We start from the raw sequence: 57,671 nt of genomic DNA, 5'->3' as shown, positions 1-57,671 counted from the left end.
CGGACATTCGAGCGGATCACCGAAGCGACGGTCGCCAGGATCTTGTCACCGACCGGGTGGCCGTAATTGTCGTTGATCTTCTTGAAATTGTCGACGTCGGCAAGCACCAGCGCCGTCAGTTCCGGCGCGGCCGGATCGTCGTAGATCGCAGCCAGGCGTTCGTCGAAGGCGCGGCGGTTGGCAAGTCGCGTCAGCGAATCCGTATTGGCGATCCGCTTGTATTCGTCGAGTTCGCGGCGGACCTGGTCCATTTCCTGCGAGCGCTCGGCCATCGTGCCAACGGTCTTTTCGCCATGCGAAATCGTATCGCCCGTCGCCTCGCTGAGCAGGCTGATCGCGTTGCGGATCAGGTCGGACGAGAAGTTGCTCTTGGAGTTGATGCGCACCGCCGTCTCGCCGAGCAGGCGGCTATAGCTTTCGAGCGATGCCTGTTCCTGCTTCAAAAGCTTCAGGACGGTGTCCAGCTCGGTCAGAAGCTTGTCATGCGCCTTCTCGATCACGTTCACCTGGTCGCTGCCGAGATGGCGCGAGGCAAGCTCGTCGAGCTGTTCTTGCGAAGGACGGTTTCCAAGAGCGGCGAGTTCGCGCGACAATTCGGGATTGGACCCGACATAGGCTTCATAAAAGAGCTGATAGTTGCGCGGAATTGGCGCCGCTCCCATGGAGCGGACCGCATAGAGGATCTGAGCCATCAGATCACCTGATTGCGCCCTCGGCGCGGCTACCATCGTCATCGACGACCCCCACTAGTCCCCTTGCAACGTGTTGACTGGTTTATATGTGAGAAATATTGGAAAAGAATTAAGGCAGGTTGTATTTTGCAAAGTTCAGACGATTGTCATTCAATCTTTGCCTGAATAGTTCGCAATAAAATCCAACGGCTTGAAAGTTGGTTTTGTTGCGCGGTCATGAACCTGCAGTGGTAATAGTGAGTCGCGCAACAATTAATTCGCATATTCTAGCAAAGCGGGATGCGACCGGCAAACTGTGCTGGCCGCATCCGGCTTGATCGGTCACTTCGGGCCGATCATGTTCTCCGGCCGAACGTACTGATCGAATTCTTCATTCGTCAGATAACCGCCGCCGACGGCTTCTTCGCGCAGGGTCGTGCCGTTCTTGTGTGCCGTCTTGGCGATCTTGGCGCAGATGTCGTAGCCGAGCTTGCCGTTGAGTGCCGTCACCAGCATCAGCGAGTTCTCGACGCCCTTCTTGATATTGTCTTCGCGGGCTTCGATGCCGACGACACAATTGTCGGTGAAGGAGACGGCGGCATCACCGAGCAGCTGTACCGACTGCAGGAAGTTATAGGCCATCATCGGATTGTAGACATTGAGCTCGAAATGGCCCTGGCTGCCGGCAAAGGTCAGCGCTGCGTGGTTGCCGAAGATGTGCGCGCAGACTTGGGTCAGGGCTTCCGACTGGGTCGGGTTGACCTTGCCCGGCATGATCGACGAACCCGGCTCGTTTTCCGGCAGCGACAGTTCGCCGAGGCCGGCGCGCGGGCCGGAGCCGAGGAAGCGGATGTCGTTGGCGATCTTGAAGAGGGCTGCTGCTGCTGCGTTGATCGCGCCGTGTGCGAAGACCATCGAGTCATGCGAGGCAAGCGCCTCGAACTTGTTCGGTGCGGTGACGAAGGGCAGGCCGGTGATCTTGGAAATCTCTTCGGCAACCTTTTCGGCAAAACCGATCGGTGCGTTGAGGCCGGTACCGACGGCGGTGCCGCCCTGGGCGAGCTTCGAAAGCGCCGGCAGCGTCAGTTCGATATTGGCGATCGCCGAGGCGACCTGCGCTGCATAGCCGGAAAATTCCTGGCCGAGCGTCAGCGGCGTTGCATCCTGCGTATGGGTGCGGCCGATCTTGATGATATGCGCAAAAGCCTTGACCTTTGCTTCCAGCGCTGCGTGCAGATGCTTCAGCGAGGGCAGGAGGTGGCGAACGATCGTCTCGACGCAGGCAATGTGCATGGCCGTCGGATAAGTGTCGTTCGACGACTGGCTCATGTTGACGTGGTCGTTCGGATGAACCGGCTTCTTCGAGCCCATCACGCCGCCGAGCATTTCGATCGCGCGGTTGGAGATGACTTCATTGGCGTTCATGTTCGACTGGGTGCCGGAACCGGTCTGCCAGACGACGAGCGGAAAATGATCGTTGAGCTTGCCGTCGATGACTTCCTGCGCCGCATCGATGATCGCTTTACCGGTCGTCTTGTCGAGGCCTGCGAGATCCATGTTGGCGATCGCCGCCGCCTGCTTGACGATGCCGAGCGCGCGAACGACGGCGAGCGGCTGCTTTTCCCAGCCAATCTTGAAGTTGCCGAGCGAGCGCTGCGCCTGGGCGCCCCAATAACGGTCGGCTGCCACTTCGATCGGGCCAAACGTATCGGTTTCGGTGCGGGTCGATGCCATATCCTGCCTCTAGGTATCTGATGATCGCTGTCGGGCTGCGGATCGTCTTCAATTGGCGACGTGAGCCACGATGCGGCGCATTACTATACGATTGCTTGTCGTCTGCAAGGCGCAAAGGCCGGTTTTTCGGCACTGCAGCACGTGCCTTTTATGACACGTATCACGGAATTGTGCGGCTTTCGGTAAAGCCTTCGTTTGCTGATCTGGTTACCCGTCAGTAAAAATTTAACGAATATTTTCTTAATGTTCGCAATGCGTCCGGCGCCTTTCGAGGCTTGTGACGGACCGCTCGCCCGCTTCGGGCGTTTCTTTTCATATCGCGCGCAATCGGATAGATGGCGTGTGAATTGCTGATCCCGCTGATTTGGACGCGGATGTAATGACGGGGAAGACCTTGCCGCAGAATTACAAGACAACTTCGATTGCACTCGCCCTTGTTTCCGGGATTTCTGCATTCACGTCGATGACGGCACCTGCCAACGCACTGACCTTGATGGATATTCTGCGTGGCGGACCGGGCAACCGAGACCGCGCGTCAAATACCAGTGTGCCGGGCGTGGTCACCACGATGCCGTCGGAAAAGCAGCTGGCCGATCCCGAGCCGCTGCCGAAAGTCTCTGCGCCGAAATACTTCACCTACAAGGCCGACGACATGCGCACGGTGCGGACCGCAGGCTTTGCCGCGGCTTCCGCGACCGACGCGACGCGGCTGATCGCCGAGGCCAAGGTTGTGGCGCCGAGTGATATCGCAGCCGCGCTCGAAGCCTATTACGCAAAGAATGCCGCGCCGCTTTGGGTCGCCAATGGGGATGTCAGCGAAAAGGGCCGGGCGGTTATCGACATGCTGGCCAAGGCCGGCGATTATGGCCTCGATCCGGCCGATTACGCCGTAACGGTTCCGAGCCTGACCACCGCAAGCGTCGCCCAGCCGGCTGATGCTTCCCCGGCACCGGCCGCCGATCCGTCGGTTGCGCCGACTGCTGTCTCCGCCGACGCCACGACGCCGGCCGCCCAGCCGGCCGCAGCCGATCCGGTTGCCGCCCAGCCTGTTGCAACCGACCATGACAAGGCGCTGATGCGCTTCGAACTGGCTCTTTCGGCCAAGACGCTGATGTTCGCTCAGGATATGGTGCGCGGTCGCCTCGATCCGAACCGGATTTCCGAATATCACGACTTCAAGCGCAAGGACGCCAATCTCGCTTCCATGCTGCCGGCCTTGGCTGCCGCTCCGGATGTTGCCGCCTATTTCGCCGGCATCGAGCCGAAGGGTGTCGAATTCCAGTCGCTCAAGGCCGAACTTGCCAAGCTGCGCGCCGAAGCCACCACCGAGATTGCCGCGGTTTCGCTGCCGGACAATCTTCTCCTGAAGCCAGGCGCAAGCAGCCCGGACATGGCAAGCATCGTTGCTGCCATCCAGCAGTCCGGCTCTGAAGCCCTGAAGACCAAGCATGCCGCAACGCTTGCCGCTTATCAGCAGACGCCGGAATATTCGCCGGAACTCGTTGATCTGGTCAAATCGTTCCAGGGCGAATCCGGCCTCAAGGCTGATGGCGTCATCGGTGCTGCAACCGTCCGCAAGATGATCGGCGACCGTTCCGAGGACAAGATCCAGAAGGTCATCGTTGCCATGGAACAGGCGCGCTGGCTGCCGGGTGATCTCGGCCAGCGTTACGTCTTCATCAACCAGCCGGCCTTCCGCGTCTATTATCACGAGCATGGCGCCGAGCAGTTCTCGATGCGTGTCGTGGTCGGCGCCAAGGCGCACCAGACCTTCTTCTTCCAGGATGAGATCGAAACCGTCGAGTTCAATCCTTACTGGGGTGTTCCGCAGTCGATCATCGTCAACGAAATGCTGCCGCACCTGCGTCAGGACCCGTCCTATCTCGACCGCATGGGCTACGAAGTTGCCGTCAACGGCAAGGCCGTACCGTCCTCCAGCGTCAACTGGTACGGTTCGACCCAGAACGTTTCGGTCCGTCAGCCGCCGTCGAGCGACAATGCGCTCGGTGACCTGAAGATCCTGTTCCCGAACGCGCATGCCATCTACATGCATGACACGCCATCCAAGAGCTTCTTCCAGCGTGACATGCGTGCGCTCAGCCATGGCTGCGTGCGCCTGCAGGAGCCACGCAAGATGGCGGCCGCCGTGCTTGGCACGACCCAGCAGGATGTTGACGGCCGTATCGCCGCCGGCAAGAACGAGGCCGTCAAGGTTCCGGTGAAATTCCCGGTCTACGTCGCCTATTTTACCGCCTGGCCGAACAAGGACGGCGCGGTCGAATATTTCGACGACGTTTATGGCCGCGATGCCGCCACCTGGAAGGCTTTTCAGGCCACGACCAAGAGCCGCAGCGCCCAGATCTGAGGCGGATGAACTCCTCTGATACGAAAACGGCGGCCACTGGCCGCCGTTTTCTGTTTTGGGGAAATGTTTTGAATGTCAGCTTTGCGCGAAAAGCTTTTCGACGAGCGCCGGCGTCAATTCGTCAAAACTATCGATCACCAGCGTCGGCTCAAGCTCGGCTGCCGGAACATGCGAATAACCGAAGCTGACGGCAATCGACGGAATGCCGGCATTCTTTGCGGCAAGAATGTCGTTGATGCTGTCGCCGATCATCAAGGCCTTCGAGGCTTCGCCGCCCGCGCGTTCGATCGTACCAAGGATATGGCCGGCATCGGGTTTCCTGACGGCAAAGCTGTCGCCACCGGTAATCACCTGGAAATGCGACGTCAGTCCGAGCTGATCCATCAGCGGAAAGGCGAGCTCCTCGAGCTTGTTGGTGCAGACCGCAAGCTGGATGCCGGCGCCGGCAAGCCGTTCCAGGCAGGCGATCGTGCCGGGATAGACGGTGCTCTTGCCCGGCATATGCGCCCGGTAATGCTCCATGAAGCGATCGAACAGTTTTGCCGCTGTCTCGTCGTCGAGATGCGTCTTTCTCAGTTCGAAGGCGCGGCTGATCATCACCTTGACGCCTTGCCCGACGAGATAGGTGACGTCGTCGAACGTCACGGGCTCGAGGCCAACGGCTGAAATCGTGTGGTTCAGGCTGTCCATCAGGTCGGGCGCCGTATCGACGAGCGTGCCGTCGAGATCGAAGATTACGAGAGGGTTGGTCAAAAAGGCCTCGGTCATGTGCAGCTTCAAGATGATCCGCAATACGCAAAGCGGAGCGGAAATGCAAAGGCCGGTCGTGAAGAGCAAAACCGGGATGAGGGACTTTCGTTTGCCGGGCGAGCCGTGTAAACAGCTGACGACTTAACAGCGGGGAGCGTGTGGCGCATGGACGCCCGGGAAATGAAGGTCAAGGCGGCAGAGGCTGCACTGGCACATGTCGAAGACGGTATGCGGCTCGGTATCGGTACCGGATCGACGGCCGAGGAATTCGTTCGTCTTCTGGCCGAAAAGGTGCATGGCGGGCTTCGTATCCAGGGCGTGCCGACCTCGGAGCGCACCGCGCGGCTTTGCCTCGAACTCGGCGTTCCGCTGAAATCACTCGATGAACTGCCGGAACTCGACCTGACGATCGACGGTGCCGACGAACTGGATGCCGATCTGACCCTGGTCAAGGGCGGCGGCGGCGCACTGCTGCGCGAAAAGATCGTCGCTGCGGCATCGAGCCGGATGATCGTGATTGCGGATGCGACCAAGCTGGTCGAAACGCTCGGCGCCTTTCCGCTGCCGATCGAGATCAATCCTTTCGGTCAGACATCGACAAGGATCGCCGTCGAAAAAGCAGCATCGCGCCTTGGCCTGAGCGGCGAGATGAAGCTGCGCCGCGCCGGTGACGAACTGTTCATGACGGATGGCGGGCATTATATTCTCGACGCATCTTTTGGCCGTATTCCTGATGCAGAGGCACTGTCGGGCGAACTCAATTTTATTCCCGGCGTCGTCGAGCACGGGCTATTCATTCATATGGCGTCTTTTGCGATCATCGCCGGCGAGGCGGGTGCGCGGACGTTGAAGGCGAAATAAAACCAGGAGCAATCAACCCATGATCAAATACGCGGTTCTCGGCCGTGCTGCCATTTTCGCGAGCCTTCTGTCGGGCGTCATGACGGTTTCCATGACCGTTGCTACGCAGGCCCAGGAGATCCCCGAAGCGCATCTGACGGCAGCCCGCCAGGCGATTGCCTCCCTGAACGTCACCGATCGTTTCGACAACATTCTGCCCAACCTGGCCGAAGGCCTGAAGGGTCAGTTCATCCAGTCGTCGCCGAATTTCCAGAACCAGATTTCTGCGATCGTCGACGAGCAGGCCCTGGCGCTTGCACCGCGTCGTGCCGATCTCGAAAAGGAAGCGGCAACGATTTACGCCAAGAGCTTCTCGGCCGACGAGCTGAAGTCGATCTCGACCTTCTTCAATTCCGAAGCCGGCAAGAAGCTTCTGACCAACCAGCCGCTCGTCAATCGCGAGCTCGCCAAGGCTGCGGAAATCTGGGCAAACGGCATCCAGCGTGACCTGAGTGCCCAGAGCACGGCCAAGCTGCGCGCCGTCATCGATGCCAACCCGATCAAGGCTCCGGTCGTCGATGCTGCTCCGGCACCGGCTCCCGCGACGGCTGCAAAGCCTGCTCCGGCCAAGCCTGCACCGGCTCCGGCACCGAAGCCGTAATTTTAAAATAGCATTGTCAAAATTGGTGAAGCCCGGAGCGATCCGGGCTTTTGCTTTTTGCGGGGCGCAATCCTATATGGTGTGCGTCTCACCCCCGTCTTTCGAGATTGTCCTCCCAGACATTGTCCGATCATTTCCAGGAGCTTGCCATGACCGCTTACGACTACGACCTCTTTGTGATCGGTGGCGGTTCCGGTGGTGTCAGGGCAGGGCGCGTTGCAGCCTCGCTCGGCAAGCGCGTGGCAATTGCCGAAGAATTCCGATTCGGCGGCACCTGCGTCATCCGCGGATGCGTGCCGAAAAAGCTCTATGTCTATGCCTCGCAATTTTCCGAGCATTTCGAGGATGCCGCCGGTTTCGGCTGGACGGTCGGTGAAAGCAAGTTCGACTGGAAGGCGCTGGTCGCCGCCAAGGAGCGGGAAGTCACCCGTCTCGAAGGTCTTTATCGCCGCGGCCTTGAAAACAACGGCGCCGAGATGATCGACAGCCGTGCCGAACTCGTCGATACCCACACGATCCGCATCGTCAAGACGGGCAAGACGGTCACCGCCGACAAGATCGTGATTGCCACCGGCGGCACGCCCAATCCGCATGCGGCCCTGCCGGGCCACGAGCTTTGCATCTCCTCCAACGAGGCCTTCGATCTGCCGGAACTGCCGCGCTCGATCCTGATCGCCGGCGGCGGTTATATCGCGGTTGAATTCGCCAATATCTTCCATGGCCTCGGTGTCGAGGTGACGCTGATCTATCGCGGCAAGGAAATCCTCTCGCGCTTCGACCACGACATGCGCCAGGGCCTGCACAAGGCAATGACCGAGAAGGGCATCCGCATCCTCCTCACCGATGTCATCGAGGAAGTGACGAAGACGCCGGCCGGCGGGCTGCAGGCGCGCACCATGTGCGGCGAGACCCTGAATGTCGACACCGTCATGCTGGCGCTCGGCCGCGATCCGAACACCAAGGGTCTTGGTCTGGAGGCAGCCGGTATCGGCATGGACGAACGCGGCGCGATCCTGGTCGATGCCTATTCGCGCACCAATATCGAAAACATCTACGCGCTTGGTGATGTCACCGATCGGGTACAATTGACGCCGGTCGCGATCCATGAGGCGATGTGCTTCATCGAGACCGCCTTCAAGGGCAAGCCGACTTCGCCGGATCACGACCTGATCGCAACGGCCGTCTTCTCGCAACCCGAGATCGGTACTGTGGGGCTTAGCGAGGAAGAGGCTGCCCGGAAATACGCGGAGCTGGAAGTCTATCGCGCCGAATTCCGGCCGATGAAGGCGACCCTGTCTGGCCGTACCGAGCGGATGATCATGAAGCTCGTCGTCGATGCGGAAAGCCGCAAGGTCGTTGGCGCTCATATTCTCGGTCACGATGCGGGCGAGATGGCGCAGCTTCTCGGCATCTCGCTGAAGGCCGGTGTCACCAAGGACGATTTCGACCGCACCATGGCCGTGCATCCGACGGCAGCCGAAGAACTGGTGACGATGTACAATCCGACCTACCGGATCAGGAACGGCGAGCGGGTCTGACCCGCTCATCCGTCGCTTGGGCGTGAACGCGGATCAGCTGGTGATCCGCGGCATGCTGACGATTTTCAGGAACAGCGTCTTCATCGCATCATCGATGCCTTCCGTCGGGCTGACCTCGAAATAGAGCCCGTCCGTGGCGCATTCCTTCATTTTGCTGGCGATCGTCGGCTGGAACGGCGCGACCCAGGACTTGTAGAAATTATTGTCCAGCAGCGGCAGATAGGTCGTGTAGAGGACCGCGATCTTGATGCCGCGGTTTTTCAGGGTCGTGCAGGTCGTGGTGTCGACCGGCTCGATGCAGCGTCCATTATTTGCGCCCTTGGGGCTGGTGCAGCCGACGGGCTTATAGGCGTCGGCCACGCCATCCGCCACGAAGAAGACGATCTTCGCACGGTCGGCATTGCTAGTGCCCTTGCCCGGCGTGCCGGCGATTTCGGTATTGATGCCCTTCAGCGCGTCATCGAAACTGGTCTGCTGGTCGTTATTGTAGTTCTGGTAGGGGATGCTCATCAGCGTGATCTTGTCGGTCGCCTTGGCGACATCGCTGAGGCTGTAGCTGAGTGCCGCGACCTTGTAGAGCTTCGCATCCATGGCCGTCTGGCCGAATGTATAGGCGGCAACACGGAACTGATCCGCGGTCGTCTGGGTCGATGTCGCTGTCGCCATCAGCGCCTTGGTGGCGCTGGCGACCACGTCGATGCGCGTGGTGATGCCTTTTGCCTTGGCGACGTTGTAATAGCTGTAGGGATCGTCGACGCCGTCTGTCGAGACGATATGACAGGCAAAGGCACAATCGGCGTCGCCGCCTTTATTTGGGCCTGGACCCTGGTAGCCGTTGGCCGTCGCCTTTTTCATGTTGGCGACATCGGTCGGTGTGGCGCCGACGCCCATCGAAGGCGTGTTGTCGAGCAGCATGAAGAAGTCCTGGAAGGACGGTGTCTGGTATTGCGCGGTTGCGGTATCGGAGAGCGCGATCTGCGTCTGCCCGAGAACCTGCATGAAGGTGGTCGGCATTGCTGCATCGAAGGTGACGTGCGAGGTGATCACGCCGTTGACCTTGGCGACGGTGATATCGACATTCACCGTGACGTCGGAAAGATCGTTCGACATCTGCCCGAAGAAGATGTTGCGCGCCTCGGTCGGGTCGAGCGACACATTGCCATTGCCGCTCATGGCCATGGCCTGAGCGACGGCCTTCGATTTTTCCGAGATTGCACCGACCGCAGCCGCATCGGCCGCTGCAAAGAGCTGCGATTTGACGGTCATCGCGCGTGAAAAATCGAGCGCCATGCCGGCCGCGCCCGCAAGCGGAACCAGCAAAAGCGCTGTCATGATGCCAAAATTGCCCCTGCGATCGCCGGTAAGCCGCCGCATAATGCCCCACTCCGATAGGTATCCCCGCCGAGAACCTGTCACAGAGTCATGAAACGCGAATTAACGGGCCCGCGTAAATGCGATCGGACACCTTGCCTATACTTCCAGCGTTCTGGTGTTACTGGGCAGAATTCGATCTCTGCCATGCCTCATCCTGACGTGCCGCCACATCGGTGTATTCGACGGCATTGCAAGGCATGATTCCGTGCGATCGTCACGTCACCGAATTGACGACACTGCGTCCGGATGGGGTGAACTTGCATTTGCCGCCAAGGATCACGATTTTCGGCTCAGGTCGAATTCGACACGGATCGAAGACGGCCTGCGATCGGTGCATCTAAGCAGCTATGCAAGGACGGCCGTTCGGTCTATAAGCCCCGAAATTCTTTAAAAGTCAGGCCCGGCAGGAGATCCGAGGCAGAAACAGGTGAGCGACATGGCGCAGAATTGGACCCCTAGTAGTTGGCGGAATAAACCGATCCAGCAGGTTCCGGAATATCCGGATCAGGCTGCATTGGCAGCAACCGAAGCCCAGCTCGCTACGTTTCCGCCCCTCGTCTTCGCCGGAGAGGCCCGCAGGCTGAAGAGCCAGCTCGCGAAGGTCGCCAACGGCGATGCATTCCTTCTTCAGGGTGGCGATTGTGCCGAGAGTTTTCTCGAGCACGGCGCCGACAATATCCGCGACTTCTTCCGCGCTTTCCTGCAGATGGCCGTCGTCCTGACCTATGGCGCCCAGCTGCCGGTGGTAAAGGTCGGCCGCATTGCCGGTCAGTTCGCAAAGCCCCGTTCCTCGAATTTCGAGACGCAGGGCGATGTGACGCTGCCGTCCTACCGCGGTGACATCATCAACGGCATCGACTTCACGCCGGAATCGCGCATTCCGGCGCCGGAGCGCCAGCTTGACGCCTACCGTCAGTCGGCGGCGACGCTGAACCTTCTGCGCGCCTTCGCGATGGGCGGTTACGCCAATCTGGAAAACGTCCAGAAGTGGATGCTCGGCTTCGTCAAGGATAGCCCGCAGGGCGAGCGTTACCGCAAGCTGGCCGACCGTATCGGCGAGACGATGGATTTCATGCGGGCGATCGGCATCACTGCCGAGAACCAGCCGAGCCTGCGCGAGACGGATTTCTTCACCAGCCATGAAGCGCTGCTTCTCGGCTACGAAGAAGCGCTGACCCGCGTCGATTCGACCTCGGGCGACTGGTACGCGACGTCGGGCCACATGATCTGGATCGGCGACCGTACCCGTCAGCTCGACCATGCGCATGTGGAATATTTCCGCGGCATCAAAAACCCGATCGGTCTGAAATGCGGCCCCTCGCTGCAGCCGGACAACCTGATCGAGCTCATCGATGCGCTGAACCCGGCCAACGAGGCCGGCCGCCTGACGCTGATCTGCCGTTTCGGCTACGACAAGGTCGCAGACAGCCTGCCAAAACTCATTCGCGCCGTCGAGCGCGAGGGCAAGAAGGTTGTCTGGTCCTGTGATCCGATGCACGGCAACACGATCACGCTCAACAACTACAAGACCCGGCCGTTCGACCGGATCCTGTCGGAAGTCGAAAGCTTCTTCCAGATCCACCGTGCGGAAGGTTCTCATCCGGGCGGCATCCATATCGAGATGACCGGCAAGGACGTGACCGAATGCACCGGCGGCGCGCGCGCAGTGACGGCTGGCGATCTTCAGGATCGTTACCACACCCATTGCGACCCGCGCCTCAACGCCGACCAGGCGTTGGAACTGGCCTTCCTGCTCGCAGAGCGGATGAAGAGCGGTCGCGACGAAAAGCGGATGGTCGTCAACGGCTGATCGCCGTCGATCATTGCTGATGACAAACGAAAAGGCCGGCGGGGGGATCGCCGGCCTTTTGCGTGTTCCCGTCCAAGCTGAACCTATTGGACGAGAACCGGATTGCGGCACACTGTTCCGCCGAGCCTGACATCGGCTTCGCCGATGCGGATGCCAAGCGCCAGCAGCGTGTTGGTGAGAAGCGTATCGAGCGGTGCAGTGACCAGCGGCAGTGTCGCCTGCAGGGCGGCGGTGATCAGCTTCGGAACGCCGAGCGGGATGTTCAGGAGCTCGACCTGAAGCTCGAGATTGCCGAGCAGCGAATTGAACAGCGTCGTGATCGTGTCCTGCGTCGAGACGGAACGGACCTTGCCGCTGGTGATGTCGGATGGCGTGAAGGTCAGCCTCGACGGCTTGCTGTTCGTAGCATTGCCATAGACCAGTGCCGTGACGTCCAGGAGAGGCGAGGTCACGAGGTCCGCCTTTGTTGCCCGCGGCTTGGTGCCGAAATTTGCAAAGGCAGAGGTGTCGACATCGCCGAGCGTCAGTTCCGCGACGCCCGGTACTGCATCGATATCGACGGTCGCCGTGTTCTTGCCGGCCGAGGGGCATGTGATCGACACGAGTTTCGCCTCGGCATTGGCAATTTCCAGATAGACCGGAACGCGGACCTTGAAGCCGAGCAGGCTCAAAACACCGTCGAGCGTCACTTCCGCGGCAATGCGGGTCTGGGCGGTGCGCACGATCGTACCCGGAGCGCCGGCGGCGAGATAAGGCGTGCCGGCCGGCGGTTCGCCGATTGCGATCGTCAGCTTGGCCGAGCCGAGGCCCGGGATCGCGGTCCCGACATCGACGGCGAGCTGCTTGCCATCCTGGTTGGCGGTCGCGGCCGCCGAGACGAGGTCCATCAGATTGGTATTGATGGTCAGTCCGTCGCTTTGGCCGATCAGCTTCTTCGACAAGGGGCCTGGCGAAAGAATGTCCTGCAGTTTCAGGGTCACTTTGGTCTTGTCGACGGCCTTGCCGAGCGTGTTCAGCACGGTGGCGACCGACGGGCTGAGGCCCGTCGTCTTGGCCAATGTCGTGAACAGCTTGCCATAGGTGATGTCGGTCTTCAGCAGGTCCTCATAGGTGCCGGCCTGCAGGTTGAGATCGATCGCCAGCGCGTCGAGCGTCTTGAGGAGATCGACCTGTGTGTCGACAAGCCCCTGATAATCCATGACCTTCAGCGAGATCGTCGTGCCGAGCAGCTGGCCGAGCAGCGCGTTCAGCACGCCTTCGTTGAGGCTGGCGAGGCGCGAGCCGATCGAGAAGGAGGCGGACTTGTCGATCGACGCCGTGCCGCTGGCGGCAAGCTGCGGCGGCGCCATCATCGAACCGGAAAAATAGAGCGCACCTTTGGTATAGAGGGTGAGCCGCATCGAGTCGGAGGGCGTTGCACCCGCCACGAACCGGTTGGCCGCCGCAAGTGACGGATCGGGCGTGTAACGCCCCTTGGTCACCTCGGCATAGGTACCGTAGTTCATGAGAACGGTGTCGGGATCAAACGGCACTAGCCCCTTGGACGTCAGCAGGCCGTTTGTCGTGCGCACCGGTATGTCGCGATTGTTGAGGGTGAAGAAGTCCAGAGCGCCTTTTTCCGGATTGGAGAGATTTCCGGCGGCGGCGATGGCGGCGAGGTCGGCGGTGCTCTGCAGATCGCGCTGCTGCAGCGTCAGGCTGCCATAGTCGATGCCGAGCGCAAGCGCGCCGATCAGAAGCGGCATGCTGAGGGCGGCCGAAATGGCGATGTTCCCGGAACGGTCACGGGCAAGAAAGGGCAGGCGGCGCATGGTCAGATGCCTCCGATCCGCATCGTGGAATAACGACGGATATGGGTGTCGGGCATGGCGTAGCTGTAGAGGCTGAAGATCGGCAGGTTGCTGGCATCGTAATCGACCGAGACCGTGAACTGGTTCGGATTGGCCGGATCTGCAGCCACCTGCATGCTGAGCTTGGTCTTGTCGATCAGGACTGTGTCCATGGTCGATTTGGTGACATAGTCCTGCACGAGCTTCTTGCGCTCGGTATCGTCCAGACCTGCAACGGCCGTGCGAGCAGCATCGGCAGCAAGTTGCTGCACGGCATGTGCCGCACCGAGATAGATGCCGTAGCCGATCAGGCTGAACAGGACGAGAAACAGCAGAGGGGCGATGATCGCAAATTCCACCGCCGACCCTCCGGAGCGGCATGTGGCAACGGATGGCATCCTCATGATTTCCTCCCTCTAAATTAGTATTTACGAATATGATTGCGCGAGGGAGCTAAAAATCCTTTAAAATCGGGCTAGAGATTTTAGCGTTGTATAATATTCGTATTCCGAGCACGTCATTCGCGGCGAAGCGCTTGCGAAAAAGCCGGTGCAACCGTTGCGGTCCTGCCTGACGGAGATTAGATCTGCCCTATGGACAAGGACAGGTTTGACACGTTTCGGATCGCAGTCGCCCAGCTCAACCCCGTCATGGGGGATATTGCCGGCAATCTTCTCCTTGCGCGGCAGGCACGCCGTGAGGCAGCCGAGATGGGCGCGCATATCGTCCTTTTCACCGAACTCTTCATTTCCGGTTATCCGCCGGAAGATCTCGTGATGAAACCCGCCTTCCTGGAAGCCTGTCAGCAGGCGATCGACAGTCTTGTGGCAGAGACCGTGGATGGCGGCCCCGGCATGATCGTCGGTTTTCCCAGGCAGGACGGCGAGGGGCGTTACAATTCTATAGCCGTGCTTGATGGGGGCCGGGTCATCGCCATCAGGGACAAGGTCGATCTGCCCAATTACGGCGAGTTCGACGAGAAGCGTGTCTTCGATGCTGGTCCCATGCCCGGACCCGTCAATTTCAGGGGGGTAAGGATCGGTGTTCCGATCTGCGAGGATATCTGGGGCGATGCCGGAGTCTGCGAGACCCTAGCCGAAAGCGGCGCCGAAATTCTGCTCGTGCCGAACGGTTCGCCCTATTATCGCGGCAAGATCGATATCCGCCATCAGGTCGTGCTGCGTCAGGTGATCGAAAGTGGCCTGCCGCTTGTCTATGGCGCGCAGGTCGGCGGTCAGGACGAACTCGTCTTCGACGGTGCCAGCTTCGCATTCAATGCCGACCACAGGCTCGCCTTCCAGATGTCGGAATTCGAGCAAAGCATCCATCTCAGCGAATGGCGCAGGCAGGGTGAGACCTGGATCTGCGACACCGGCAAGGTCGATCCCGTTCCTGAAGGCGAGGAGGCGGATTATCGCGCCTGTGTGCTCGGCCTGCGCGACTATGTGGCGAAGAACGGTTTCAAGTCGGTCGTGCTCGGCCTGTCCGGTGGCATCGATTCGGCGCTCTGTGCGGCTATGGCTGTCGATGCGCTCGGGGCCGAGCGCGTGCATGCCGTGATGATGCCCTATCGATATACGTCGGACGCCTCGCTGAAGGATGCCGAAGCCTGTGCCGCGGCTCTCCATATTCGTTATGACACGGTGCCGATCGAGGCGGCCGTCGACGGCTTTCTGTCCGGCCTTTCGGGTCTGTTCGACGGCGCCGAAGAGGATGTGACCGAGGAAAACCTGCAGAGCCGCGCGCGGGGGACCATCCTAATGGCAATCTCCAACAAGTTCGGCGCCATGGTCGTGACGACCGGCAACAAGTCGGAAATGTCGGTCGGTTACGCGACGCTTTACGGCGACATGAATGGCGGCTTCAATCCGATCAAGGATCTCTACAAGGGGCAGGTCTACGCGCTGGCGCGTTGGCGCAATGCCCATCGGCCGCCAGATGTGCGTGGGCCCGCAGGCGAGGTGATTCCGGCCTCGATCATCGACAAGCCCCCCTCTGCCGAGCTGCGGCCCGGCCAGACCGACCAGCAATCTCTGCCGCCCTATGACGTCCTCGACGATATTCTCGAATGTCTCGTCGAGCGCGAGATGGGGGCTGCCGATGTCATAGCGCGCGGCCATGACGAGACGGTCGTGCACCGGATCGAGCATCTGCTCTACCTTGCCGAATACAAGCGCCGGCAATCGGCTCCCGGCGTGAAGATCACCCGCCGCAATTTCGGCCGTGATCGCCGTTACCCCATCACCAACCGGTTTCGGGACCGCTGAAGGGATTTATTGAGAGGATTTCATGGCATTGCGCAGTTCGGTCGAAATTTTCGACATCGAGACACGGACGAGCCGTGTTGTCTGGCAGACGGAAAAACTGTTTGAGGCGCCCAACTGGTCGCCCGACGGCTCCTATCTGATGCTCAACTGCGACGGGCTGATGTACCGCTTGTCACCGGCTGGTGATGCGGATCCGCATCTGGTCGATACGGGCTTTGCCAATCTCTGCAACAACGATCACGGCATCGCGCCGGATGGATCAGCGATCGCCATTTCCGACAAGGTCGAGTTCGGAAAGTCGGCAATCTACATTCTTTCGGCAAAGGGTGGGGCGCCAAAATTGGTGACGGAAAACCTGCCGTCCTACTGGCATGGCTGGTCGCCGGATGGAAAACGCTTCACCTATTGCGGCATCCGCAACGATGTCTTCGACATCTACACGATCGCCACCGATGGCAGTGACGAGACGCGTCTGACATTTGGCGAGGGCCGCAATGATGGACCCGATTATTCGCCGGATGGAAAGTGGATCTATTTCAATTCCAGCCGCAGCGGCCGCATGCAGATCTGGCGGGTTCCGGCGGGTGGCGGCACGGCCGAGCGCATCACCAATAGCCCTTACGGCGACTGGTTCCCGCATCCGTCGCCGCTCGGTGACAAGATCGTCTTCGTCTCCTACGACGGCGATGTTTTTGACCATCCGCGCGATCTGAACGTGCGGGTGCGGCTGATGGATATGGACGGCGGCAATGTCGAGACGCTGTTCGACCTGTTCGGCGGGCAGGGCACGATGAATTCGCCCAACTGGGCACCGGACGGCAAACAATTCGCCTTTGTCCGCTATTTCCCGGGTGCTTGAAGCTGTATGAAACTTGTATCCGCGAAAGCGCGGGCGCATAAGAAAATCGTCAGGTGCCCGCTCGTTGCGGGAGAATCGGGAATCCGGTGAAAACCCGGAACGTGCCCAACGCTGTAAGGCTGATGTCTGCCGCATCAAATGGCCACTGGAGCAATCCGGGAAGGTCGCGGCAGGCAGGTGAAGCCGAAGTCAGAAGACCGGCCTGGCGAGGTGGATCGATCGGCGCGGACGGCCGCTCGATGTTTGGAAGGATTTGCCGGCCAATGCCGATGGCCTTCTGCATTGTTGGGGATAGACGATGCGACCAGACATGACTGCGGTGCCGGATGTTGTGACGGACACCGCTTCGCAAGCCCTCGTTTCGGCCTGCGCCTTTTCCAAGGAAGAGCGGGACGCGGTCTACAGGGCGATCGGCACGCGGCGCGATGTGCGCGACCAGTTTCTGTCCGATCCTCTGCCGGACGATCTTGTCCAGCGGCTTCTGGGGGCCGCCCATGCCGCCCCTTCGGTCGGCTTCATGCAGCCCTGGAATTTCATTCTCGTGCGCAGCGAAGAGATGCGGCAGGCCGCCTGGCAGGCCTTTTCCCGCGCCAACGAGGAGGCCGCCAACCTGTTCGACGGAGAAAAGCGCGATCTCTACAAAAGCCTGAAGCTCGAAGGCATCCGCAAGGCGCCATTGTCGATCTGTGTCACCTGCGATCCCGACAAGGCCGGCCCCGTCGTGCTCGGCCGTACCCATAATCCGAAAATGGATTCCTTCTCGACCGTCTGCGCCATTCAAAACCTCTGGCTTGCGGCGCGTGCCGAAGGTGTCGGTGTCGGCTGGGTCAGCATTTTTCGCGACGAGGATGTTCGCGCGCTGCTTGGCATACCGGAGCGGATCGAGATCGTTGCCTGGCTCTGCCTCGGTTATGTCGACCAGCTGTACGGTGAGCCGGAACTGGCCGTCAAAGGCTGGCGGCAGCGGCTGCCGCTGGAGGATCTGGTGTTTTCGGAGCGCTGGCAGGAGCGCTGAAAGCAGTTACTGCTGCGGTTGTGCGCCCGGCGCTTTCGGATGGGCGAGATCGATGCTCTCGTCCGGCAGGAAGACCGGGCCGACGGTCCGAACCTTCTGGCCCGGATCATAGGGCCGCTCACGCGGATCGAGCGGCGGGTTGGCCGCCGTCTCCTGCGAAGGGCCGGCTGGCAGCGTCCGCAGATGGATGACACCCGATTGCGGATCGTCCTGGGTTGTTATGCCGGATTTCTGGCGGTTCGACGGTGACACGGGTTGCTGCTCATCCTCCTTGGGCAAAGCAAGCCCGCGGATCCGCAGCCGCTCCATCTCGTCGGCTTTCTTCTGCTCCTGGTAATCCGAGGGCAGACAGGCATTGGCGCGGATGGCGGCAAGGATGGCTGTCCGCTCTTCCGACGAATAGGTGAGCTGGCGGGCATTGTTGCGCTCGGCGGCGATCGATTCACGCGCGCTTTCCAGCGATTGCAGCTCCTGCCGCATGCCTTCGCACTGGCTGTTGTTTGCCGAGCCGAGCACGACGATGCTGCCGCCACCGCAGCCGGCATTGCGCATGTCGACACGCATCTTGCGAATTTCGATATTCTTCTGCGCCAGCGCCTGCACATATTCGCGCATCTGGCCGCGATTGCCGATGATGATTGGCGCGTTGTTGAGCTTGCCGAAAAGGTCGGCGCAGAGTTCCACGTCGCCGGCCGAGGCCATCGCGGGAAGAAGAGTAAGGCCGATGATCAGCAGGCCGCGATATCGCATGGCGGTTTCCGATACCGTTTGAAGGATAGCCTTAACGATAGGTCCGGCACGTTTACATCTTATGAACCGGCCCCGGTGGGGCCGGCTCGAATTCTGGTCTCGGTGTATCTCAGCCGAGCAGCGGTTCTGCCTCGGATGCTTCCACGACCGCAAGCGCTGCCATGTTGACCACGCCGCGCGAGGTGACCGACTGGCCGAGAATATGGGCTGGCAGGGCCGCACCGATCAGGATCGGGCCGACATGCAGGGCATCCATCATCGTCCGCACGAGGCCAAGCGAAATGCTGGCCGCATCGAGATTCGGGAAGACCAGCAGATTGGCTTCGCCGGACAGCGACGTGTTCGGCATGGCGCGCTTGCGCAGCTCTTCCGACAGCGCCGAACCGCCCTGCATTTCGCCATCGACTTCCAGATCCGGCGCGCGTTCGCGGATGATGCCGAGCGCTTCGCGCATCTTGGCGGCACTCTCCGAATTGCGCGAGCCGAAATTCGAGTGGCAGATCAGGGCAGCCTTCGGCGTGATGCCGAAGCGGCGAACTTCCTCTGCGGCGAGAATGGTGATCTCGGCGATCTCGGCGGCGGTCGGGTTGTAGTTGACGAACGTGTCGGCAAAGAAGATCGCACCGCGCTGCGAGATCAAGAGGCTGAGGCCGGCCAGCGTGCGGGCGCCCGGACGCAGGCCGATGATCTGGCGAACGTCGCGCAGGTGCCGGTCGTAGCGGCCTTCGACGCCGCAGATCAGCGCATCGGCTTCGCCGCGCTTGACCGACAGGGCACCAATGACGGTGTTGTTGGTACGCACGATGGTGCGCGCCGTTTCCGGGTTGACGCCCTGGCGACCGACAAGCGCGAGATAGTCATCGACATACTGGCGATAACGCGGATCGTCTTCCGGGTTGACCACTTCGAAATCGACATTCGGACGGATGCGGATGCCAAAACGCTTCAGGCGTGCCTCGATGACCGAAGGACGACCGATCAGGATCGGCCGTGCCGTCTTTTCCTCGAGCAGGATCTGGGCGGCGCGCAGCACGCGCTCGTCTTCACCTTCGGCAAAGATCACGCGGTTCTTTTCAGCATCCTTCGCCGCGGTAAAGATCGGCTTCATGACGAAGCCCGAACGCCAGACGAAACGGTTCAGCTGGTCGAGATAGGCTTCGACATCATGGATCGGGCGGGTCGCGACGCCGGTTTCCTCGGCAGCCTTGGCGACGGCCGGCGCAATGCGCAGGATCAGGCGCGGGTCGAACGGCGAGGGGATGAGATAGTTCGGTCCGAAGATCGGCGTTTCGCCGGAATAGGCGCGGGCGGCAACGTCCGACACTTCTTCGCGGGCAAGCGCTGCGATCGCATTGACCGCCGCCATCTTCATCTCTTCGTTGATCGTCGTCGCACCGCAATCGAGCGCGCCGCGGAAGATGTAGGGGAAGCAGAGGACGTTGTTGACCTGGTTCGGGAAGTCCGAACGGCCGGTGCAGATCATCGCGTCGGGACGGGCGGCGCGCGCCAGTTCCGGCATGATTTCCGGCGTTGGGTTGGCCAGCGCCATGATCAGCGGCTTTTCGGCCATGCGGACCAGAAGTTCAGGCTTCAGCACGCCCGGAGCCGAAAGGCCGAGAAACACATCGGCGTTGTCGATACTGTCAGCGAGAACCCGCTTGTCGCTCTTCTGGACATAGACGGACTTCCACTGGTCCATCAGTTCGACACGGCCTTCATAGACGAGGCCTTCGATGTCGTGGACCCAGATATTCTCCTTCTTCGCACCAAGCGAGACGAGGAGGTTGAGACAGGCAAGCGCTGCAGCACCGGCACCGGAGGTGACGATCTTGACATTCTCAATCTTTTTGCCGGCCAGTTCCAGGCCGTTCATGATCGCGGCGGCGACGATGATCGCGGTGCCGTGCTGGTCGTCATGGAAGACCGGGATGTTCATCTTTTCGCGCAGACGGCGCTCGACCTCAAAGCATTCCGGCGCCTTGATGTCTTCAAGGTTGATGCCGCCGAAGGTCGGCTCCAGCGCTGCAACGGTCGAAACCATCGCGTCGATTTCCGGCGCATCGATCTCGATGTCGAAGACGTCGATGCCGGCGAATTTCTTGAAGAGGACGGCCTTGCCTTCCATCACCGGCTTGGAGGCGAGCGGGCCGATATTGCCGAGGCCCAGCACGGCCGAACCGTTGGAGATCACGGCCACCAGATTGGCACGCGCCGTATAATCGGCGGCCATGTCCGGATTGTCACGGATCGCGAGACAGGGAGCAGCAACACCCGGCGAATAGGCAAGTGCGAGATCGCGCTGGTTGCCGAGCGGCTTCGTCGCCTGGATCTCCAGCTTGCCGGGGCGGGGATATCGGTGGAAGAACAGGGCCTGTTCGTCCAGATCGCCGGAAGTGGTATTGCTGGAGGACGGTTGCGACGGATGAGAAGTCATTTCAAACTCGGCTTGCTTGTTCCAGATGTCGTTTCTCAATACAGCAAATGACACGACGGTCCAGCCCGATATTCGCCTTCGCGGTCTTCGTTTTTGCTGCGGCCTGCGCATCTGCAACATGCGCGGGCAAGGCGCCCGCATGCGCTGCCGATCACGCGCTTGTCATCATCCTGCAACACGAGTCTGGTTTTGGAGAGGCAATTTCAAGCGGCAGCGAAAGGAAAACTTCCGTGACCGATGCAGTTGAGACGAAGCATTTCAGAACCCTGTTCATCTCGGATGTGCATCTGGGCTCCAAGGCGGCCCGGACTGATTTCCTGCTCGATTTCCTGCGCTATCACGAGGCCGACACGATGTTCCTGGTCGGTGACATCGTCGATGGCTGGCGGCTGAAGCGCAGCTGGTACTGGCCGCAGGGCTGCAACGACGTTGTCCAGAAACTTCTGCGCAAGGCGCGCAAGGGCACACGCATCGTCTATATCCCCGGCAATCACGACGAATTCCTGCGTTCATTCCCGGGCACCCATTTCGGCGGCATCGAAGTGGCCGACCGGATGATCCATGAAATGGCCGACGGCAAGAAATACCTCGTCCTGCATGGCGACGAATTCGACGTCGTGGTCCGCAATGCGCGCCTGCTCGCCTATCTCGGCGACTGGGCCTATGATGCGGCGATCGTCATCAATATCGGCCTTGCCGCGATCCGTCGCAAACTCGGCATGCCTTACTGGTCGTTTTCGGCCTGGGCAAAGCTGCAGGTCAAACACGCCGTCAACTTCATCGGCGAGTTCCAGCGCGTCGTTGCCGACGAAGCCCGCCGCAACGAAGTCGATGGCGTCATCTGCGGCCATATCCACCATGCGGTGATGGAAGACATCGAAGGCATCCATTACGTCAATACCGGCGACTGGGTCGAAAGCTGCACGGCGATCGCCGAGCATTTCGATGGCACGTTGGAGCTGATCACCTGGGGCCATGTTGCCGCGACCGCCGAAATCAAGGCGCTGCCCGCGCCGGACCGCACGATCGGCGGCATGAAGGCTGCCTGATCGTCTTCATCTCTTTTAAATTGCATCTGAGCCCGGCCTGAGTGCCGGGCTTTTTGTTTGGTTTTGCCGATTGCATTGCGCGACCCTGCAACCGCATAGGCAGACTCACATGGACGTGTTACGACCACGTCAGTTCATGCAATCTGCCGTGCTGTCGTGACCCCTGCCGCTCAGGCGCTCGCCGCCATGCCCCGCCAATTCCAGTCTCGCTGCGCGCTTGCTTATGGCGCGGCCGTCGGCGTCAACGGCATCGTTCTTCCCTATTTTCCTGTGTGGCTGAACAGCCTGTCCTTCTCGCCCTTCGAGATCGGCATCGTGCTTGCCGCCCAGATGATCCTGAGGGTGATCGCCGCTCCGCTGGCGGGCCTTCTGGCGGACCATATGCCGGAGCGAAGTTTTATTCTGATCTGGTCGGGCGGCCTGTCTCTCGCAACGGCCGTGGCTTTGTTCTGGACCAGCGGTTTCTGGGCGGTGCTGATCGTTTTTGCGCTGCAATCGGCGGCCTTTGCGCCCTATACGCCGATCGTCGAGGCGATCACGGTCACCGGTGTGCGGCGCTGGGGGCTGCAATACGGGCGAATGCGGGTCTGGGGTTCGGTCGGTTTCGTCGCCGCGACGCTCACCGTCGGCGCTCTGGTCACCGACCATGGCTCGATCGTCGTGCCGGGTGCGATATCGCTCGCCTTTGTGCTCGCCGTCATCGCCGGAGTGCTCGCGCCGAGGCTCGGCCGGATGCGGATCACTTCCGCCATCAGGCCGGTCTCGCCAAGCGCGTTGCGCCGGGTCGATCTTCATCTTCTCATGCTGGGCGCCTCTCTCGTGCAGGCGAGCCACGGCATGTATTACGCCTTCAGCACCTTGCACTGGCGGGAGGCTGGTTTTTTGGCACAATCCATCGGCTTTCTCTGGGCAGCCGGCGTGGTCGGTGAAATCACCGTCTTCTTCATGGCAGGCTGGATCTTACGGCGCATCGGCCCGTCGGCCATGATCCGGTTCGGCTGCACCGTCGCGATTGCCCGCTGGGCGCTCTTTCCGCTGGATCTGAGTTTTGCGACCTACCTTGTCCTGCAGCTCACCCACGCCTTCACCTTTGCCTTTGTGCATGTCGGTCTGCAAAGCAAGATGGTCGAGCTGGTGCGCGAGGATCAGGAAACGGCAGCCCAGGGCGCCTATGTCTTTTACAACGGCGTGCTTCTGGGGGCGGCGACTATCCTTGCCGGCGTCGTCTATCGCCATTACGGCGGCGTCGGTTTCCTGATCATGTCGCTGATCGCAGCCATCGGCCTTGCCATCATCATTCTCGCCGGCCGGTTTCAGCCCCAGAGATCAGCTTCCGGCGGATAAACCAGCGAACCTTCATATCTGAGCCCGTTTTCCCGTTCGCGCGCCAGAAGCAGCGGCCCGTCGAGATCGGCATAAGCCGCGTCTTCCGCCAGAAGCACGGCCGGTGCCATGGCAAGCGAGGTGCCGACCATACAGCCGACCATGATCGAAAAGCCGAGGCGCTGCGCTTCCTTTTTCATCGCCAGCGCTCCGGTAAGCCCGCCCGTCTTGTCGAGCTTGATGTTGACGGCGTCATAGCGGTCGGCGAGGGCAGCCAGATCACCGGTCGCATGCACGCTTTCATCGGCGCAGACGGGCACGAGCCGGCGGATTTTGGCGAGCTCGGCATCCTTGCCGGCGGGCAGCGGCTGCTCGATCAGCGCAACGCCGACCTCGGCTGCAATCTCCATGTGGCGGAGAAGATTACCCGGCGTCCATCCCTCGTTGGCATCGACGATGATTCGGGCATTCGGCGCGCCTTCTGCAACCGCGCGCATGCGGCTCTCGTCATCCTCGGTGCCGAGCTTGATCTTCAGAAGCGGCCTTGCCGCATTCTTTCTGGCTTCCTCTGCCATCGCTTCCGGCGTGCCGAGCGACAGGGTGAAGGCCGTGACAAGAGGCTTTGTGGAGGTCGCGCCGATCATCTCCGCAACGCGCTGACCGGACCGTTTCGCTTCGAGATCCCAGAGCGCGCAGTCGATCGCGTTGCGGGCCGCACCCGGCTTCATGTTCGCCTGCAGATCAAGGCGTGTGAGCCCGTTTTCGATCGCGCCGGCCATCGCCGTGATATTCGCCAGCACGCCTTCGACCGTCTCTCCATAGCGCCGATAGGGCACACATTCGCCACGCCCGGAAAACCCGTTTTCGGTCATCGTGCAGGTGATCACCTCGGCCTCAGACTTCGATCCGCGGGAGATCGTGAACAGACCGACGATCGGGAAGATTTCGATTGTTGCTTCGAGGTGACGGCTCATCGTTTTTCAGCGCTGCGTTGTGGCAAATCTGGTCGAGCTGACTATATTGCGGCTTCCCGACCTGCGATCAATCGGATCGTAATCAGAAACGACCAAGAAACTCCTGTCCCGCGGACGAAAGAATTCTGTGACGCCGAAGCCAGCCGAGATCAAAGCCGAACATGCGCCTGAAGGCGGCGGCGAGCGTTACGCCCTGTCCGGCGAATGGCGGAACCATTCGATCGGCGCGGTGCTGAAGGAATTCGAAAAGGTCGAAAAGGCCGCCAGCCACGGCAAGGTCGAAATCGATCTCTCAGGGATCGACGGCATCGACACGGCCGGCGCCTGGTTGATTCGCCGGCTCATGACCGCCAAGGGCGGGCAGGGCGGTGAAGCGACCCTGACCGGCGCTTCGCCGGCCATCCAGGAACTGATCGGCGTTCTGCCCGAGACCGCACCCGCGCCGCCGTCTCCCGGGCCGGACAACCGGCCGCTGTTCGAAAAGGTCTTCACCCCGGTCGGCAAAATCACTGTCAGCATCGGCAGCGATTTTTACGCGGCCATGCATATTCTCGGTTCGGCAGTGCGCGGCGCCCAGCTGAAGCTCGGCCACGGATCCGGTGTTTCGCCGGCTTCGGTCGTCACCCATATCGACCGCATGGGCGTGCGTGCGGTGCCGATCATCGTTCTCATGTCCTTCCTGATCGGCGCGATCATCGCCCAGCAGGGCGCTTTCCAGCTGCGGTATTTCGGCGCCGAGATCTTTGTCGTCGACCTGGTCGGCATTCTGCAATTGCGCGAGATCGGCGTGCTCCTGACGGCCATCATGATCGCCGGCCGTTCCGGCAGCGCTATCACCGCCGAAATCGGCTCAATGAAGATGCGCGAGGAGATCGACGCGCTCACCGTCATCGGCCTCAATCCGGTCGGTGTCCTGATCTTTCCGCGGCTCGTGGCGCTCACCGTGGCGCTGCCGCTTCTGACCATCCTTGCCAATTTCTCGGCGCTTTACGGCGCATCCATCGTGACCTGGACCTATTCGGGCATTACCTTCGACACCTTCCTGTCGCGCCTGCACGAAGCGATCGACCATACCTCGGTCGCGGCCGGCATGATCAAGGCACCGTTCATGGCGCTGATCATCGGCATCGTTGCGGCGGTTGAAGGCATGAAAGTCGGCGGCAGCGCGGAATCGCTCGGCCAGCACGTCACGAGCTCCGTGGTCAAATCCATCTTCGCGGTGATTGCCCTCGACGCCTTTTTCGCCGTCTTCTATTCGGCTATCGATTTCTGAGGATGGGCGATTTGGAAGAAACACAGAACACCGTATCGGAAAAGAGCCAGCCGAAGTCCCAGAAGGACCGGCAGGTGGTTCTGTCCGTGCGCGATCTGACGGTCGGTTTCGGCAACAACCTCGTTCTCGATAACCTCAATCTCGACATTTATCGCGGTGAAATCCTCGGTTTCGTCGGCGCTTCGGGCACCGGCAAGTCGGTGCTGATGCGCACGGTACTGCGGCTTCTGCCGCAGCGTTCCGGCACGATCGAAATTCTGGGCGTCGACTATGACAAAGCCGACGAGGACCAGCGCATCGCGCTCGACCAGCGACTCGGCGTTCTTTTTCAGCACGGCGCGCTGTTTTCGGCGCTGACGGTCAAGGAGAACATCCAGCTGCCGATGCGCGAATATCTCCATCTGCCGCAGTCGCTGATGGACGAGATTGCTTATGTGAAGCTTGAAATGGTCGGCCTGCCGGCGGATGCTGCGGACAAATATCCGTCCGAACTTTCGGGCGGCATGATCAAGCGCGCAGCACTCGCACGTGCGCTCGCACTCGACCCGGATCTCGTTTTTCTCGACGAGCCGACATCCGGCCTCGATCCGATCGGGGCCGCCGATTTCGACGCCCTGATCGCCAAGCTGCGCGATACGCTCGGATTGACCGTCTACATGGTCACCCACGACCTCGACAGCCTGTTTTCGGTCTGTGATCGTATTGCTGTGCTTGGGCAGAAACGGGTATTGGTGGAAGGGACTCTTGAGGATATGTTCGCCTTTGACGATCCGTGGGTTCAATCCTATTTCCGGGGCAAGCGAGCGCGTTCGGTCGTACGACATGACGACGTGCACGACAAAGACCAGCCGGCAGTGAGTAAGGACTGACGAATCTCATGGAAACAAAAGCAAATTACGCTCTCGTCGGCTTCTTCACGCTGCTTGTCATGGCTGCCGCATTCGGCTTCGTCTACTGGATGGCGGCCTCCGGCCGCGGCGGCCCGACGGCAGAGCTTGCGATTCGCATTCCCGGTTCCGCCAACGGCCTTTCGGTCGGCTCGCCGGTGCGCTTCAACGGCATCCCGGTCGGCTCCGTGCGGGGCCTCAGCATCGACCCGGATGATCCGCGTTATTCGATCGCCTTCACCGAAGTGCGCGCCGATGCGCCGGTCTATCAGTCGACCAAGTCGGTTCTCGAAGTCCAGGGCCTGACGGGCGCTGCCTATATCGAGCTTTCCGGCGGCGCCAAGGGCGAGGAAAACATCCTGAAAAAGGCGATGGAGGCGGGCAAGCCGGCCGTCCTGATCGCCGACCAGTCGAGTGTCACCAACCTGCTTGCGACCGCCGACAAGATCCTCGACAAGGCCGACAAGGCGATCGGCGACATCCAGGGATTTGTCTCCGATGCGCGTGATCCGCTGACCCAGACGATCCGCAATGTCGAGACTTTTACGGCAGCACTCAGCGCCAATTCCGGCAATATCGACCAGTTCCTCAACAGCCTCTCGACCTTGTCGAGCGCCGTCGACCGTGTCTCCGGCACGCTCAATTCGACGCTGCAGGCGGCAGAGCAGCTGGTGCGCGCCATCGACGCCGAAAAGGTCAATGCCGTCGTCTCGAATGCCGAGCGCTTGACCCGCAATGCCGCGACGGCCTCCGACAATTTCGGTCCGATCATGGACAATGTGAAGAATGCCGCGACCAATTTCCAGCAAGCGAGCGCCGAGGCGCAAGGCGTGCTGAGCCGCGCCAATACCCTGCTTTCCTCGGTTCCTCCGGACCAGATCGCCACGACGATCCGCAATATCAGCTCGGCCTCCGAAGACGCCCGCCAGACGCTCAGCTCGGCGCGTACCGTCGTCGACGATGTCGCGCACCGCACGGACGATATCAACAAGGCGATCACCGATTTCACCCAGCTGGCCGGCAAGCTCAACAACGCTTCCAGCCGCGTTGATGGCATCTTGGCCAAGGTCGACGGCTTGCTCTCGAGCGACGATTCGCAAGGCCTGTTCGTGCAGGCACGCCAGACGCTCGAATCCTTCAAGGCGGTGGCCGACAACATCAACCAGCGGATCGGACCGATCGCCGACAATCTGCAGCGTTTCTCCGCAAGCGGCCTCGGCGATATCCGTGCGCTGGTCGGCGATACACGCCAGACGGTGGAATCGCTCAACAATGCGATCAACAATTTCGACCAGAACCCGCAGCGGCTGATCTTTGGCGGCGACACGGTGAAGGAATATAACGGCAGGACGCGGCGCTAAGCGTGCAGGGAGTTCACAGGTTCATGACGGGTTCTTATCTGCGGCGCATGGCGCGCCATCCGCTGCTGCTCGCGACGCCTCTGATCGCGGCCCTGCTGACCGGCTGCGGCAGTTCGGCAAACAATGACACGTTCGACCTGTCGATGACGCCGAGCGCGACCGGCCCGGTCATGAAGAACCGCCAGATCCTCGTGCCCGTGCCGACGGCGGTCAAAATGCTCGACAGCGACCAGGTCGTGGTCCGCGTCTCGCCATCCGAGGTCCAGTATCTGGCCGATAGCCGCTGGGGTGATACGCTGCCGAAACTCGTGCAGTCCAAGCTCGTCGAGGCCTTCGAAAACACCGGCCGTCTGGGCGGCGTCGGCAAGCCGGGGCAGGGCCTTGCGATCGACTACCAGATCGTCACCGATATCCGCAGTTTCGAAGTCAGCACCGTTGGTGCACGCGTCGCAACCGTTGAGATCTCGGCAAAGCTCCTGAACGACCGCAATGGCAGCGTCCGCGCCCAGAACGTCTTCAAGGCAAGCGTGCCCGTCTCCGGCACAGAAAACCGCCGATTCATCGAAGCGCTCGACCGTGCGTTTTCGAAGGTTGGCGCCGAGATTGTCGACTGGTCGCTGAAGGCGATGTGATTTTAAGGCATGGCGGCTGGGCGCGATTGCCCTCCGCTCCTCCGGGGCACGGCCGCCGCAGAGATATGCGCCGCAAGCTCCATCGGGCCGATCTATACGCGATCGCTCTTGCGTCTCACGCCATCAAAATCAGCCAGAGAAACGCGATCAGTGCGACAAGCGCGATGAGCAGGAGCAAAACGCGCAGCTCCATCCAGAACGCAGCCTTGCGCGTGATCGGCTTGAGGCGTTTGTCATAGACCTGCCCGTAATCCAGATTGGTATATCTCGAGCCGAGTCGCCGATCAGGCATCGTTGCGCCGACCACGGCGCAAGCTCCAACAAGAATGATGACGATCAGAAGATCCATATCAGCCACCGCACCCGCGAACAGGGGCACATATCCATCAGGGACGCTGTGAACCCCTCTAAGGCCAAATCATTTGCCTTTTGACGCTATTCGTCAAGCATATGGATATCGGATCGGCCAGCTTGGGCGATAAAATGGCTAGTTCAATCTGATCGCGCGTATGTTGCGGGCAATTTCGTTCAGATGCTTGTCCCACGTGCCGCAGCAGCCGCCGAATATGTCCATATGCGGATAGCGCCGGGCCAGTTCGCCGATCTGCTGTCCAAGCTCGACCGGATTGCCGTCTTCGAGATGGCCGATTTCACACAGGTGGATCTTGTCCTGGGAACTGGCATTCGGGCGCAGGCAGCGCAGGCGCAGGATCCAGTCTCCGTCTTCGAGCGCGGGCCCGAATTCGAGCGGATGCGAACAGTTCAATCCATAGAAATCCGGCCTCGCATCGCCCGTTTCTCTATCGACGGTTTCGATTGCCTCTTTCAGGCTGGGCCCGGATTTCAGATGGTGATCGCTGTCGAGGGTAAAGGAAATATAGAGCGGCACGCCCAGTTTCGCCGCCGCTCTCGCCACGCCGATTGCTTCGGGTACGTTGTTGAAGGTCACCGCGCTCATGAAATCGACGCCGATACCCCTGAGCGTCTCGATCTGAAAAGCGTGATAGTCTTCCGCCTCGTCGGCGGTGATCGTGCGGTTGAGCGAATAGGCATCGCCGCGCGGCCCCGCCATGCCGCCGATCAGGATTTTTGAGATCTGCGTCTGATAAGGCTTGGCGACGTCACGCAGAAAATCGATCGATTGCGCCAGCGCATCCGCCAGTCCCTGCCGGGAATATCCGAGTTTTTCGCCCCAATCCGGGCTCGCGCGGTAATCAAACCCCGTCAGCATGGCCGCAAAGCCATGTTCGGCAGCGGCATCGAGTACCCGCTCGTACATCGCGCGAAGGTCCGCCATGGCGGCCGGGTTGCCGAGCAGGGGGTACATGGCAAATTCCGGCAGCTCGTGCCCGAACTTGTACATGATCTCCGTCTCCTGCCCGCCTTCGGTCAGGTAGACGACGCCATCATGCTGCTGAGGAAACGTCTGGCCCATCGTTTTCTGGCCTCCCGCTTGCCGTGAGAATAGCAGGTTTCCTCGAGCAGGAGTAGTGGGTCGAATTGCCGACCCAAGCGACTGGAGAAGCGATCTCGAAACACCTCAAAACAGAAAAGGCCGCCCTTGTGAGGCGGCCTTTGAATTTCATCCCGGTCTATCGGAACCGGCTCAGTTGAACCGGCCCGCGGCATGGGCAAGCATCGTATAAACCTTGCCGGTATCCGAAGTGAGGTAGCTCTGAGTTACCGTCTTGTCGCGGTCGGTGCGGGCGACGTCGGAGAGCAGCTTTTCGAAATCGGCGATGTAGCGGTCGACAGCGGTGCGGAATTCCGGCTCGCGGTCGTACTTGCGCTTGATCTCGTCAAAGGTCTGCTGGCCCTTCAGCGTGTAGAGGCGGCGGGTGAAGACGTCCCGCTCGCCGCGCTGATACCGGCGCCACAGATCGACCGAGGCGTCATGATCGATTGCACGGGCGATATCGACCGACAGCGAGTTCAGCGATTCGACCATATGGCGCGGGTTGCGGTTGTCGCCATTGGCGCTGCGGGCAACGGGGGCCGGTTCCGGCTGGCGTGCGGCCTGCGGCTGGCGCGGAGCAGCTGCCGTGCCTTCGTCGCGCGAGGCGCCACGCAGGAGGTCGCTGATCCAGCCGCCTTCGCCGGCGCGCTGCTGCACGTCCTGCTGGCGGGTCGGTGCATAGGTCGGAGCCTGGGCCGGCACCTGTTGAACCGGACGGTCGAGCGGCAGGCTGCCGCGCAGGGCGCTGGCACCGTAAGGATCGGGGCGCTGGGCTGCCGGGGCCTGAACCGGAGCGGGCGCCGGCTGCTGGCGAACGGGCGCCGGGGCAGGCTGCGGCTGCGGGGCCGGACGGGCAGCGACCGGTTCGGACACTTCGAGGCTTTGGGCCGAACGGCCGACGAGCTGCGAAATGTCCTGCAGGGCCTTGATCTGCTCGGAGACGGCGCGGCGCATGGCGGCCGCACTTTCCTTGGCTTCTTCCGGCAGGTCGAAGGCGCCGCGCTTCAGTTCCGAACGGGTCGCGTCCAGTTCCTGGCGGATGTCCTGTGCCGAGCGGCGGATTTCGTCCGTCGCGCCGTTGAAGCGGCCGACGGCCTCCTCGACGGAAACCTTGAGCGTGTCACGGAGCTGTTGGGCTGCACCGTTGGAACGGTTGGCGGCGTCGGAAAGCAGACGGTCGACATCGGCAAGCGAGCCGCTGATCGAGCCACGCAGGCGTTCGGAGAGATCGCGGCCGCGCTGTTCGGCATCGGTCAGCGTCGCTTCGATCGTGCGGGTTGCTTCAGCACCGGCATGACCCAGCGCTTCGCGCATCGCATGTGCCGTCAGTTCGGCGCGCTGCTGCGTCTCGCCGAGACGACGGCCGATATCGGCAAAGGATGCCTGCAGGCTTTCGCGCAGCGACGTGCCGATCTGCGACGAACGTTCTTCGGCGCGGGTAAAGGCGCCATCGACGAGATCCGTCAGGCCATTCAGCGTGGTGGCGATTTCGTCGGAACGCTTGACGAGGCCGGCAGACAGGCTGCGCAGCGCGTTCTGGCGTTCGTCCAGCGTGCTGGCGAGGTTCGACTGGGCGGCACCGAGAAGTTCGGACGCCTGGGCGAGAACCTTCGAATGCTCGTCGAAGCGGCCGACGATGGAGCCAACCTGGCTGAGCGTCTGGCCGGATACGTTGACCAGGCGATCGATATTGTTTTCGAGCAGGCGGCTGGAACCGGAGACGAGGTCTGCGGCGCTGGAAGCGGACTGTTCGAAGCGGTTTGCCGTGGCGTCCAGACGCTGATCGGCTTCGGCCAGCTGCACGGCGGCACGCTCGGCGGCGACCGTCATGTTCTGGGCTGCCTGCTGGACCAGCGATGCGATCGACGAATTGCTTTCGGCAAGGCGGTCGATCAGGCTGCCGACATTTGCCGACAGGCCCTGCTCGACGGAGCGCATCGTGCCGGCTGCATGCTCGGTCCGCTGGCTGAGTGCTGCAAGCGCGTCATTGGTGCGGGCGGAAATGGCATCGACCAGCGCGGCATTTTCGTTGCGGATGCGATCGGTCGTGTCACGGGTGGCAGCCGCGAGGCGATCGGCGCTTTCCTGTGCAGCGGCACCGATGCGCTCGGCAGCGACACGGCCGGTCTGCGCATATTCCTCGACCAGCGGGCGGGCCTTCTCGTCGATCAGCTTTGCCAGTTCGGCGGAGCGGCCGGCCAGCATCGAGTTGAGGTCACGGGCGCGGGTGTCGAGCGCGGTGCGAATTGCCTCGCCACGGGCGGCAAGCGCACGGTCGACGGCGTCGAGCGCGACATCGAGGCCGCTTGCGGTTTCAGACAGCGTGGTCTGGATCGAGGTGCCGCGCGCGTCGAGGGTCTTCTCAGCTTCGCCGAGCGCATCGGAAATCGCGCTGACCTGCTTCTTCACCAGGCTGTCGGCTTCGGCAACCTTGTTGACGATGGCGCTGCCGGCCTCGGAGAAGGCCTGTGCAACGGTTGCCGCCTGGCCGGCAAGCCGGCTCTGGGTTTCGGAAATGCGGCTGACGATGTCGTTCGAGCGCTCTTCGACCGAACGGGTGAACTCGCTGTTGCGGGTCGTCAGTTCCTGGGTGAAGTCGGCGCCGGCCTTGGCGAGGAAGGCGGCCGAACGGGTCGCTTCGCTGTCCATGCCCTGGGCTGCGGTGGAAACCGCGTCACGCAGCGAGGTGGCAAGACCGACGGCCTGGCCTTCGATCGTGCGGGTGACGTTTTCGAGACCGATATTGAGCGCGCGGTCCATCGTGCCGAGGCGCTCTTCGATCCGCGCTGTGCGGCTGTCGAGCGTTTCGGCGATCCGGTCGCTGGCATCGGCGCCGATGCGCTGCAGCTCGGCGCTGCGTTTGCTGAGCGTCTGGTTGATGCGGTCGGCTGTTTCGCCGGAGAGGCGCTCCAGTTCCGAGGTGCGTTCGCGCATCACGCCGGCAACGCGGTCGGTGGCTTCGCCGGTCACACGTTCCAGTTCGGTCGTGCGGGCGGCAAGCGCATCGGTAATGCTCTGGCCGGCGGTGTCGACCAGCTGGGTCGCCGTGCCGACTTCGTTGCGGATACGGTCCTGCAGGCCGCCGAACGTGGTTTCGATGCGGCTGCCGGCATCGTCGAGCGCTGTCGACACGCCGCCAACCGTCAGTTCGACGCGGCCGGAGAAGCTGTCTGCCGCCGTGCTGATGCTGCGGGCGGCGTCATGCAGCTGGCCGGCAATCGTGCCGACATTGTTGCGCAAGCGGGTTTCGAGGTTCTCGCCGACGCTGTCGATGACGGTGCGCAGCGAGTCCTGCTGGGTTTCGAGCGACATTTCCAGCATGCCTGCGCTGGTGGCGATCGTCGTGCCGATCGTCGTCGCCTGGTCGGAGAGCAGCGTGTTGAGTTCTTCGTTGCCGGCAGCAATCGCGCTGGAAATCAGGCCCGCACGGTCATCGAGCGTGGCGCGCATCTGCTTGTGACCGTCGTCCATCGTCTGACGGATCTGCTCATGGCCACCCTCGATCGCTTCCGACAGGTTGCGGTTGGCGGTGTAGAGCGTTTCCGCGAACTGGCCATGAGCGCCGCCGACCTTGTCGGTAATGTCGCGGCTTGCGGCATCGACGACGGTGGTGATCTGCTCGCCGGCGCTGCCAACGACGGCCGAGATCTGGCCGCTGGCATTGCCGATGACCGTTGCGATCTGTTCGCCCGCAGTGCCGAGCGTATCGGCAAGCTGCTGGTGTCCGAGGCCGATCGTTGCGGCGATGCGCTCCTGCGTCGACGAGAAGGTCTCGTCCATACGCTGCAGGCCATCGGCCATGCCGGTCTCGAAACGGCTGGTGCCGTCGCCGATCGCAGATTCGATCCGGCCGGCAGCGCCGCCGACGGCCTGTTCGAGCCGCTGGCTGCCGCCTTCGAGAATGCGGTTGAGTTCCGAGGTCTGTGCTTCCAGTGCGATATCGAGATTGAGCTGGCTGTCGGCATAGGCCGAGCGGATCGCTTCGGCGCGCGCCGTAAACGACTGTTCGATACGGTTGTCGGCATCGGCAACAGCGCCGATCAGGGCAGAGGTCTTTTCGTCCAGTGCGCCGGTGAGACGGTCTTCATGCAGCGCAAGCGAGGTTGCGATTTCCATCGACTTGTCGTCGAGGATCTCGGCCATGCGCTCGCGGTTGGAGGACAGCGTCTGGTCGAGGCCACCAACGCGGCGCTCCAGCTCTTCGCCAAGGCGGGCCTGGCTTTCGGAAAGGGTGCTGGAAATCCGGTCTTCATGCAGCGCAAGCGAGGTTGCGATTTCCATCGACTTGTCGTCGAGGATTTCGGCCATGCGCTCGCGGTTGGAGGACAGCGTCTGATCGAGGCCGCCGACGCGGCGTTCCAGCTCGTCGCCGAGGCGGATTTCGCTTTCGGACAGCGTGCGGGCAAGCGTCTCGGTCTTGTCGTCGAGAATGGCCGAGATGCGTTCCGGCGTGCCGGACATCAGGTCGCGGATCGACGCAGTGCGGGTGTCGAGGACATCGGCCATACGTTCATGGCTGCCGCTGACGGCATCGATCAGCGCGCCGGTGCGGCTGTCGAGAACTTCCGCCATGCGCTCATGGCTGCCGCTGAGGGCGCCGATGATCGCATCGGAGCGCTCGCCGACGACATCCTGGAAGCGCGACTGGCTGTCGGCGAGAGCGGCGGCAAGCGCGCTGCCGCGCTCGGCCATGACCGCATCGACCTTTTCATGGGCCGAACCGAAGCTGTCATTGATTTCGGTGGCGCGAGCGGCAAGCGCGTCGGAAAATTCGCGAGCGCGGCCTTCGAGCATGGAATCGAGCACTTCCTGGCCGGTGCCAAGCGTCGTGGCGAGCGCCAGCTGCTGGTCGGTCATCGAATTGCCGATGCGCTCGATGCTGGAGGACAAGATGCCTTCGATCGCTTCCGAACCGCCGGAAACGGTTTCGTTGATGCGGGCGAGGCTGTCCATCAGCTTGCTGTCGAGCGTGCCGGCACGCTGGTCGAAGGCGGTGGTGAACTGCGACAGGCCTTCGTCGAAGGTCGTGCTGAGCTGGCCGACCGTGGCGTTGAGGCGCTCTTCGAACAGGCCGGAGCGCAGGTCGAGATCCATGACCGCGTCGTCGGCTGCCGTCTGCAGGCTCTGGCGGAAGGAAGTACCCTTGTCGTCGAGCGTCTTGTTGAGTGCGGCGAGAGCAGCATTCAGCGTGCCGCCGAGCGTCTTTTCGCTGTCGTTCAGACCCTCGGTGATTTCGCGGGTACGGGCAAGCAGCGTTTCGTTGAGCTGGCGTGTACGGTCGGCAAGAGCCGCGTTCAGGCGCTCGGTATTGGCGTCCATCGTCGAGGCGCGGGTCTCGAACTCGCCGAGCAGTTCCTGGCCGCGTTCCGACAGCGTCGACGTCATCATGTCGAGGCGCAGGTCGAATTCGGTCGCAAGCGCGATGCCGGATGCGCTCAGCGTCTGGACGATGTTTTCGGTCTTTGCGGAGAGAAGCGAGCTCAGCGCTTCGCCGGCCGCATCCGACTTTTCCATCAGGACCGCGGCACGCGTGTCGATCATCGAGGCAAGCGCCTGACCGGTCGTGGCGAGGCGGATCGAGATTTCCTCGGTTGCCAGCGACAGGTCTTCCTTCAGCTGGTCATGGGCGCCGACGATCGAGGTGCGGATCCGTTCGGCGTGATTGACGATCGCCTCGCGTTCCGAGCCGAGTTCGTGCACCAGCCCGCGGACACGAAGTTCGTTGTCGGCATAGCTGCGCTCGAGCGCGTTCACTTCGGAATGGACGAGCGTCTCGAGTTCCGAGGCGCGCGCAATCGTGCGTTCGATGCCTTCGTTCATCGCCGAGACTTCGCGGCGCACGGCCTGACCGACGCTCATGATGCGCTCGGACGCGACCGTTTCCGGCTCGGAAAGGCGAAGGGCCACTTCCGCCATCGAGCGGGCGGCATTGCGCAGGTCCTGGGCGCGCGCCATCATGATGGCGAAGGCAAAGAATATCAGGATCGGGATCAGGATGCCGACGGCAAGCGCGACGATGCCCGGTGCTGCGAGAACGCCGGCGACCGAGTTCATCTGCCACAGCTGGCTGCCATAGATCAGCTGGCCGAGACCGAGGCCGGCAACGACCCAGAGAAGCGAAATGACCGTGGCATTGCGGATGGCGCCGCGCATCGAGCCGCCGTCAAGCGAGCGGAGCAGGGCGGTCGGATTGCGACGGCCGCTATCGTTTGCCGGTTCGAAGGCCGGAGCACGGGCGCCGGTTTCCGCAGCGCGCTGCGCGTCGGCCGGGCGAGGCTGAGACTCCTGCCGGTGCTGGTTATCCGGGCGGGCCTGATCGGGGCGGGGTGGGGCGGAACGCTGCCTGGGCGTATCGGACACGCGGGCCTCCGGGGCCTTGGCTGTTGATCGGGGGCGAGGCTGTTCTTCTTCGCTGAAGTCGATCTTCAGGGCTTCCTCGAGCGCCTGGAACGCCGTCTCGTCGATCGACTCGCTGCCTGTCTTCTTCGCCATGCGGTTACGCCTCGTTACACTCGCCTGGCGGCTCCGTTTCCGGCGCTGCCGCCTGCAGACCGAAGGGATGCTTGCCAGTCGGAACCCGAACCCCCGTCATGACGGCCGGATTTCCCAATTCATTCTCAATTTGACGGCCGTTGTTTCAAACGGATGATAATGAAAGCTTACCACCGCGTCGTCCATGGACATACATAGGCAGTCCAATGGCAGTCCGGGCCATCTTAACCGTCCTGTAGTGACACATTCACGCGTTTGGCACAATTAGCCGCCCCGTTGCGCTGCGGGAGGCGAAATCGTTGTTAACAGAATTTACACCATGCGAAAAAGCGAAACTGCTGATTTTCCTTGGCCTTAGTCGAAATTAACCATGTGTCGAAATTTGCGTCGCGATTGTGCCGGAATTTAACGGGATATCGGGCTCTGTCCCGCACGATTTGGGACAGGTCGTCGAAACAGCTCAGGAAACCTAATTGATGGCATCGGCAAGTATCGCTTTCGAGGCGCCGGATAACGCAAGTGGCGCATCCCCCTCCAAGTCCCGCCCGATCGATCTCGTGCATCTCGCAAACCAGACGATGGGCGACAAGACGCTCGAAAACGAGATCCTGCTGATGTTTTCCCGCAATGCCCGCGGCGCGCTGAACGAGATCGCCACCGGCAACGAGGCGGCAGTCGTCGCCACCGCGCATCGCCTGAAGGGGTCTGCGGCGGCCGTCGGCGCTTTCCGCGTCTTTGTCGCTGCTGAACTCGTCGAAGCCAATGGCAGCGATGCGGCCCTCAGGGCGTCGCTCGGCGCCGCCGTCGTCGAGGCGGAAAACTTCATCCTCAAGCTCTGCCGCTGATCCCGGCCGCTTTGCGCAGAGGCCGGCATGTCGCCCATGACCGGCATTGGGCGTCGTGAGACAAGCTCGCGTCGCCCGACAATGTTGACTGGTCCGGCAATTTATCGGAAGAGAACGCCTTTCTACAGCGTCCTTCTTCAACTTCCGGATCTCCCATCATGACGAAACTGACGATCGTTGCCTTCGACGGTACCCGCTTCGATATCGACGCCGACAACGGCTCCACGGTAATGGAGAATGCGGTGCGCAATTCCGTGCCCGGCATCGAAGCGGAATGCGGCGGTGCCTGTGCCTGTGCCACCTGTCATGTCTATGTCGACGAGGCCTGGACCGAAAAGGTCGGCCCGCCGGCTGCGATGGAAGAAGACATGCTCGACTTCGCGATCGATGTGAAGCCGACCTCGCGCCTTTCCTGTCAGATCAAGATCAAGGCCGATTTCGACGGCCTGGTCGTCAACGTTCCCGAACGTCAGGCCTGAGGTCTGCAAGGCGGCTCCGTTCTGTGCGGAGCGCAAAAAAAATGCCTCGCTGCGCAAAGGGAAAGCAGCGAGGCAAGGCGGGCGCACGACCGGCAGGCGAGGGAGGACCACCTGCGGCTCTAGGACGCGCCAGGAGAACTGGGGAACAGCACAAAACGCTACAGAACAGGGTTGCGGCGCCATCAGGCACGCAGGCATGTCTTCATGCGCGGCGCTTCGATGCAGCGCCTGAATTCTGAAGCCGGGATGTTGGGCTGGCGATTCTCGCCGCCGTGTTTCGGCTATGACTGTGTTTTAGCCGAAACTTGTGTATTAGACTATCGTGATAAATAACCCGTGATTGACGGGATAGGCCGCAAGTCCGGCGCAAGCTTCGCCATTTGCCTTTGCCCTGCCGAAAGGCCCGGCCTCACTTCTTCTTCTGATCCATCCGGTATTGCAGAAGCCTGGTCATGCGGGCATCGAAATTCGTTGCCTCGACCTGGTCGAACCGCAGCTGCTGGCGGTCATGGTCTTCAAGGACGGACTTGGTAGTCGCGCCCACTTCCTTTTCAAGATCGTCGCAACTGCGGCTCGAAGACAGGGCGAGAAGCTCGCGTTCGAGCTGGCGGGCGTGATTGCGCGCAATCTCCGCATGCCGCTCCTCGTGCCGCTTGATATCGGCCGACAGCGTATCCCAGATGAAGCCGAGATCGGCGCTGGCGCGGTTGCGATTGCCCCACCGCGGCAGGACGATTTTGGTGCGCAGCGTGACGCGGGCGCCGCCGATCGTGCAGCGGCCGTCACGCTCCACATAGGTTACGTCGCCGCCGAACTTGATTTCGGTCGCGCCCGGATGGCGATGGCCGGTATTGTGCGTCACCGGGCCGCGCTTCTCGAGCTCCTGGTCGAGATCCTCGGCCGTGCGCCCGCCGATGCGGAAATAGGAATAGGTTTTGGTGATCACCGGCTCTGCCAATGCCGCGCCTGGCAATACGCAAAGGACGAAAACGGCACCGAAAATCCGGCGGACCCTGCGCATCAAAAACATTCTATGGCCTGCGACGTTGAACTTGCCCGGAGCTTGGGGCATAGCCAGCCGAAGCGCAACAGAAAGGCTGCAAATTTTGCCCGACTTCCCGAAAGATGAATGGCCTGTGACATCGGCTTGCAACAGGCGCTGGAAGCTGGCGCATGGCAGGACCCTGGAACTCGGCGCGACCGGCCATATCATGGCGATCGTCAACGTCACGCCGGATAGTTTTTCCGATGGCGGCCGACACTCGGAGCGCGATGCGGCGGTGCGGCATGCGCTTGCCTGTGTCGCGGAAGGCGCGACCATTCTCGATATCGGCGGGGAATCGACGCGGCCGGGCGCTGCGGAAGTTACGCCTGCAGAAGAGCAGGACCGCGTCCTGCCGGTGATCGAAAAGCTTGCCGCCGAGACGGACGCGATCCTGTCGATCGACACCTATCGGGCTGAAACGGCAAGACTTTCCATCGCAGCCGGTGCGCATATTATCAACGATGTCCATGGCCTGCAGCGCGAACCCGAGATCGCCAATGTCGCGGCAAGGACGGCCGCCGGGCTCTGCATCATGCATACCGGTCGCGACCGCACCGACAGGCGCAAGGACATGATCGAGGACCAGGAATATTTTCTCGGAGAATCGCTGGCGATCGCCCGTGCCGCCGGCGTGGACGAGTGTACGATCGTGCTCGATCCGGGTTACGGTTTCGCCAAGTCGCGCGACGAGGATATCGAGCTGATCGCTCGAGCCGGCGAATTGCACAAGCTCGGTTTTCCGCTTCTGGTCGGGACATCGCGAAAGCGGTTCGTCGGTAGCGTGATCGAGCGGGAAAAGCCGGATGAGCGCGATATCGGCACGGCCGCTACGACCGTCATCCTGCGACTTGCCGGCGCCGATATCTTTCGCGTGCACAATGTCGCTGCCAACAGGGATGCGCTGAAGATGGCAGATGCCGTTCTTGCGGCGAGAAGAAAGAGAAGCTGATGGGCCTCTATACGATCACGCTGAAAAATTGCGCCTTCTACGCCCGCCATGGCGCTTTCGAGCCGGAAGCAGCCCTCGGCCAGCGCTTTTTCGTCGATCTCACCATGCATGTCGAAGCCGATGCAGCACTTGAAAACGACGAGGTAGAAAGCACGGTTCATTACGGGCTCGCCTATGAAATCGTCGAAAAGATTGTCACCGGCAGCCGCCGCAATCTGATCGAGACGCTGGCCAACGACATTGCCAAGGCGCTCTGTGCCTGGTCGTCGCAGATCCGCCGGGTCGAAGTCACTGTCCGCAAGCCGAGTGTGCCGATCCCGGGTATTCTCGATTACGCCGAGGTCAAGGTCGATCATGTCGCCTGAAAACCCTTGGAAGACCGCATCGATCGGGCTTGGCGGCAATATCGGCGATCCGCCGGCATCCATGGCGCGCGCGTTGAGCGAACTCGATGCGCGCAAAGACTGTCGGGTGACGGCGGTGTCGCGGCTTTATTCGACTCCGCCCTGGGGAAAGACCGATCAGGCGGATTTCTTCAATTGCTGCGCACTGGTGGAAACGTCTCTTGAGCCCGAGGCTCTGCTCGACATCTGTCTCGATATCGAGCGCGAGATGAAGCGGGTCAGGCTGGAGCGCTGGGGACCGCGTACGATCGATATCGATATCCTGACCTATGCGGACAGGGCGCAGAAGACGGAAAAGCTGGAATTGCCGCATCCGCGCATGACCGAGCGCGGGTTTGTGATGATGCCGCTGGCTGACATCGCGCCGGACATGATCGTCAACGGCAAGGCAGTGCGGGAATGGCTTGAGAATGCCGACATAGCCGGCATTTCGGTGTCCGATGCGGATCCGCTCTGGTGGCGTAACCGCTAGGTCGATTACGGCTTGATCGAGCCGACGGCGATCGTGTCGAGGTCGCGGTCGAGCGACAGGCCGATCACCGGCACCATCTGGTCTTCGACCTTGACGGAAATGGTGATGTTCATCTTGTTGTCGCCGCGCAGGCTGGCGACCATGGCGCCGTTCAGCTGGGCGCGATTGATGCCCATCACGACCTTGTCGCCGCTGACCGAGCCGGAGATGATGTCGAGACCCTTGCCGTCAGCGCCATCGAGGAACTTGCCGGTATAACCGCTGCCCTTCTGCGAGATCACGGCCGACATGGGCTGCTGGAAAACGCCGACGCGGCAGGTGCCGTCGAGCTTGATGCCGATTTCGCCATCAGTCGAGGAGCCGGTCAGGTTGCAGTTGAACTTGGTGCCCTTGTATTTGCCGGCGACGATCTCGCCCGGACCTTTCCAGACACCGGCGACCTGCTGGAAGAAGGCCTTGTCACCACGGGAAGCGGCTTCGGCTTCCGGAGCAAGGGCCGGTGCAGTCGCGGCTGCGAGGACGACAAAACCGCCGAGAAGCGAAAACAGGCGCGAATACATGGACTTTTCCCTGACAGGCAGAACATTTGGACAGCTGTCAAAATAGGTGGGAATGGTTAACGAGTGGTATCGGTCGCCTGTCTCAACCACCCGAGGACAAGGTTATGCACCGGCTTTCGGGGCGCCTGTTGCAGTAATATCGCCCATGAAATCACCGATTCCGGGCCGCTTCACGGCGCGGAATGGCAGGGGCCGGCAAAGGTCCATGGCGGCAATGCCGATTCGCGCCGTCAGCAACCCGTTGATGACGCCTTCACCGAGTCGGCTCGACAGTTTTGACGCTATCCCATGGCCGAGAACCTGCTGCGCCAGCCCGTCGCCGACCGAGATCGAACCGGTTATCGCCAGATGCGCCATAACGTCCCGCATCAGCCGCAGGAGGCCGAGCGTGCCCGGCCGGCCACCATAAAGCTCCGCCATCGCCCGGATCAGTCGTGTCACCTCGAACAGGACATAGGCGAGATCGACGACGGCGCGCGGGCTGATCGCGGTAACGATAGAGACCCGCTTGGAGGCATTGAGGATGAGGCTGCGCGCCTGCCGGTCGAGCGGTGTCAGAAGCTCGCGCTCGGCAAGATCGAGCATTTGCGGGCCGTCGATAATGTCGTCGCGCGTGTCTTCCAGCGCCTTGCGCCCCCTTGCCGTCTCCGGCCGGTGACTGACGAGTTTTGCGAGTGTTGCCGCGACGGTGCGGGCGGCGGCCGGTCGCGGTGATTGCAGCGCCTGCTCGGCTTCCGCCTTCAGCGCCTGCACGGCGGCAAGCCGCATGATGCCGACAATCTCGCGGCCGACGATGACGAGGACGGCCAGAATGCCGAGCCCGAGGGCAACGGCTGCGGCATAACCCAGCCAGTCGGCGCGGGCAAAAAGATCGCGGATGATCCGGTCGGCCCAGAGCCCGAAGGCGAGCGACAGGAACGTGCCGAAGGCGGCGGCGGCGAGGTTGCCGAACGAGAACTTTTTCCGGCGTCGTGGTTCCGCGACCGGAATGGCATCCGCGGAAAGTTCGGCCGGGGTGATAAAAGGGTCAAGCTCGTCCGGCGTCACCGTGACACCTTCATCGAAACGGCGCGGCGCACGATTGGTTGGGGCTGAGGCCGGGCGGTCGGCAGCGGCGTCGCTTTCCACGGTGAAGGAAGCGGGGCGACGGGAGGTCGCTTGCGGCTTGCTGTCCTTGTCACTGATCGGTGTCATGCCAGCCGGTCTCCGAACAGAAATTGCATGGCGCGGTCGAGCCTTATATGCGGCACCGAAAGTTTCAGGCCGCCCGTCTCGTCCAGTTCCGGAGGGCGGAAACGGACGATGTTGAGATCGGGAAGATCGGCGCCCGGTGCTTCGAGCGAACGGAACAAAGCCTCCGGGTCGGCCGGCAGGTCGCCCGGAAAGATCGCCGTCTTTCTCTTGCCGTCAAAACTTTCGCCATTGATCGTCTCACCGGCAATCGGGGTACCGACGATCACCGGCAGCACATGCCCGTCTTCGTTCACGGTTGCCTCACGGGTGGCGCGCACCGAGGCGATCGCCATCACGTCGATGCCTGCGCCGGCCATGCCGATGCGCTCGATGGCCCGGTCGACGAGGCGGCCGGTCAGTCGCTCCAGCCGGTCGTGGCTTTCATGGTGCAGATGATCGGCCTTGGTGGCGGCGACGAGAACCTTGTCGATCCGCCGTCCCAGAAGCGAGGAGAAGAAACTGTTATGGCCCGGCCGGAAACACGCGAGTACGTCGGTCAGTGCCCGTTCCAGGTCCTGCACGGCCTCCGGGCCGCGATTGATCGCCTGCAGCGCATCGACCAGCACGATCTGCCGGTCCAGCCGGGCAAAATGCTCGCGGAAGAACGGTTTTACAACGATGCTTTTGTAAGCCTCGTAACGCCGCTCCATCATCGCTCTGAGCGAGCCCTTGATCGCCTTGGTCTGCGGAATATCCGGCAGAGGCGAAAAGGTGAGGGCAGGCGAGCCTTCGAGATCGCCCGGCATCAGGAACCGGCCGGGCGGCAGGGTCGACAGCGACCGCTCATCCGCCTTGCAGGCTTTCAGATAGGCGGCAAACGCCTCGGCCAATCGTCTTGCCGTCGCTTCCTCGGCCGGTGCGTCCATGTCGACGCTTTTCGCCAGCGCCAGCCAGTCGCTCGAAAGCTCACGGCGGATGCCTGTCTGTGCAAGCTGCGCCGTGTTTCCGCTGAAGGTCGAAAAATCCTGGGCGAGGAGCGGCAGGTCGAGCAGCCATTCACCGGGATAATCGACGATATCGATCGACAGCTTTCCGCGTGAAAACATCCGGTTCCAGCCGCTGGCGCTCTGATAGTCGAGCGTGATGCGCAATTCGGAAATGGCGCGTGTGGAATCAGGCCAGATCCGGTCGCGCACCAGCGCCTGTATATGATCCTCATACTGGAAGCGGGGGATGGCGTCGTCAGGCTGCGGCTCGAGCTGCACTTTCGAAACGCGCCCTGAGCGCAGCGCCTCGAACAGCGGCAGGCGTCCACCGTTCAGAAGATTGTGGACAAGCGACGAGATGAACACCGTCTTGCCGGCCCGCGACAGGCCGGTGACGCCGAGCCGGATCGTCGGATTGACAAGAGCCGAGGCGCGGTCGGTCAGATTGTCGAGGGCGATGCGTGCATCGTCGGTGAAACTGGTAAGCGCAGGCGGCAATGACGTCTTTCCGATCCCGGGTTCTGCCTGTGGAGGCTAGCCTCCATATAGGTGCTGATCGGCGGCAACAAAGATATCGGCGGCTCAGGGCCGGATAAAATCGACCAGTTTCCACGCGCCTTGCCCGCCGGGGCCCGTGCCGGCATGGTCGAGCACGGCAAGGCCCGCCGTCGGAAAACCGCTGCCGAGCGCCTTGTTCATCTCGCCTTCGCCGATCAGGGCGGTAAGCACCTGTTCCATGGTCGGGTTGTGGCCGATCAGCATCGCCGATCCGCTGTCCTGCTGGGCTGAGAGAATGTCGAGGTAACTGGAAAGCACGCCATTATAGAGCTCGTCGACGAAAAGTGGCTCCATCTCCTCGTCGATCGCCCGGCGGATCGCCTCGGCCGTCTGGCGGCAGCGCATCGCGGTGGAGCTGATGACGATATCGGGCCGGTAATTGCGATCGGCCGCCTTGGTCGCGACGATCTCCGTTTCGGCAAAGCCTTGGGCGTCGAGCGTACGGTCGAAATCGCTCTGTCCGGGCTCCGCCCATCCCGATTTGCCATGACGCAGAAGGTAGATCCGGTGGGGCGGTGGTTGGATACTGGTCATGCCGGTACTCTTCTCCCGATGATGCCGCAGCTAGCCAGAGGATCGCCGCCACGTCAACGCGCCGCCCGCGGGAGATATCCACTACAGATCTGTCGCAAGTCTTCCGGCGATCCGCGCCCGTTGTCGATTAGGGCTTAAAAAATAGTCGTTTAGCTGATTTTTGTGACAAATTTAAAAATGCCTTAATGCTGGGCGCGAGGCTTGAATCGCAATGCTGACATGGGATATAGACCGCCGCACAGATGTTCTTCAGGAGAATCGCGTTGAGTGAGAAGATCGATCTTAGCAACTATGTGCTCTCGGAAAACGATGAGTTCATGAATGCGAACCAGAAAGCGTATTTCCGGGCGAAGCTTATTGCCTGGAAGAACGATATTCTGCGGGAAGCGCGCGAAACACTCGAGCATCTGGCCGAGGAAAGCGCCAATCATCCGGACCTTGCGGACCGGGCTTCATCCGAAACCGACCGTGCAATCGAACTGCGTGCCCGTGACCGTCAGCGCAAGCTGATCTCCAAGATCGACGCTGCTATCCAGCGCATCGATGATGGCACCTACGGTTATTGCGAGGAAACCGGCGAGCCGATCGGCCTCAAGCGCCTCGACGCCCGTCCGATCGCGACGCTGTCGATCGAAGCCCAGGAACGCCATGAACGCCGCGAAAAGGTCTACCGGGACGAATAGTCCACAGCCTTTTCATAAAAAATCCCGCACTAAAAAATTCAAGGCACGATTTTCGTGCCTTTTTTATTGGCTGTTTTCTTGTCGATTGTTCTCCGGTTCTTCTAGGGATCTTTGATGCCGATCAAAGGCAGGCCAATAAAAATGCCCGGGACAAGCCCGGGCATGATGCTGAAAACAGAGCTTCGTTCACCAGCCGATCATTTATCGCGGCTGGCCGACATTTCTCCAAAAATCCGGGCCACTTCGTCCTGAAGCGAAGGGTCGGATGTCGCGCCGGTGATCGGCGGCACGGCCGGATTGCGCGGCGGCATCTGCCGGGTCGGCCCAGCGGTCGGAGCAGGGCGTGGAGTGGCGGCCTCGCGCGCGGCAAGGTTCTGCGCCATTTCTTCTTCGAGAATCTTTTCGAAATCGCTGCCGAGACCCTTCGGCTGTCCGGCAGGCGCCGGAGCGGCGACCGGGGCGGGCGGCGTATTGATCGCGACGACCTTGGGTGGCTGTTCGGCCAGAACCCGGCCGCGCGCCGCCTCCAGCGCATTGGCTGCATCATCCATGGCTGGCGAGGGCTCCTGAACCGGTTGAGCCATTGCGGCAGGGGCCGGGCGGGACAGGTCCGCAATCGGGCGAGGGGCAGGTTCCGCCCGCACGAGGCCAGCAAGCGGCGGCGACACAGGCACGGCAACCGCGACAGGCTCGGATCGCATCGGCATGACAGTGGGAGCGACAGCGGAAACGACCGGCGGCGCGGATGGCTGCACGATCGGTTCGGCGGCTGGCCGCACCGCCTGGACCGGCAGTTCCCGAAGCGGTTCGGGCCGTACCGGCTCAGGTCTCGTCACGTCCTGCCTGGTGATCTCAGGCCTTGCGATTTCGGCTCTGGCCACGTCCGGCCTTGCAATCTCCGCCCGCGGTTCAGGCAGCGGCCGCTGGCGCGTGCGATCGGCCCCATCGGCGATGGCTGCGAGCGAGGGTTCGCTTGGCACATAACCGCCGATCGGCTGGGCGATGCCTGTCTGGCTGTCGGCCCGCTGGATGCGGCTTTCGATGACGATATCGGTCGGGCCGCCGATCATGATCAGATGTTCGACATCGTCGCGACGCACCAGGACGAGGCGGCGGCGGGTGTCGACAGCTGCGGCATCCAGCACCTGCAGGCGCGGATTGCGGTTGCGTCCGCCGCGCACGAAGGGCGAGGGGCCGCCGCGGCCGCGCAAGAGCCACAACACGCCGATCAGGCACACGAGGCCGATGCCGACGCCAACGACTGCGATAACCAGCCGGCTGCCATAGGCGCCTACGAATTCTTCGACCATGTCTTGCCACTCCTCATGCGAAAGCTTCGACCGGAAAAAGACGATTTTTTTGGTCGCGAAGCAATGTTGTTTGCGGTTGAAACCGCACTTCAGCGAAGAAAGATAGGGCACAAGTCGAGACTGTCCCGGGTTTTGTGGCCTGCCAGAGCTTTTTGCTGAACGCACAACTTGCTAAGAAAGAATCACGGGGTTTTAAGGCCGCGCGAATTTGGTGGCTGCGGCGCTCGTCGGCCGCGCCGAAATGCGAGGGATTGATGACGAGGTTGCAGCAAGGCGGCAACTACGAGACGCCACTGGTCGATCGCAGCACGCGTGGCGGAACCATCATACGGATCATCCTGCTCGCTCTGGTGCTGATCGGTGTCGCGGCCGCTTTCGTGGTTTTCAAGAACGCGCTCGACAATGAGGTCGTGCTCGGCCTGCTTGGCATTCTGGCCATGGTCGGGATCTTTTTCATCGTCTCGTCGCTGATCGGCCTTGTCGAGGTCATGCCGCAATCCAGGTCCGACGATCTGGCCCGCGCCTTTCTCGCCGGCCATCCGGACGGGATTTTGATCACCGACAAGAAGGGCCGCATCGTCTACGCCAATACGGCCTATGGCCGCATGACCGGCGCGAGCCGCAAGAGCGACGTGCAGACGATCGAGACGCTTTTGTCGAAGACCCGCGAATCGACCGAGGCGCTGTATCGGTTGACCGCCGCCCTGCGTGAGGGCAAGGAAGGGCACGAGGAATTCCGGCTTCTGCAGCCGCTCGGACGCTCCACCGGCAATGGTTCCGGCGCCCATTGGTATCGCCTCAAGGCCGGACTGGTGGCGCCCAATAGCGATCGCAAGACCCAGCTCGATATATGGCAGATCACCGACATCACCTCCGAGCGCGAGGACCAGGAGCGGTTTTTCCGCGAGCTGCAGAACGCGATCGATTACCTCGACCATGCCCCGGTCGGCTTCTTCTCGGCCGGCAAGAAGGGCGAGATCGTTTATATCAATGCGACACTGGCCGAATGGCTCGGCCTGGATCTCACGAAATTTTCGCCCGGTTCGATCGCGATTGCCGATCTTGTGGCGGGCGAGGGCATGGCGCTGATCCAGTCCGTCCAGCCGGCGCCGGGCCAGACCCGCAGCGAAACGCTCGATCTCGACCTGCGCCGCAGCAACGGCCAGAGCCTGCCTGTGCGGCTCGTCCACAATGTTGCTTCGATGCGCGACGGTGCGCCCGGCGAAAGCCGCAGTGTCGTGATCGGCCGTCCGCGCGGCGAGGATGGCGACCAGTCGGCCTCTGCCATGCGCTTCACGCGTTTCTTCAACAACACACCGATGGCAATCGCCTCGGTCAATGGCGACGGTCGCATCCTGCGCATCAACGCGCCTTTCCTGCGCCTGTTTGCCGGCGTCGTTTCGCGTGACGATGTCGAGGCCGGTGCCGCCCTCGAAACCATCGTCCACGAGGCTTCCCGCGCCCATCTCATGCAGGCGCTTGCGGCCGCAAAGGATCGCCAGGGCGATATCGCACCGATCGATTCGCGCCATCCCGGCGACGAGAGCCGCTACGTGCGTTTCTACGTCAATGCCGTGATCGACGAGAGCGACGAGGCGCCGGAAGAAGCGGCGATCGTCTACGCCGTCGAGACGACCGAGCAGAAGGCGCTCGAAACCCAGATGGCGCAGACCCAGAAGCTGAATGCCGTCGGCACGTTGGCAGGCGGCATCGCGCATGACTTCAACAACGTCCTGACCGCGATCCTTCTCTCCTCCGACCATCTTCTTCTGCAAGCGCGTCCCTCGGACGCGAGCTTCGCCGACCTGATGGAGATCAAGCGCAACGCCAACCGCGCCGCCGTGCTGGTGCGCCAGCTGCTGGCCTTCTCGCGCAAGCAGACGATGCGACCGGTCGTGCTGAATCTGACCGATGTCGTCGGCGACCTGCGCATGCTCGTCGACCGGCTGATTTCCGGCACAAACGTCAAGCTCGAGGTTGATTACGGCCGCGATCTCTGGCCGGTGCGCACCGACCTGTCGCAGTTCGAGCAGGTACTGATCAACCTCTGTGTCAACGCCCGCGATGCCATGCCCCAGGGCGGCACGATCCTGATCAAGACCCGCAATGTCACCGAGGAGGAAGCGGCCGGCTTCCACCAGGCGGATCTGCCGGCGGAAGATTTCGTCATGGTCGAGGTTGCCGACACTGGTACCGGCATTTCGCCCGAAATCATGGACAAGATTTTCGAACCCTTCTTCACCACCAAGGAAGTGGGCAAGGGGACGGGGCTTGGCCTTTCCATGGTCTATGGCATCGTCAAGCAGTCCGGCGGTTACATCTATCCCGAATCGGAACTCGGCCGCGGCACCAGCTTCCGCATGTTCCTTCCGCGCCACATTCCGGAAATTCCGGTTGTCAGCGAAACTGCGCAGATTGCGGGTACTGCCGCTCCTGTAGCGTCTGCGCCGGTCGTATCCGCACCGCCTGCAGAAGATCTCGACCTGACCGGCAAGTCGGCCGTGGTCCTTCTCGTCGAGGACGAGGAGGCGGTACGCCGCGGCGGCAAGCGCATGCTGGAAACCCGCGGCTATACCGTCCATGAGGCGGGTTCGGGCACGGAAGCGCTCGAAATCATGGAAGAACTTGGCGGTGCCGTGGATATCGTCGTCTCCGACGTCGTCATGCCGGAAATGGATGGTCCGACACTGCTGACCGAGCTGCGAAAGAACTATCCGGACCTGAAATTCATCTTCGTGTCCGGTTATGCCGAGGACGCCTTTGCCCGCAACCTGCCGGCCGATGCGAAATTCGGCTTCCTGCCAAAACCGTTCTCGTTGAAACAGCTGGCGGTCGCCGTTCGGGAAATGCTCGATTCGGAGTGATTTCCGACTTTTTATCGGATTTTTTTCACGAGGCCCGCGATTCGTCTGAAATCGCGGGTCTCCTTGTTTTCACAGCAGATTTTCCACAGAGTAGATTGCCGTGAACAAGAAAAGAACGAAATCAAAATAATGATTTCAGCTCAAGGCCTTGATCCCCTCTTGTCGAATGAGAACAAAAAGTGTACATGAGCTTTATCGGCAGCTTCATTGCCTGCGTGGCGGCAATAACCTAAAGGTGGGATCGAACATGGCACAGAATTCATTGCGGCTGGTAGAGGACAAGGGCGTGGACAAGAGCAAGGCGCTGGAAGCGGCACTTTCACAGATCGAAAGATCCTTCGGCAAGGGCTCGATCATGAAGCTCGGCGCCAACGATCAGGTGGTCGAGATCGAGACGGTTTCGACCGGCTCTCTCAGCCTCGATATCGCACTTGGCATTGGCGGTTTGCCGAAGGGGCGCATCATCGAGATCTACGGTCCGGAAAGCTCGGGTAAGACGACGCTTGCCCTGCAGACCATTGCGGAAGCCCAGAAGAAGGGCGGCATCTGCGCCTTCGTCGACGCGGAACACGCGCTGGACCCGGTCTATGCCCGCAAGCTCGGCGTTGATCTGCAGAACCTTCTGATCTCGCAGCCGGATACCGGCGAGCAGGCGCTGGAAATCACCGATACGCTGGTCCGCTCCGGCGCCGTCGACGTTCTCGTCGTCGATTCGGTTGCGGCCCTGACTCCGCGTGCGGAAATCGAAGGCGAGATGGGCGACAGCCTGCCGGGTCTTCAGGCTCGTCTGATGAGCCAGGCGCTGCGCAAGCTGACCGCGTCGATCTCCAAGTCGAACACGATGGTCATCTTCATCAACCAGATCCGCATGAAGATCGGCGTGATGTTCGGTTCGCCGGAAACGACGACCGGTGGTAACGCGCTGAAATTCTACGCTTCCGTCCGCCTCGACATCCGCCGTATCGGCCAGGTCAAGGAACGCGAAGAAGTCGTCGGCAACCAGACGCGCGTCAAGGTCGTCAAGAACAAGATGGCGCCTCCCTTCAAGCAGGTCGAATTCGACATCATGTATGGCGAAGGCGTCTCCAAGACCGGCGAACTGGTCGATCTCGGCGTCAAGGCCGGCATCGTCGAAAAGTCCGGTGCGTGGTTCTCCTATAACAGCCAGCGCCTCGGTCAGGGTCGTGAGAACGCGAAAACCTTCCTGCGTGACAATCCGGAAGTCGCTCGCGAGATCGAGACCTCACTGCGCCAGAATGCCGGCCTGATCGCTGACCGTTTCCTCCAGAATGGCGGACCGGACGCAAATGATGGCGACGACGCCGGCGACATGTAAGCCGATCGGGTTTTGAATTGAATGCCAGCGGCCCGCCGCTGCTGGCATCAGCCGGCCGCCATCGAAAGATGTGCGGCCGGTTTGTTTTTGGGCCAGCTGCTTTCGGCTCTTTGCTTTTGATTGCAGACCCGATTGGGGCCGTGCGGCTGGACAGTCGCGGATGCGGACGATACAAGCCTTCCGTCTTAGAATTAAAGCACCGCACGGGCGGTAAAAAGGGCGTAGCATGAGCGGCGTGAATGATATCCGGTCGACTTTCCTCGACTATTTCCAGAAGAACGGACACGAGGTCGTTTCCTCCAGTCCGCTCGTGCCGCGCAACGATCCGACCCTGATGTTCACCAATGCCGGCATGGTGCAGTTCAAGAACGTTTTTACGGGCCTGGAAAAGCGTCCCTATACGACCGCGACCACCTCGCAGAAATGCGTGCGCGCCGGCGGCAAGCATAACGACCTCGACAATGTCGGTTATACTGCCCGCCACCTGACCTTCTTCGAAATGCTCGGCAACTTCTCCTTCGGCGACTATTTCAAGGAAAACGCGATCGAGCTTGCCTGGAAGCTGGTGATGGAAGGTTTCGACCTGCCGAAGAACCGTCTTCTCGTCACCGTCTATTCCGAGGACGAGGAAGCCGCGACGCTGTGGAAGAAGATCGCCGGTTTCTCCGACGACAAGATCATCCGCATCCCGACTTCTGACAATTTTTGGCAGATGGGCGATACCGGCCCCTGCGGTCCTTGCTCGGAAATCTTCATCGACCAGGGCGAAAATGTCTGGGGTGGCCCTCCGGGGTCGCCGGAAGAGGATGGTGACCGCTTCCTCGAATTCTGGAACCTCGTTTTCATGCAGTTCGAACAGACAGCGCCGGGCGAACGTTCGCTCCTGCCGCGCCCGTCGATCGATACCGGCATGGGCCTCGAGCGCATGGCCTGCGTGCTGCAGGGCAAGCAGAGCGTTTTTGACACCGACCTGTTCCGCACCCTGATCGGCACGATCGAGGATGTCATGGGCGTCAAGGCGGAAGGCAGCGCCAGCCACCGCGTCATAGCCGACCATCTTCGCTCGTCGGCCTTCCTGATCGCCGATGGCGTCCTGCCGTCGAATGAAGGTCGCGGTTACGTCCTGCGCCGCATCATGCGTCGCGCCATGCGCCATGCGCAGCTGCTCGGCGCCAAAGAGCCTTTGATGTACAAGCTGCTGCCGACGCTGGTTCAGGAAATGGGCCGCGCCTATCCGGAACTGGTGCGCGCCGAAGCGCTGACCTCCGAGACCCTGAAGCTCGAGGAAACCCGTTTCCGCAAGACGCTGGAGCGCGGCCTGTCGCTTCTCTCGGATGCCACGAGCACACTCGACAAGGGCGACATGCTCGACGGCGAAACCGCCTTCAAGCTTTACGACACCTACGGTTTCCCGCTCGACCTGACGCAGGACGCGCTGCGCGCCCGCGACATCCATGTCGACATTGCCGGCTTCACCGACGCCATGGAGCGCCAGAAGGCCGAAGCCCGTTCGCACTGGGCCGGCTCCGGCGACAAGGCGACCGAGACCATCTGGTTCGAACTCAAGGAAAAGTTCGGCGCCACCGAATTTTTGGGCTACGACACCGAGACCGCCGAAGGCGTGATCCAGGCGATCGTCCGCGAGGGCAAGTCGGTCGAAACCGCCTCTGCCGGTGATGAAGTCCAGGTCGTTGTCAATCAGACGCCGTTCTACGGCGAATCCGGTGGCCAGATGGGCGATACCGGCATCATCTCGACGGATCATGCCAAGCTGCAGGTCACCGATACCCAGAAGAAGGGTGAGGGCCTGTTCGTGCACATCGCCAAGGTCGTCGAAGGCACGCTGAAGGCAGGCGAGCCGGTCGCGCTTGCTGTCGACCACGCCCGCCGTTCGCGTCTGCGTTCGAACCATTCCGCAACCCATCTCCTGCATGAAGCTCTGCGCGAAGTGCTCGGCACCCATGTGGCCCAGAAGGGTTCGCTGGTCGCGCCGGAGCGCCTGCGTTTCGACGTTTCGCATCCGAAGCCGATGACGGCCAAGGAGCTGCAGAAGGTCGAGGATATGGCCAACGCCATCATCCTGCAGAATGCCCAGGTCACCACCCGCCTGATGAGCGTCGATGACGCCATTGCCGAAGGCGCCATGGCGCTGTTCGGCGAAAAGTATGGCGATGAGGTCCGCGTCGTGTCGATGGGTCGGGGCATCGAGGGCTCTAAGGCCGGCAAGCCTTACTCCGTCGAACTCTGCGGCGGCACGCATGTCAATGCGACCGGCGATATCGGCCTCGTGCGCGTTCTCGCTGAAAGCGCTGTCGGCGCCGGTGTGCGCCGTCTCGAAGCCGTCACCGGTGAAGCGGCACGCGCATACCTCTCCGAGCAGGACGACCGTGTAAAAACGCTGGCCGGCGCGCTGAAGGTGCAGCCGGGCGACGTGATTGGTCGCGTCGAGGCGCTGATCGAAGAACGCCGCAAGCTCGAAAAGGAACTGGCCGATGCCAAGCGCAAGCTCGCTATGGGCGGCGGCGGGCAGGGCGGGTCTGCCGATGACGTCAAGGACATCGGCGGTATCAAGTTCCTCGGCAAGGCTTTGCAGGGCATCGACGCCAAGGACCTGAAGGGCCTCGCCGACGAAGGCAAGGCAAGCCTCGGCTCCGGCGTGGTCACGCTGATCGGCGTTTCTGAAGATGGCAAGGCAAGCGCCGTCGTCGCCGTCACGGCGGACCTGACGGAGCGTTTCAGCGCCGTCGACCTGGTGCGCATCGCTTCTGCCGCCCTCGGTGGCAAGGGCGGCGGTGGCCGGCCGGACATGGCCCAGGCTGGCGGCCCGGATGGTGCCAAGGCCGATGAGGCTCTGGCCGCAGTCGCCGCAGCGCTCGGCGCCTGATTGGACTAAGGAAAAGCGGGCCAGTCCCGCTTTTTCGGTTTTATGGGCCTGAATTGATCAGGCCGGATGTTTCGAGGACGTGGACGATGGGCCTGAACGCAAAGATCGAGGATGAGCTGGACGACGTGGTCGATGGCCTCGTTCCGGCGCTTTTTCGCGATGCGCCGAGCTCCGTCTCGTTCAACAAGCTGCGCAAGCGCCTGCTGCGGCAGGTGCGCCAGGCTTTTGACGATTTCGGCATGCTGAAGGATCAGAAGCGCTGGCTGGTCGGTCTCTCCGGCGGCAAGGATTCCTACTCGCTGCTGGCCGTCCTGCTTGATCTGCAATGGCGCGGGCTGCTTCCGGTCGAACTGCTCGCCTGCAATCTCGATCAGGGCCAGCCGAATTTTCCAAAACATATCCTGCCGGATTATCTCACTTCGATCGGCGTCAAGCACCGTATCGAATATCGCGACACCTATTCGATTGTGAAGGAAAAGGTGCCGCAGGGCGCGACCTATTGTTCGCTCTGTTCGCGCCTACGCCGCGGCAATCTTTATCGCGTTGCCCGCGAAGAGGGCTGTGATGCGCTGGTATTGGGGCACCACCGGGAAGATATTCTCGAAACCTTCTTCATGAACTTCTTCCACGGCGGCCGTCTCGCCGGCATGCCGGCCAAGCTTCTGAACGATGAAGGCGACCTGATGGTCCTGCGGCCGCTTGCCTATTGCGCCGAGGACGATCTGGCGAAATTTGCCGCCGCCATGGAATTCCCGATCATCCCCTGCGATCTCTGCGGCTCGCAGGACGGGTTGCAGCGCAATGCGATGAAGGCAATGCTGTCTGATATCGAGACACGAATGCCCGGCCGCAAGGACACGATGCTGCGGGCGCTCGCGCATGTGAACCCGTCGCATCTGCTCGATCCAAAGCTCTTCGATTTCTCCGGCCTCTCAGCCGAAAAGCCGCTCTGACCCAATCCCTTCCATAAAAAGAGATTTGCCATGACCCTTCCGCTCGACGTCACGAAACTTGCAGATCTGCTGAAGCTGGCCGCTAAAGAGGAAATCCTGCCGCGCTTCCGCCGGCTCGGCAGCGGTGACGTGCGTTCCAAGAGCGAGCCGTCCGACCTTGTGACGGAAGCCGACGAGGCGGCCGAACGCCTGCTGAAGCGGGAGATCGCGGCGCTTGCTCCGGATGCGCTGTTCGTCGGCGAGGAATCGGTCGCGGCCGATCCGGCCCTGCTCGGCAAGCTCGCGGATGCGGATTTCGCCGTCGTCGTTGATCCGGTCGATGGCACGTTCAATTTTGCCTCCGGCATTCCGGCCTTCGGTGTCATGGCCTCGGTCGTCTGGAAGGGCGAGGTTGTCGCCGGCATCATCTACGATCCGATGGGCGACGATTGGGTGATGGCGGAAAAAGGGTCGGGCGCTTTTCTGAAGCGCCCCGATGGCGAAGCGATCAGGCTCGCCGTGTCAACGCCGCGGCCGCTTTCCGAAATGGTCGGCATGGCTTCGCCGGGCTATTTTTATGGCGAGGAACGCGAACGTATTCTCGCCAATCTGGCCAAGGTTCGCTTTGCCGCCAACTACCGCTGCTCGGCCCATGAATACCGCACCTTTGCCGGCGGCCATGTGCAGTTCATCATGTATAACAAGCTGATGCCCTGGGACCATCTTGGCGGCACGCTGATTGGCACGGAAGCGGGCGGCTACGTGCGCCGTCTCGATGGCTCGACCTATCTGCCGCGCCACGTCGATGGCGGCCTGCTTCTGACCACCGACAGGGACAGCTGGGAGCTGCTCCGTCGCGAGATCATCGGCTGAGCCATTCGGCCGCAAACTCCTCATAAAGAAAAGGCCGGATCGCTCCGGCCTTTTTGCATTTCAGGTCATGGTATCAGGCGCTCAGATCCGCGCGTTATGCGCCTGGAACAGCTTTCCCTTTTCGGCGATCAGCACGAAGACGAGGCCGATGACCGAGACGGTGAAGAAACCGGCCACCATCGGCGTTGCGGTTCCGTTGAAAGCCTGCCCGATCGATGCACCGATCAGTGCGCCACCGACCGTGCCCATGAAGCCGAGCACCGAAGATGCCGTGCCGGCAACGTGGCCAAGCGGTTCCATGGCGAGCGAGTTGAAGTTCGAGGCAATCAGGCCGAACTGGAACATGGCAAGCGCAAAGAAGGCGAGGAACAGCAGGAACGGCATCGGCGTGGCCGAGAGGAGCTGCACCATCAGCCAGAGGAAGGTGACGGTCACGAAGCCGATCAGCGCGGCATGCGACAGCTTGCGCATGCCGAGCTTGCCGACCAGCCGCGAACTGAGGAAGGCCGAGAGCGACATGAACAAGGCCACGGCTGCGAATGCCACCGGGAACCAGTGACCGAGTTCGTAGATGCCGACATAGACCTGCTGGGCAGAGTTGATGAAGCCGAACAGCGCACCAAAGATGAACGTGCTGGCGATCGTGTAGCAGAGCGCCACGCGGTTGGTCAGGACGATGATGAAGCCACCGACGATGGACGACACGGTCAGCGGACGCACGTCGCTCGGATCAAGCGTTTCAGGCAGTTTCCGTGCAACCCAGCTGGTGACGATGATTGCCGCAATGGCGATGAAGACGAAGATCAGGTGCCAGTTGCCGAACAGAAGCACGACCTGGCCGGTTCCCGGCGCAATGACCGGCACGATCATGAACACCATCATGATCAGCGACATGACTTCCGCCATCGCACGGCCGCCAAACACGTCACGGACGATCGATACGGAAATCACGCGGGTTGCCGCCGAGCCGAGACCCTGGGCGAAGCGCAGCGCAAGCAGGCCGGCAAAGGACGGCACGAAGACGACGGCAATGGCCGAGACGATATAGATGCCAAGCCCGATCAGCAGCGGCTTGCGGCGGCCGAAACGATCGGAGATCGGACCGTAGAAAAGCTGCGCAATGCCAAAGCCGAACAGGTAGGCCGACACCACATATTGCCGGTGATTGGGGTTTTCGACGCCGAGCGATTCACCGATCTGCTGCAGACCGGGAAGCATGATGTCGATGGCGAGAGCATTGAGCGCCATCAGGGCTGCCATCATGCCGATGAATTGCGCTCTGCCCATGCCGTTAAGCTGTGCTGGCGCCGAATGTGAAGGATTTGTCACAGTGATTTCCTGAAGAATGGCAAAGGCGCCGTTGGGGCGGCGCCTTCAAATATGTCTCATGAAAAGGTCCGGCCTAAAGCCGGAAGGATCAGGCTGCGCCGCGGACGGCGATACCCTGTTCCTGCATGTGGCTCTGCAATTCGCCGGACTGGAACATTTCGCGGATGATGTCACAGCCGCCGACGAATTCGCCCTTCACGTAGAGCTGCGGGATCGTCGGCCAGTTGGAATAGTCCTTGATGCCCTGGCGGATCTCGGCGTCGGCAAGCACGTTGACGCCCTTGTAGTCGAGGCCGAGGTAGTCGAGGATCTGGACGACCTGACCCGAGAACCCACACTGCGGGAACTGCGGGGTGCCCTTCATGAAGAGAACAACGTCGTTGCTCTTGACTTCGCTATCGATGAAATCGTGAATTCCGCTCATGTTTCTTGTCCTTTCACATGCGGTTTCAAGGACCGCTGCGCTTTAACCTTAGCCCTAGATAGCAATCTGCCGTCTGGAATTCCAGCGGAATAAGCCCGTTGGATAGGCTTATTGTGACACGCAGAACGACCTGTCGCCTAACGGCGGGAGCGCTTCTGATCACGTTTCCTCTTTCCGGACCGGGTGCTTGTCCGTGACATAGGCGGCCACGCGGTGGCCGATCCCGTCTGGCGTTTGCGTTTCCGGGAGCCCTTGCGATCGAAGGCCGCCAGAACGAGGTCGCGCAAGAGATCCTGAAAGATGCCGGTGATGATCTCCTTGACGAAGCTCAGCACCGATTATTCTGCGGGTGCAGAAGTCTGCAATGCGAGTGCGTGCAATACGCCACCCATATTGCCCTTCAGGGCTTCATAGACCATCTGGTGCTGCTGCACGCGGCTCTTGCCGCGAAAGGCTTCGGCCACGACTTCCGCAGCGTAATGATCGCCGTCGCCGGCGAGGTCACGTATGGTGACCTTGGCACCCGGAATGCCGGCCTTGATCATGTCTTCGATATCGCCGGGTTTCATGGGCATGGTGTGTTCCTCGTATTTGGCCGCAGATTCGATACGGCACCGTTTCATCAAAGACTGCCCGAAACTCGGTCTCAGGTCAAAACTCAAAAGAAGTCAAAATGCAAAACGGCCC

46 protein-coding genes and 1 riboswitch (1 of these 47 only partly in view) are annotated in these 57,671 nt (G+C 61.5%); of the genes, 25 read left to right on the top strand and 21 right to left on the bottom strand.

The window, feature by feature from the left end; genetic code table 11:
* Positions 1–734, bottom strand: partial view of a GGDEF domain-containing protein gene (locus FHW37_RS24045; RefSeq protein WP_145640977.1) — the 5' portion only. Its footprint begins 337 nt before the window's first position; 734 of the gene's 1,071 nt are visible here — the first part of the coding sequence; the start codon lies at positions 732–734; its stop codon lies beyond the left edge, outside the window.
* Positions 735–1,013: 279 nt separating this feature from the next.
* The gene (gene fumC, locus FHW37_RS24040; protein WP_145640975.1) at positions 1,014–2,405 is read right to left on the bottom strand and encodes a class II fumarate hydratase; all 1,392 of its coding nucleotides are present in this window, start codon (positions 2,403–2,405) and stop codon (positions 1,014–1,016) included.
* A 379-nt stretch (positions 2,406–2,784) separates the two neighbouring features.
* On the opposite strand from fumC, the gene FHW37_RS24035 reads away from it, so the two are divergent.
* A complete protein-coding gene (locus tag FHW37_RS24035; protein ID WP_145640974.1) occupies positions 2,785–4,770 on the top strand; it encodes a L,D-transpeptidase family protein in 1,986 nt (661 codons plus the stop codon).
* Between the two features lie 75 nt (positions 4,771–4,845).
* Here the strand turns inward: FHW37_RS24035 and gph are convergent, their stop codons facing one another.
* On the bottom strand, positions 4,846–5,538 hold the full coding sequence (gene gph, locus FHW37_RS24030; RefSeq protein WP_145640972.1) for a phosphoglycolate phosphatase: 693 nt from the start codon (positions 5,536–5,538) through the stop codon (positions 4,846–4,848).
* Between the two features lie 147 nt (positions 5,539–5,685).
* On the opposite strand from gph, the gene rpiA reads away from it, so the two are divergent.
* The 3 genes from rpiA to gor all read left to right on the top strand — a co-directional run bounded on the left by rpiA (position 5,686) and on the right by gor (position 8,559).
* Positions 5,686–6,381, top strand: a complete 696-nt coding sequence (gene rpiA, locus FHW37_RS24025) for a ribose-5-phosphate isomerase RpiA (protein WP_145640971.1) — start codon at positions 5,686–5,688, stop codon at positions 6,379–6,381.
* A 19-nt stretch (positions 6,382–6,400) separates the two neighbouring features.
* Positions 6,401–7,021: a DUF2059 domain-containing protein gene (locus FHW37_RS24020; RefSeq protein ID WP_145640969.1), complete on the top strand. Its 621-nt coding sequence runs from the start codon at positions 6,401–6,403 to the stop codon at positions 7,019–7,021.
* A 149-nt stretch (positions 7,022–7,170) separates the two neighbouring features.
* The gene (gene gor / locus FHW37_RS24015; protein ID WP_145640967.1) at positions 7,171–8,559 is read left to right on the top strand and encodes a glutathione-disulfide reductase; all 1,389 of its coding nucleotides are present in this window, start codon (positions 7,171–7,173) and stop codon (positions 8,557–8,559) included.
* A 33-nt stretch (positions 8,560–8,592) separates the two neighbouring features.
* Here the strand turns inward: gor and FHW37_RS24010 are convergent, their stop codons facing one another.
* On the bottom strand, positions 8,593–9,933 hold the full coding sequence (locus FHW37_RS24010; RefSeq protein WP_145640966.1) for a TadE/TadG family type IV pilus assembly protein: 1,341 nt from the start codon (positions 9,931–9,933) through the stop codon (positions 8,593–8,595).
* A 436-nt stretch (positions 9,934–10,369) separates the two neighbouring features.
* Between FHW37_RS24010 and FHW37_RS24005 the strand changes: the two genes are divergently transcribed.
* Positions 10,370–11,743 (top strand): class II 3-deoxy-7-phosphoheptulonate synthase, encoded by a 1,374-nt coding sequence (locus FHW37_RS24005; protein WP_145640964.1) that lies wholly within the window; start codon positions 10,370–10,372, stop codon positions 11,741–11,743.
* An 83-nt stretch (positions 11,744–11,826) separates the two neighbouring features.
* Here FHW37_RS24005 and FHW37_RS24000 read toward each other — a convergent pair whose 3' ends face one another.
* Together FHW37_RS24000 and FHW37_RS23995 are read right to left on the bottom strand one after the other, a co-directional pair.
* Entirely contained in the window at positions 11,827–13,554 is a 1,728-nt protein-coding gene (locus FHW37_RS24000) for a pilus assembly protein TadG-related protein (protein WP_145640962.1), read from the bottom strand.
* 2 nt (positions 13,555–13,556) lie between these two features.
* Positions 13,557–13,976 (bottom strand): TadE family protein, encoded by a 420-nt coding sequence (locus FHW37_RS23995; protein ID WP_145640961.1) that lies wholly within the window; start codon positions 13,974–13,976, stop codon positions 13,557–13,559.
* A 189-nt stretch (positions 13,977–14,165) separates the two neighbouring features.
* Between FHW37_RS23995 and FHW37_RS23990 the strand changes: the two genes are divergently transcribed.
* The 3 genes from FHW37_RS23990 (at position 14,166) to bluB (ending at position 17,713) form a co-directional block, all read left to right on the top strand.
* Positions 14,166–15,839: an NAD+ synthase gene (locus tag FHW37_RS23990; protein WP_145640959.1), complete on the top strand. Its 1,674-nt coding sequence runs from the start codon at positions 14,166–14,168 to the stop codon at positions 15,837–15,839.
* A 28-nt stretch (positions 15,840–15,867) separates the two neighbouring features.
* Positions 15,868–16,698 (top strand): TolB family protein, encoded by an 831-nt coding sequence (locus FHW37_RS23985; RefSeq protein WP_145641266.1) that lies wholly within the window; start codon positions 15,868–15,870, stop codon positions 16,696–16,698.
* A gap of 34 nt (positions 16,699–16,732) precedes the next feature.
* Positions 16,733–16,918: riboswitch (cobalamin riboswitch) on the top strand.
* 78 nt (positions 16,919–16,996) lie between these two features.
* Positions 16,997–17,713 (top strand): 5,6-dimethylbenzimidazole synthase, encoded by a 717-nt coding sequence (bluB, locus tag FHW37_RS23980; RefSeq protein ID WP_246690887.1) that lies wholly within the window; start codon positions 16,997–16,999, stop codon positions 17,711–17,713.
* 6 nt (positions 17,714–17,719) lie between these two features.
* Here bluB and FHW37_RS23975 read toward each other — a convergent pair whose 3' ends face one another.
* Positions 17,720–18,463: a hypothetical protein gene (locus FHW37_RS23975; protein ID WP_145640958.1), complete on the bottom strand. Its 744-nt coding sequence runs from the start codon at positions 18,461–18,463 to the stop codon at positions 17,720–17,722.
* A 109-nt stretch (positions 18,464–18,572) separates the two neighbouring features.
* Entirely contained in the window at positions 18,573–20,897 is a 2,325-nt protein-coding gene (locus FHW37_RS23970; RefSeq protein WP_145640956.1) for an NADP-dependent malic enzyme, read from the bottom strand.
* A gap of 230 nt (positions 20,898–21,127) precedes the next feature.
* Here FHW37_RS23970 and FHW37_RS23965 point away from each other — a divergent pair, with 230 nt between their 5' ends.
* Together FHW37_RS23965 and FHW37_RS23960 are read left to right on the top strand one after the other, a co-directional pair.
* On the top strand, positions 21,128–21,946 hold the full coding sequence (locus FHW37_RS23965) for a UDP-2,3-diacylglucosamine diphosphatase (protein ID WP_145640955.1): 819 nt from the start codon (positions 21,128–21,130) through the stop codon (positions 21,944–21,946).
* Positions 21,947–22,132: 186 nt separating this feature from the next.
* Complete coding sequence (locus tag FHW37_RS23960) at positions 22,133–23,290, top strand: MFS transporter (protein WP_145640953.1); 1,158 nt, start codon at positions 22,133–22,135, stop codon at positions 23,288–23,290.
* Here FHW37_RS23960 and dgcA read toward each other — a convergent pair.
* Complete coding sequence (gene dgcA / locus FHW37_RS23955; RefSeq protein ID WP_145640952.1) at positions 23,260–24,243, bottom strand: N-acetyl-D-Glu racemase DgcA; 984 nt, start codon at positions 24,241–24,243, stop codon at positions 23,260–23,262. The two genes, FHW37_RS23960 and dgcA, sit on opposite strands and share 31 nt — an antisense overlap.
* Before the next feature lie 127 nt (positions 24,244–24,370).
* On the opposite strand from dgcA, the gene FHW37_RS23950 reads away from it, so the two are divergent.
* From FHW37_RS23950 to FHW37_RS23935, 4 genes are read left to right on the top strand one after another with little or no spacing between them, the layout of a single operon-like run.
* Positions 24,371–25,516 (top strand): ABC transporter permease, encoded by a 1,146-nt coding sequence (locus FHW37_RS23950; protein WP_145640949.1) that lies wholly within the window; start codon positions 24,371–24,373, stop codon positions 25,514–25,516.
* Between the two features lie 11 nt (positions 25,517–25,527).
* Entirely contained in the window at positions 25,528–26,385 is an 858-nt protein-coding gene (locus FHW37_RS23945) for an ABC transporter ATP-binding protein (protein WP_432442891.1), read from the top strand.
* 8 nt (positions 26,386–26,393) lie between these two features.
* On the top strand, positions 26,394–27,764 hold the full coding sequence (locus FHW37_RS23940) for an MlaD family protein (protein ID WP_145640948.1): 1,371 nt from the start codon (positions 26,394–26,396) through the stop codon (positions 27,762–27,764).
* A 23-nt stretch (positions 27,765–27,787) separates the two neighbouring features.
* Positions 27,788–28,396 carry an ABC-type transport auxiliary lipoprotein family protein gene (locus FHW37_RS23935; protein ID WP_145640946.1) on the top strand — a complete coding sequence of 203 codons (609 nt, stop codon included), beginning with the start codon at positions 27,788–27,790 and terminating at the stop codon, positions 28,394–28,396.
* 115 nt (positions 28,397–28,511) lie between these two features.
* On the opposite strand, the gene FHW37_RS23930 is transcribed toward FHW37_RS23935, so the two are convergent.
* From FHW37_RS23930 to FHW37_RS23920, 3 genes are all read right to left on the bottom strand, one after another.
* On the bottom strand, positions 28,512–28,745 hold the full coding sequence (locus tag FHW37_RS23930; RefSeq protein WP_145640944.1) for a hypothetical protein: 234 nt from the start codon (positions 28,743–28,745) through the stop codon (positions 28,512–28,514).
* 138 nt (positions 28,746–28,883) lie between these two features.
* On the bottom strand, positions 28,884–29,831 hold the full coding sequence (locus tag FHW37_RS23925) for a homocysteine S-methyltransferase family protein (RefSeq protein WP_145640943.1): 948 nt from the start codon (positions 29,829–29,831) through the stop codon (positions 28,884–28,886).
* Between the two features lie 171 nt (positions 29,832–30,002).
* Positions 30,003–36,344, bottom strand: coding sequence for a hypothetical protein (locus FHW37_RS23920; protein ID WP_145640941.1), 6,342 nt, complete (start codon positions 36,342–36,344; stop codon positions 30,003–30,005).
* Between the two features lie 476 nt (positions 36,345–36,820).
* Between FHW37_RS23920 and FHW37_RS23915 the strand changes: the two genes are divergently transcribed.
* Together FHW37_RS23915 and FHW37_RS23910 are read left to right on the top strand one after the other, a co-directional pair.
* The gene (locus tag FHW37_RS23915; RefSeq protein ID WP_145640940.1) at positions 36,821–37,189 is read left to right on the top strand and encodes an Hpt domain-containing protein; all 369 of its coding nucleotides are present in this window, start codon (positions 36,821–36,823) and stop codon (positions 37,187–37,189) included.
* A gap of 158 nt (positions 37,190–37,347) precedes the next feature.
* Positions 37,348–37,668, top strand: a complete 321-nt coding sequence (locus FHW37_RS23910; RefSeq protein ID WP_145640938.1) for a 2Fe-2S iron-sulfur cluster-binding protein — start codon at positions 37,348–37,350, stop codon at positions 37,666–37,668.
* Between the two features lie 409 nt (positions 37,669–38,077).
* On the opposite strand, the gene FHW37_RS23905 is transcribed toward FHW37_RS23910, so the two are convergent.
* Entirely contained in the window at positions 38,078–38,698 is a 621-nt protein-coding gene (locus tag FHW37_RS23905; protein WP_145640937.1) for a DUF922 domain-containing Zn-dependent protease, read from the bottom strand.
* A gap of 181 nt (positions 38,699–38,879) precedes the next feature.
* On the opposite strand from FHW37_RS23905, the gene folP reads away from it, so the two are divergent.
* From folP to folK, 3 genes are read left to right on the top strand one after another with little or no spacing between them, the layout of a single operon-like run.
* Positions 38,880–39,662 carry a dihydropteroate synthase gene (gene folP, locus FHW37_RS23900; RefSeq protein WP_145641261.1) on the top strand — a complete coding sequence of 261 codons (783 nt, stop codon included), beginning with the start codon at positions 38,880–38,882 and terminating at the stop codon, positions 39,660–39,662.
* Positions 39,662–40,027 (top strand): dihydroneopterin aldolase, encoded by a 366-nt coding sequence (folB, locus tag FHW37_RS23895; RefSeq protein WP_145640935.1) that lies wholly within the window; start codon positions 39,662–39,664, stop codon positions 40,025–40,027. Before folP ends, folB begins: the two co-directional genes overlap by 1 nt.
* Positions 40,017–40,538 (top strand): 2-amino-4-hydroxy-6-hydroxymethyldihydropteridine diphosphokinase, encoded by a 522-nt coding sequence (gene folK / locus FHW37_RS23890; protein ID WP_145640933.1) that lies wholly within the window; start codon positions 40,017–40,019, stop codon positions 40,536–40,538. The genes folB and folK overlap by 11 nt, the downstream gene beginning before the upstream one ends.
* A gap of 5 nt (positions 40,539–40,543) precedes the next feature.
* Here folK and FHW37_RS23885 read toward each other — a convergent pair whose 3' ends face one another.
* From FHW37_RS23885 to FHW37_RS23870, 4 genes are all read right to left on the bottom strand, one after another.
* A complete protein-coding gene (locus FHW37_RS23885; RefSeq protein WP_145640932.1) occupies positions 40,544–41,098 on the bottom strand; it encodes a hypothetical protein in 555 nt (184 codons plus the stop codon).
* A gap of 102 nt (positions 41,099–41,200) precedes the next feature.
* Positions 41,201–42,292, bottom strand: coding sequence for a YcjF family protein (locus FHW37_RS23880; protein ID WP_145640930.1), 1,092 nt, complete (start codon positions 42,290–42,292; stop codon positions 41,201–41,203).
* Positions 42,289–43,755 (bottom strand): YcjX family protein, encoded by a 1,467-nt coding sequence (locus FHW37_RS23875; RefSeq protein WP_145640928.1) that lies wholly within the window; start codon positions 43,753–43,755, stop codon positions 42,289–42,291. Before FHW37_RS23875 ends, FHW37_RS23880 begins: the two co-directional genes overlap by 4 nt.
* 84 nt (positions 43,756–43,839) lie before the next feature.
* The gene (locus FHW37_RS23870; RefSeq protein ID WP_145640927.1) at positions 43,840–44,349 is read right to left on the bottom strand and encodes a SixA phosphatase family protein; all 510 of its coding nucleotides are present in this window, start codon (positions 44,347–44,349) and stop codon (positions 43,840–43,842) included.
* Between the two features lie 263 nt (positions 44,350–44,612).
* Here FHW37_RS23870 and dksA point away from each other — a divergent pair, with 263 nt between their 5' ends.
* Entirely contained in the window at positions 44,613–45,032 is a 420-nt protein-coding gene (gene dksA, locus FHW37_RS23865; RefSeq protein WP_145640925.1) for an RNA polymerase-binding protein DksA, read from the top strand.
* 197 nt (positions 45,033–45,229) lie between these two features.
* Here dksA and FHW37_RS23860 read toward each other — a convergent pair whose 3' ends face one another.
* Positions 45,230–46,342 carry a flagellar biosynthetic protein FliO gene (locus FHW37_RS23860; protein WP_145640923.1) on the bottom strand — a complete coding sequence of 371 codons (1,113 nt, stop codon included), beginning with the start codon at positions 46,340–46,342 and terminating at the stop codon, positions 45,230–45,232.
* A 254-nt stretch (positions 46,343–46,596) separates the two neighbouring features.
* Between FHW37_RS23860 and cckA the strand changes: the two genes are divergently transcribed.
* The 5 genes from cckA (at position 46,597) to FHW37_RS23835 (ending at position 55,231) form a co-directional block, all read left to right on the top strand.
* Positions 46,597–49,206: a cell cycle histidine kinase CckA gene (cckA, locus tag FHW37_RS23855; RefSeq protein WP_145640922.1), complete on the top strand. Its 2,610-nt coding sequence runs from the start codon at positions 46,597–46,599 to the stop codon at positions 49,204–49,206.
* A gap of 247 nt (positions 49,207–49,453) precedes the next feature.
* The gene (gene recA, locus FHW37_RS23850; RefSeq protein ID WP_145640920.1) at positions 49,454–50,542 is read left to right on the top strand and encodes a recombinase RecA; all 1,089 of its coding nucleotides are present in this window, start codon (positions 49,454–49,456) and stop codon (positions 50,540–50,542) included.
* A gap of 226 nt (positions 50,543–50,768) precedes the next feature.
* The gene (gene alaS, locus FHW37_RS23845; protein WP_145640919.1) at positions 50,769–53,426 is read left to right on the top strand and encodes an alanine--tRNA ligase; all 2,658 of its coding nucleotides are present in this window, start codon (positions 50,769–50,771) and stop codon (positions 53,424–53,426) included.
* A gap of 86 nt (positions 53,427–53,512) precedes the next feature.
* Positions 53,513–54,379, top strand: coding sequence for a tRNA 2-thiocytidine(32) synthetase TtcA (gene ttcA, locus FHW37_RS23840; RefSeq protein ID WP_145640918.1), 867 nt, complete (start codon positions 53,513–53,515; stop codon positions 54,377–54,379).
* A 30-nt stretch (positions 54,380–54,409) separates the two neighbouring features.
* Positions 54,410–55,231, top strand: a complete 822-nt coding sequence (locus tag FHW37_RS23835; protein ID WP_145640917.1) for an inositol monophosphatase family protein — start codon at positions 54,410–54,412, stop codon at positions 55,229–55,231.
* Between the two features lie 81 nt (positions 55,232–55,312).
* Here FHW37_RS23835 and FHW37_RS23830 read toward each other — a convergent pair whose 3' ends face one another.
* The 3 genes from FHW37_RS23830 to FHW37_RS23820 form a co-directional block, all read right to left on the bottom strand.
* The gene (locus FHW37_RS23830; RefSeq protein ID WP_145641259.1) at positions 55,313–56,518 is read right to left on the bottom strand and encodes a multidrug effflux MFS transporter; all 1,206 of its coding nucleotides are present in this window, start codon (positions 56,516–56,518) and stop codon (positions 55,313–55,315) included.
* Between the two features lie 130 nt (positions 56,519–56,648).
* Complete coding sequence (gene grxD / locus FHW37_RS23825; RefSeq protein WP_145640915.1) at positions 56,649–56,984, bottom strand: Grx4 family monothiol glutaredoxin; 336 nt, start codon at positions 56,982–56,984, stop codon at positions 56,649–56,651.
* 338 nt (positions 56,985–57,322) lie between these two features.
* Positions 57,323–57,559, bottom strand: a complete 237-nt coding sequence (locus FHW37_RS23820; RefSeq protein WP_145640913.1) for a BolA family protein — start codon at positions 57,557–57,559, stop codon at positions 57,323–57,325.
* Positions 57,560–57,671 lie beyond the last annotated feature (112 nt).

This window comes from Neorhizobium alkalisoli (assembly GCF_007829835.1).
In the GTDB taxonomy this organism is placed as follows: Bacteria; Pseudomonadota; Alphaproteobacteria; order Rhizobiales; family Rhizobiaceae; genus Neorhizobium.
This window is presented reverse-complemented; position numbering and strand designations above follow the sequence as displayed.

Bases quoted from the DNA above. Each gene is read 5' to 3' on its own strand.
- fumC (WP_145640975.1), bottom strand. From the start codon at position 2,405: ATGGCATCGACCCGCACCGAAACCGATACGTTTGGCCCGATCGAAGTG.
- FHW37_RS24035 (WP_145640974.1), top strand. From the start codon at position 2,785: ATGACGGGGAAGACCTTGCCGCAGAATTACAAGACAACTTCGATTGCA.
- gph (WP_145640972.1), bottom strand. From the start codon at position 5,538: ATGACCGAGGCCTTTTTGACCAACCCTCTCGTAATCTTCGATCTCGAC.
- rpiA (WP_145640971.1), top strand. From the start codon at position 5,686: ATGGACGCCCGGGAAATGAAGGTCAAGGCGGCAGAGGCTGCACTGGCA.
- FHW37_RS24020 (WP_145640969.1), top strand. From the start codon at position 6,401: ATGATCAAATACGCGGTTCTCGGCCGTGCTGCCATTTTCGCGAGCCTT.
- gor (WP_145640967.1), top strand. From the start codon at position 7,171: ATGACCGCTTACGACTACGACCTCTTTGTGATCGGTGGCGGTTCCGGT.
- FHW37_RS24010 (WP_145640966.1), bottom strand. From the start codon at position 9,933: ATGCGGCGGCTTACCGGCGATCGCAGGGGCAATTTTGGCATCATGACA.
- FHW37_RS24005 (WP_145640964.1), top strand. From the start codon at position 10,370: ATGGCGCAGAATTGGACCCCTAGTAGTTGGCGGAATAAACCGATCCAG.
- FHW37_RS24000 (WP_145640962.1), bottom strand. From the start codon at position 13,554: ATGCGCCGCCTGCCCTTTCTTGCCCGTGACCGTTCCGGGAACATCGCC.
- FHW37_RS23995 (WP_145640961.1), bottom strand. From the start codon at position 13,976: ATGAGGATGCCATCCGTTGCCACATGCCGCTCCGGAGGGTCGGCGGTG.
- FHW37_RS23990 (WP_145640959.1), top strand. From the start codon at position 14,166: ATGGACAAGGACAGGTTTGACACGTTTCGGATCGCAGTCGCCCAGCTC.
- bluB (WP_246690887.1), top strand. From the start codon at position 16,997: ATGCGACCAGACATGACTGCGGTGCCGGATGTTGTGACGGACACCGCT.
- FHW37_RS23975 (WP_145640958.1), bottom strand. From the start codon at position 18,463: ATGCGATATCGCGGCCTGCTGATCATCGGCCTTACTCTTCTTCCCGCG.
- FHW37_RS23970 (WP_145640956.1), bottom strand. From the start codon at position 20,897: ATGACTTCTCATCCGTCGCAACCGTCCTCCAGCAATACCACTTCCGGC.
- FHW37_RS23960 (WP_145640953.1), top strand. From the start codon at position 22,133: ATGCCCCGCCAATTCCAGTCTCGCTGCGCGCTTGCTTATGGCGCGGCC.
- dgcA (WP_145640952.1), bottom strand. From the start codon at position 24,243: ATGAGCCGTCACCTCGAAGCAACAATCGAAATCTTCCCGATCGTCGGT.
- FHW37_RS23940 (WP_145640948.1), top strand. From the start codon at position 26,394: ATGGAAACAAAAGCAAATTACGCTCTCGTCGGCTTCTTCACGCTGCTT.
- FHW37_RS23935 (WP_145640946.1), top strand. From the start codon at position 27,788: ATGACGGGTTCTTATCTGCGGCGCATGGCGCGCCATCCGCTGCTGCTC.
- FHW37_RS23930 (WP_145640944.1), bottom strand. From the start codon at position 28,745: ATGGATCTTCTGATCGTCATCATTCTTGTTGGAGCTTGCGCCGTGGTC.
- FHW37_RS23925 (WP_145640943.1), bottom strand. From the start codon at position 29,831: ATGGGCCAGACGTTTCCTCAGCAGCATGATGGCGTCGTCTACCTGACC.
- FHW37_RS23920 (WP_145640941.1), bottom strand. From the start codon at position 36,344: ATGGCGAAGAAGACAGGCAGCGAGTCGATCGACGAGACGGCGTTCCAG.
- FHW37_RS23915 (WP_145640940.1), top strand. From the start codon at position 36,821: ATGGCATCGGCAAGTATCGCTTTCGAGGCGCCGGATAACGCAAGTGGC.
- FHW37_RS23910 (WP_145640938.1), top strand. From the start codon at position 37,348: ATGACGAAACTGACGATCGTTGCCTTCGACGGTACCCGCTTCGATATC.
- FHW37_RS23905 (WP_145640937.1), bottom strand. From the start codon at position 38,698: ATGTTTTTGATGCGCAGGGTCCGCCGGATTTTCGGTGCCGTTTTCGTC.
- folP (WP_145641261.1), top strand. From the start codon at position 38,880: ATGGCGATCGTCAACGTCACGCCGGATAGTTTTTCCGATGGCGGCCGA.
- folB (WP_145640935.1), top strand. From the start codon at position 39,662: ATGGGCCTCTATACGATCACGCTGAAAAATTGCGCCTTCTACGCCCGC.
- folK (WP_145640933.1), top strand. From the start codon at position 40,017: ATGTCGCCTGAAAACCCTTGGAAGACCGCATCGATCGGGCTTGGCGGC.
- FHW37_RS23885 (WP_145640932.1), bottom strand. From the start codon at position 41,098: ATGTATTCGCGCCTGTTTTCGCTTCTCGGCGGTTTTGTCGTCCTCGCA.
- FHW37_RS23880 (WP_145640930.1), bottom strand. From the start codon at position 42,292: ATGACACCGATCAGTGACAAGGACAGCAAGCCGCAAGCGACCTCCCGT.
- FHW37_RS23870 (WP_145640927.1), bottom strand. From the start codon at position 44,349: ATGACCAGTATCCAACCACCGCCCCACCGGATCTACCTTCTGCGTCAT.
- FHW37_RS23860 (WP_145640923.1), bottom strand. From the start codon at position 46,342: ATGGTCGAAGAATTCGTAGGCGCCTATGGCAGCCGGCTGGTTATCGCA.
- cckA (WP_145640922.1), top strand. From the start codon at position 46,597: ATGACGAGGTTGCAGCAAGGCGGCAACTACGAGACGCCACTGGTCGAT.
- recA (WP_145640920.1), top strand. From the start codon at position 49,454: ATGGCACAGAATTCATTGCGGCTGGTAGAGGACAAGGGCGTGGACAAG.
- alaS (WP_145640919.1), top strand. From the start codon at position 50,769: ATGAGCGGCGTGAATGATATCCGGTCGACTTTCCTCGACTATTTCCAG.
- ttcA (WP_145640918.1), top strand. From the start codon at position 53,513: ATGGGCCTGAACGCAAAGATCGAGGATGAGCTGGACGACGTGGTCGAT.
- FHW37_RS23835 (WP_145640917.1), top strand. From the start codon at position 54,410: ATGACCCTTCCGCTCGACGTCACGAAACTTGCAGATCTGCTGAAGCTG.
- FHW37_RS23830 (WP_145641259.1), bottom strand. From the start codon at position 56,518: ATGGGCAGAGCGCAATTCATCGGCATGATGGCAGCCCTGATGGCGCTC.
- grxD (WP_145640915.1), bottom strand. From the start codon at position 56,984: ATGAGCGGAATTCACGATTTCATCGATAGCGAAGTCAAGAGCAACGAC.
- FHW37_RS23820 (WP_145640913.1), bottom strand. From the start codon at position 57,559: ATGCCCATGAAACCCGGCGATATCGAAGACATGATCAAGGCCGGCATT.